49 protein-coding genes, 1 tRNA gene and 5 pseudogenes (1 of these 55 running past the window's edge) are annotated in these 57,671 nt (G+C 33.0%); 44 read left to right on the top strand and 11 right to left on the bottom strand.

What is annotated here, in order from left to right; genetic code table 11:
* The 10 genes and pseudogenes from pdhA to auxB form a co-directional block, all read left to right on the top strand.
* Nucleotides 1–779, top strand: partial view of a pyruvate dehydrogenase (acetyl-transferring) E1 component subunit alpha gene (pdhA, locus tag IEU88_RS12455; RefSeq protein WP_103372892.1) — the 3' portion only. 334 nt of this gene lie to the left of the window's left edge; 779 of the gene's 1,113 nt are visible here — the last part of the coding sequence; its start codon lies off the left edge, out of view; its stop codon occupies nucleotides 777–779.
* A gap of 3 nt (nucleotides 780–782) precedes the next feature.
* Entirely contained in the window at nucleotides 783–1,760 is a 978-nt protein-coding gene (locus IEU88_RS12450) for an alpha-ketoacid dehydrogenase subunit beta (RefSeq protein WP_096810399.1), read from the top strand.
* Between the two features lie 150 nt (nucleotides 1,761–1,910).
* The gene (locus tag IEU88_RS12445; RefSeq protein ID WP_103372891.1) at nucleotides 1,911–3,206 is read left to right on the top strand and encodes a dihydrolipoamide acetyltransferase family protein; all 1,296 of its coding nucleotides are present in this window, start codon (nucleotides 1,911–1,913) and stop codon (nucleotides 3,204–3,206) included.
* 3 nt (nucleotides 3,207–3,209) lie between these two features.
* On the top strand, nucleotides 3,210–4,616 hold the full coding sequence (lpdA, locus tag IEU88_RS12440; RefSeq protein WP_096810397.1) for a dihydrolipoyl dehydrogenase: 1,407 nt from the start codon (nucleotides 3,210–3,212) through the stop codon (nucleotides 4,614–4,616).
* Nucleotides 4,617–4,867: 251 nt separating this feature from the next.
* Entirely contained in the window at nucleotides 4,868–5,146 is a 279-nt protein-coding gene (locus IEU88_RS12435; RefSeq protein ID WP_096810396.1) for a UPF0223 family protein, read from the top strand.
* Nucleotides 5,147–5,850: 704 nt separating this feature from the next.
* Nucleotides 5,851–6,950 (top strand): annotated as a pseudogene (locus IEU88_RS12430) (ABC transporter ATP-binding protein).
* Nucleotides 6,937–7,740 (top strand): ABC transporter permease, encoded by an 804-nt coding sequence (locus IEU88_RS12425; protein WP_103372890.1) that lies wholly within the window; start codon nucleotides 6,937–6,939, stop codon nucleotides 7,738–7,740. Before IEU88_RS12430 ends, IEU88_RS12425 begins: the two are co-directional and overlap by 14 nt.
* 5 nt (nucleotides 7,741–7,745) lie before the next feature.
* Nucleotides 7,746–8,496 (top strand): annotated as a pseudogene (locus tag IEU88_RS12420) (ABC transporter permease).
* A 56-nt stretch (nucleotides 8,497–8,552) separates the two neighbouring features.
* A pseudogene (locus IEU88_RS12415) lies at nucleotides 8,553–9,619 on the top strand (ABC transporter substrate-binding protein).
* Between the two features lie 74 nt (nucleotides 9,620–9,693).
* Nucleotides 9,694–10,905, top strand: coding sequence for a lipoteichoic acid stability factor AuxB (gene auxB / locus IEU88_RS12410; RefSeq protein WP_103372889.1), 1,212 nt, complete (start codon nucleotides 9,694–9,696; stop codon nucleotides 10,903–10,905).
* Between the two features lie 43 nt (nucleotides 10,906–10,948).
* Here the strand turns inward: auxB and IEU88_RS12405 are convergent, their stop codons facing one another.
* Nucleotides 10,949–12,292, bottom strand: coding sequence for an Nramp family divalent metal transporter (locus IEU88_RS12405; RefSeq protein ID WP_096810393.1), 1,344 nt, complete (start codon nucleotides 12,290–12,292; stop codon nucleotides 10,949–10,951).
* Nucleotides 12,293–12,510: 218 nt separating this feature from the next.
* Between IEU88_RS12405 and IEU88_RS12400 the strand changes: the two genes are divergently transcribed.
* Nucleotides 12,511–13,023 (top strand): DUF4064 domain-containing protein, encoded by a 513-nt coding sequence (locus IEU88_RS12400; protein WP_103372888.1) that lies wholly within the window; start codon nucleotides 12,511–12,513, stop codon nucleotides 13,021–13,023.
* 100 nt (nucleotides 13,024–13,123) lie between these two features.
* Here IEU88_RS12400 and IEU88_RS12395 read toward each other — a convergent pair whose 3' ends face one another.
* Entirely contained in the window at nucleotides 13,124–13,735 is a 612-nt protein-coding gene (locus IEU88_RS12395; protein ID WP_103372887.1) for a YktB family protein, read from the bottom strand.
* A 251-nt stretch (nucleotides 13,736–13,986) separates the two neighbouring features.
* Here IEU88_RS12395 and IEU88_RS12390 point away from each other — a divergent pair, with 251 nt between their 5' ends.
* A complete protein-coding gene (locus IEU88_RS12390) occupies nucleotides 13,987–14,808 on the top strand; it encodes an inositol monophosphatase family protein (protein ID WP_103372886.1) in 822 nt (273 codons plus the stop codon).
* Between the two features lie 201 nt (nucleotides 14,809–15,009).
* On the opposite strand, the gene IEU88_RS12385 is transcribed toward IEU88_RS12390, so the two are convergent.
* Nucleotides 15,010–15,201: a DUF5325 family protein gene (locus IEU88_RS12385; protein ID WP_096810389.1), complete on the bottom strand. Its 192-nt coding sequence runs from the start codon at nucleotides 15,199–15,201 to the stop codon at nucleotides 15,010–15,012.
* A 100-nt stretch (nucleotides 15,202–15,301) separates the two neighbouring features.
* Between IEU88_RS12385 and typA the strand changes: the two genes are divergently transcribed.
* Nucleotides 15,302–17,149 (top strand): translational GTPase TypA, encoded by a 1,848-nt coding sequence (gene typA / locus IEU88_RS12380; protein ID WP_096810388.1) that lies wholly within the window; start codon nucleotides 15,302–15,304, stop codon nucleotides 17,147–17,149.
* Nucleotides 17,150–18,016: 867 nt separating this feature from the next.
* Here the strand turns inward: typA and IEU88_RS12375 are convergent.
* Both IEU88_RS12375 and IEU88_RS12370 read right to left on the bottom strand, forming a co-directional pair.
* On the bottom strand, nucleotides 18,017–18,190 hold the full coding sequence (locus IEU88_RS12375; RefSeq protein ID WP_096810387.1) for a DUF2197 domain-containing protein: 174 nt from the start codon (nucleotides 18,188–18,190) through the stop codon (nucleotides 18,017–18,019).
* 1 nt (nucleotide 18,191) lies between these two features.
* Entirely contained in the window at nucleotides 18,192–18,674 is a 483-nt protein-coding gene (locus IEU88_RS12370) for a hypothetical protein (RefSeq protein ID WP_103372885.1), read from the bottom strand.
* 343 nt (nucleotides 18,675–19,017) lie between these two features.
* On the opposite strand from IEU88_RS12370, the gene IEU88_RS12365 reads away from it, so the two are divergent.
* The 4 genes and pseudogenes from IEU88_RS12365 to IEU88_RS13895 form a co-directional block, all read left to right on the top strand.
* Nucleotides 19,018–19,293, top strand: a complete 276-nt coding sequence (locus IEU88_RS12365) for an Fpa/YlaN family protein (RefSeq protein WP_096810385.1) — start codon at nucleotides 19,018–19,020, stop codon at nucleotides 19,291–19,293.
* A gap of 348 nt (nucleotides 19,294–19,641) precedes the next feature.
* Complete coding sequence (gene ftsW, locus IEU88_RS12360) at nucleotides 19,642–20,877, top strand: cell division peptidoglycan polymerase FtsW (protein ID WP_103373728.1); 1,236 nt, start codon at nucleotides 19,642–19,644, stop codon at nucleotides 20,875–20,877.
* A gap of 367 nt (nucleotides 20,878–21,244) precedes the next feature.
* Complete coding sequence (locus IEU88_RS12355) at nucleotides 21,245–24,700, top strand: pyruvate carboxylase (protein ID WP_103373053.1); 3,456 nt, start codon at nucleotides 21,245–21,247, stop codon at nucleotides 24,698–24,700.
* Nucleotides 24,701–25,257: 557 nt separating this feature from the next.
* A pseudogene (locus IEU88_RS13895) lies at nucleotides 25,258–25,469 on the top strand (IS5/IS1182 family transposase); the annotation flags it as partial.
* Between the two features lie 252 nt (nucleotides 25,470–25,721).
* On the opposite strand, the gene IEU88_RS12350 reads toward IEU88_RS13895, so the two are convergent.
* A complete protein-coding gene (locus IEU88_RS12350; protein ID WP_096810382.1) occupies nucleotides 25,722–26,630 on the bottom strand; it encodes a COX15/CtaA family protein in 909 nt (302 codons plus the stop codon).
* Nucleotides 26,631–26,916: 286 nt separating this feature from the next.
* Between IEU88_RS12350 and cyoE the strand changes: the two genes are divergently transcribed.
* The 4 genes from cyoE to IEU88_RS12330 all read left to right on the top strand — a co-directional run bounded on the left by cyoE (nucleotide 26,917) and on the right by IEU88_RS12330 (nucleotide 30,735).
* Nucleotides 26,917–27,828 (top strand): heme o synthase, encoded by a 912-nt coding sequence (gene cyoE, locus IEU88_RS12345; RefSeq protein WP_096810381.1) that lies wholly within the window; start codon nucleotides 26,917–26,919, stop codon nucleotides 27,826–27,828.
* A gap of 24 nt (nucleotides 27,829–27,852) precedes the next feature.
* The gene (locus IEU88_RS12340; RefSeq protein WP_096810380.1) at nucleotides 27,853–28,314 is read left to right on the top strand and encodes a DUF420 domain-containing protein; all 462 of its coding nucleotides are present in this window, start codon (nucleotides 27,853–27,855) and stop codon (nucleotides 28,312–28,314) included.
* 925 nt (nucleotides 28,315–29,239) lie between these two features.
* The gene (locus IEU88_RS12335) at nucleotides 29,240–30,289 is read left to right on the top strand and encodes a CAP-associated domain-containing protein (RefSeq protein WP_096810379.1); all 1,050 of its coding nucleotides are present in this window, start codon (nucleotides 29,240–29,242) and stop codon (nucleotides 30,287–30,289) included.
* 11 nt (nucleotides 30,290–30,300) lie between these two features.
* The gene (locus tag IEU88_RS12330; RefSeq protein WP_096810378.1) at nucleotides 30,301–30,735 is read left to right on the top strand and encodes a YlbF/YmcA family competence regulator; all 435 of its coding nucleotides are present in this window, start codon (nucleotides 30,301–30,303) and stop codon (nucleotides 30,733–30,735) included.
* A 79-nt stretch (nucleotides 30,736–30,814) separates the two neighbouring features.
* Here IEU88_RS12330 and IEU88_RS12325 read toward each other — a convergent pair whose 3' ends face one another.
* Nucleotides 30,815–31,732: a lysophosphatidylglycerol phospholipase D gene (locus tag IEU88_RS12325; protein ID WP_096810377.1), complete on the bottom strand. Its 918-nt coding sequence runs from the start codon at nucleotides 31,730–31,732 to the stop codon at nucleotides 30,815–30,817.
* 128 nt (nucleotides 31,733–31,860) lie between these two features.
* On the opposite strand from IEU88_RS12325, the gene IEU88_RS12320 reads away from it, so the two are divergent.
* Nucleotides 31,861–32,112, top strand: coding sequence for a YlbG family protein (locus IEU88_RS12320; protein ID WP_096810376.1), 252 nt, complete (start codon nucleotides 31,861–31,863; stop codon nucleotides 32,110–32,112).
* 93 nt (nucleotides 32,113–32,205) lie between these two features.
* Here IEU88_RS12320 and IEU88_RS12315 read toward each other — a convergent pair whose 3' ends face one another.
* Nucleotides 32,206–32,595 carry a DUF7147 family protein gene (locus tag IEU88_RS12315; RefSeq protein ID WP_103373004.1) on the bottom strand — a complete coding sequence of 130 codons (390 nt, stop codon included), beginning with the start codon at nucleotides 32,593–32,595 and terminating at the stop codon, nucleotides 32,206–32,208.
* Between the two features lie 67 nt (nucleotides 32,596–32,662).
* Between IEU88_RS12315 and rsmD the strand changes: the two genes are divergently transcribed.
* The 3 genes from rsmD (at nucleotide 32,663) to IEU88_RS12300 (ending at nucleotide 34,435) form a co-directional block, all read left to right on the top strand.
* Nucleotides 32,663–33,205: a 16S rRNA (guanine(966)-N(2))-methyltransferase RsmD gene (gene rsmD / locus IEU88_RS12310; RefSeq protein WP_096810374.1), complete on the top strand. Its 543-nt coding sequence runs from the start codon at nucleotides 32,663–32,665 to the stop codon at nucleotides 33,203–33,205.
* Nucleotide 33,206: 1 nt separating this feature from the next.
* Nucleotides 33,207–33,692, top strand: coding sequence for a pantetheine-phosphate adenylyltransferase (coaD, locus tag IEU88_RS12305; RefSeq protein ID WP_096810373.1), 486 nt, complete (start codon nucleotides 33,207–33,209; stop codon nucleotides 33,690–33,692).
* 182 nt (nucleotides 33,693–33,874) lie between these two features.
* Nucleotides 33,875–34,435 (top strand): MepB family protein, encoded by a 561-nt coding sequence (locus IEU88_RS12300; RefSeq protein ID WP_318270891.1) that lies wholly within the window; start codon nucleotides 33,875–33,877, stop codon nucleotides 34,433–34,435.
* A 256-nt stretch (nucleotides 34,436–34,691) separates the two neighbouring features.
* On the opposite strand, the gene IEU88_RS12295 is transcribed toward IEU88_RS12300, so the two are convergent.
* Nucleotides 34,692–35,825 carry a nucleotidyltransferase gene (locus IEU88_RS12295; RefSeq protein WP_096810371.1) on the bottom strand — a complete coding sequence of 378 codons (1,134 nt, stop codon included), beginning with the start codon at nucleotides 35,823–35,825 and terminating at the stop codon, nucleotides 34,692–34,694.
* A gap of 126 nt (nucleotides 35,826–35,951) precedes the next feature.
* Between IEU88_RS12295 and IEU88_RS12290 the strand changes: the two genes are divergently transcribed.
* The 6 genes from IEU88_RS12290 (at nucleotide 35,952) to pheT (ending at nucleotide 42,362) form a co-directional block, all read left to right on the top strand.
* Nucleotides 35,952–36,488 (top strand): YceD family protein, encoded by a 537-nt coding sequence (locus tag IEU88_RS12290; protein WP_103373002.1) that lies wholly within the window; start codon nucleotides 35,952–35,954, stop codon nucleotides 36,486–36,488.
* Nucleotides 36,489–36,568: 80 nt separating this feature from the next.
* Nucleotides 36,569–36,742: a 50S ribosomal protein L32 gene (gene rpmF, locus IEU88_RS12285; RefSeq protein WP_096810369.1), complete on the top strand. Its 174-nt coding sequence runs from the start codon at nucleotides 36,569–36,571 to the stop codon at nucleotides 36,740–36,742.
* A 126-nt stretch (nucleotides 36,743–36,868) separates the two neighbouring features.
* Nucleotides 36,869–37,810 carry a M23 family metallopeptidase gene (locus IEU88_RS12280; protein WP_103373001.1) on the top strand — a complete coding sequence of 314 codons (942 nt, stop codon included), beginning with the start codon at nucleotides 36,869–36,871 and terminating at the stop codon, nucleotides 37,808–37,810.
* 17 nt (nucleotides 37,811–37,827) lie between these two features.
* On the top strand, nucleotides 37,828–38,568 hold the full coding sequence (locus tag IEU88_RS12275) for a TrmH family RNA methyltransferase (protein WP_103373000.1): 741 nt from the start codon (nucleotides 37,828–37,830) through the stop codon (nucleotides 38,566–38,568).
* A 333-nt stretch (nucleotides 38,569–38,901) separates the two neighbouring features.
* Entirely contained in the window at nucleotides 38,902–39,960 is a 1,059-nt protein-coding gene (pheS, locus tag IEU88_RS12270) for a phenylalanine--tRNA ligase subunit alpha (protein WP_096810366.1), read from the top strand.
* Nucleotides 39,960–42,362 (top strand): phenylalanine--tRNA ligase subunit beta, encoded by a 2,403-nt coding sequence (pheT, locus tag IEU88_RS12265; RefSeq protein ID WP_103372999.1) that lies wholly within the window; start codon nucleotides 39,960–39,962, stop codon nucleotides 42,360–42,362. The genes pheS and pheT overlap by 1 nt, the downstream gene beginning before the upstream one ends.
* 87 nt (nucleotides 42,363–42,449) lie before the next feature.
* On the opposite strand, the gene rnhC is transcribed toward pheT, so the two are convergent.
* Nucleotides 42,450–43,388: a ribonuclease HIII gene (gene rnhC, locus IEU88_RS12260; protein ID WP_103372998.1), complete on the bottom strand. Its 939-nt coding sequence runs from the start codon at nucleotides 43,386–43,388 to the stop codon at nucleotides 42,450–42,452.
* A 305-nt stretch (nucleotides 43,389–43,693) separates the two neighbouring features.
* Here rnhC and zapA point away from each other — a divergent pair, with 305 nt between their 5' ends.
* The 13 genes from zapA (at nucleotide 43,694) to IEU88_RS12195 (ending at nucleotide 57,120) form a co-directional block, all read left to right on the top strand.
* Nucleotides 43,694–43,960, top strand: a complete 267-nt coding sequence (gene zapA, locus IEU88_RS12255; protein ID WP_096810363.1) for a cell division protein ZapA — start codon at nucleotides 43,694–43,696, stop codon at nucleotides 43,958–43,960.
* Nucleotides 43,960–44,481, top strand: coding sequence for a CvpA family protein (locus tag IEU88_RS12250; RefSeq protein ID WP_103373526.1), 522 nt, complete (start codon nucleotides 43,960–43,962; stop codon nucleotides 44,479–44,481). Before zapA ends, IEU88_RS12250 begins: the two co-directional genes overlap by 1 nt.
* Before the next feature lie 112 nt (nucleotides 44,482–44,593).
* Complete coding sequence (gene polX, locus IEU88_RS12245) at nucleotides 44,594–46,306, top strand: DNA polymerase/3'-5' exonuclease PolX (protein WP_096810361.1); 1,713 nt, start codon at nucleotides 44,594–44,596, stop codon at nucleotides 46,304–46,306.
* Nucleotides 46,307–46,315: 9 nt separating this feature from the next.
* Nucleotides 46,316–48,664 carry an endonuclease MutS2 gene (locus IEU88_RS12240; RefSeq protein ID WP_103373527.1) on the top strand — a complete coding sequence of 783 codons (2,349 nt, stop codon included), beginning with the start codon at nucleotides 46,316–46,318 and terminating at the stop codon, nucleotides 48,662–48,664.
* Between the two features lie 82 nt (nucleotides 48,665–48,746).
* On the top strand, nucleotides 48,747–49,061 hold the full coding sequence (trxA, locus tag IEU88_RS12235) for a thioredoxin (protein ID WP_019469293.1): 315 nt from the start codon (nucleotides 48,747–48,749) through the stop codon (nucleotides 49,059–49,061).
* A gap of 229 nt (nucleotides 49,062–49,290) precedes the next feature.
* The gene (gene uvrC / locus IEU88_RS12230) at nucleotides 49,291–51,075 is read left to right on the top strand and encodes an excinuclease ABC subunit UvrC (protein ID WP_096810359.1); all 1,785 of its coding nucleotides are present in this window, start codon (nucleotides 49,291–49,293) and stop codon (nucleotides 51,073–51,075) included.
* Nucleotides 51,076–51,412: 337 nt separating this feature from the next.
* A complete protein-coding gene (locus IEU88_RS12225; RefSeq protein WP_096810358.1) occupies nucleotides 51,413–52,024 on the top strand; it encodes a succinate dehydrogenase cytochrome b558 subunit in 612 nt (203 codons plus the stop codon).
* A gap of 40 nt (nucleotides 52,025–52,064) precedes the next feature.
* The gene (gene sdhA / locus IEU88_RS12220) at nucleotides 52,065–53,828 is read left to right on the top strand and encodes a succinate dehydrogenase flavoprotein subunit (RefSeq protein ID WP_096810357.1); all 1,764 of its coding nucleotides are present in this window, start codon (nucleotides 52,065–52,067) and stop codon (nucleotides 53,826–53,828) included.
* Between the two features lie 2 nt (nucleotides 53,829–53,830).
* Nucleotides 53,831–54,643, top strand: a complete 813-nt coding sequence (sdhB, locus tag IEU88_RS12215) for a succinate dehydrogenase iron-sulfur subunit (RefSeq protein WP_096810356.1) — start codon at nucleotides 53,831–53,833, stop codon at nucleotides 54,641–54,643.
* 261 nt (nucleotides 54,644–54,904) lie between these two features.
* Nucleotides 54,905–55,699 carry a glutamate racemase gene (racE, locus tag IEU88_RS12210; protein ID WP_096810355.1) on the top strand — a complete coding sequence of 265 codons (795 nt, stop codon included), beginning with the start codon at nucleotides 54,905–54,907 and terminating at the stop codon, nucleotides 55,697–55,699.
* A gap of 17 nt (nucleotides 55,700–55,716) precedes the next feature.
* Nucleotides 55,717–56,298, top strand: a complete 582-nt coding sequence (locus IEU88_RS12205; RefSeq protein WP_096810354.1) for an XTP/dITP diphosphatase — start codon at nucleotides 55,717–55,719, stop codon at nucleotides 56,296–56,298.
* Nucleotides 56,298–56,807 carry a metallophosphoesterase family protein gene (locus tag IEU88_RS12200; protein WP_103373528.1) on the top strand — a complete coding sequence of 170 codons (510 nt, stop codon included), beginning with the start codon at nucleotides 56,298–56,300 and terminating at the stop codon, nucleotides 56,805–56,807. The genes IEU88_RS12205 and IEU88_RS12200 overlap by 1 nt, the downstream gene beginning before the upstream one ends.
* A gap of 239 nt (nucleotides 56,808–57,046) precedes the next feature.
* Nucleotides 57,047–57,120: transfer RNA gene (locus tag IEU88_RS12195), tRNA-Arg, on the top strand.
* Nucleotides 57,121–57,348: 228 nt separating this feature from the next.
* On the opposite strand, the pseudogene IEU88_RS13735 reads toward IEU88_RS12195, so the two are convergent.
* Nucleotides 57,349–57,516, bottom strand: a pseudogene (locus IEU88_RS13735) (transposase); the annotation flags it as partial.
* Between the last annotated feature and the right edge of the window lie 155 nt (nucleotides 57,517–57,671).

Here is a 57,671-nt window from a genome sequence, read left to right as displayed (position 1 = left end):
GGCAAGGTTTACCATTAACTGAAGCGTTCCTATTCTCTAGAGGTCACTTTAAAGGGAATAGAATGCCTGAAGGAGTTAATGCATTAAGCCCACAAATTATTATCGGTGCTCAATATGTACAAACGGCTGGTGTTGCACTAGGACTTAAAAAACGCGGCAAGCAAGCTGTAGCAATCACATACACTGGTGATGGTGGTTCGTCACAAGGTGATTTCTATGAAGGTATCAACTTTGCTTCTGCTTACAAAGCGCCTGCAATCTTTGTAATCCAAAACAATAACTATGCGATTTCTACACCACGTAGTAAACAAACAGCTGCTGAAACTTTAGCACAAAAAGCGATTTCAGTTGGTATTCCAGGACTCCAAGTGGACGGTATGGATGCATTAGCAGTGTATCAAGCAACTAAAGAAGCGCGTGACCGTGCTGTGAACGGTGAGGGACCAACGCTAATTGAAACAATCACTTATCGTTATGGCCCGCATACAATGGCTGGTGACGACCCAACGAAATATAGAACTTCAGATGAAGATTCTGAATGGGAGAAAAAAGATCCATTAGTTCGTTTCAGAAAATATCTTGAAGGTAAAGGTCTATGGACTGAAGAGAAAGAAAACGGAGTAATCGATCGTGCGAAAGCTGAAATTAAAACTGCTATTAAAGAAGCGGACAATACAGAAAAACAAAAAGTAACAGACTTGATGGAAAATATGTATGAAGCAATGCCTCAACATTTAGCAGAACAATATGAAATCTATAAAGAGAAGGAGTCGAAGTAACCGATGGCACAAATGACAATGGTTCAAGCGATTAATAACGCGCTTAAAACCGAATTACAAAATGATGAAAATGTCTTACTTTTCGGTGAAGACGTCGGCGTTAACGGTGGTGTATTCCGTGTAACTGAAGGATTACAAAAAGAATTCGGTGAAGACCGTGTGTTTGATACACCGTTAGCAGAATCTGGAATCGGTGGTTTAGCTTTAGGTTTAACTACACAAGGCTATCGTCCAGTTATGGAAATCCAATTCTTAGGATTCGTATTTGAAGCATTTGACTCTGTTGCAGGTCAAATCGCACGTACACGTTTCCGTTCTGGTAACTCAAAACAAGCACCAGTAACAATTCGTGCGCCATTTGGTGGCGGCGTGCATACACCAGAATTACACGCAGATAATTTAGAAGGTATTTTAGCTCAATCACCAGGTTTAAATGTAGTTATTCCATCTAACCCTTATGACGCTAAAGGTTTATTAATTTCTGCAATTAGAAGTAACGATCCAGTTGTATATTTAGAACATATGAAATTATATCGTTCATTCCGTGAAGAAGTCCCAGAGGAAGAATATACAGTTGAAATCGGCAAAGCTAACGTTAAACAAGAAGGTAATGATCTTACTTTAATCGCTTATGGTGCAATGGTACAAGAATCATTAAAAGCTGCAGAAGAATTAGAAAAAGAAGGCTATTCAGTAGAAGTTATCGATTTACGTACGGTGCAACCTATTGATATAGAAACGCTTGTTGCTTCAGTTGAGAAAACTGGTCGCGCAGTTGTTGTTCAAGAAGCGCAACGTCAAGCTGGTGTTGGTGCAACAGTTGCTTCAGAATTAGCTGAACGTGCTATTCTTTCATTAGAGGCACCAATTGCGCGTGTAGCAGCTGCTGATACGGTTTATCCGTTTACTCAAGCTGAAAACGTTTGGTTACCAAACAAAAATGATATCATTGAAAAAGCAAAAGCAACATTAGAATTCTAATTTATAAATAAAAAAGTTTGGGATATCTGTCACAATGTTATCCCAACTTCATTTGTTTTTATTAAAAGAAAGCATGAGATAGTGAATAATAAATTCAACTCTCATTTTATCATTTGTGACTAAATATGAACTTTTTAGGAGGATAATAACGTGGCATTTGAATTTAAACTACCCGATATTGGTGAAGGTATCCACGAAGGTGAAATTGTAAAATGGTTTGTTAAAGCTGGAGATAACATCGAAGAAGATGATGTTTTAGCTGAAGTACAAAATGACAAATCAGTAGTAGAAATCCCATCACCTGTTTCAGGAACAATTGAAGAAGTACTAGTAGATGAAGGTACTGTAGCAGTTGTGGGTGACACAATCGTTAAAATCGACGCGCCTGATGCAGAAGATATGGAATTTAAAGGTAGCGACAGTGATGAATCTGCAAGCGAAGCAGAATCAGAATCTGAAAAAGAAGAAAAAACTGAAGCACCTGCTCAATCATCAAATGATGAAGATGTAGATGAAAATAAACGCGTTAAAGCAATGCCTTCAGTACGTAAATATGCACGTGAAAATGGTATTAATATTAAAGCAGTTGTAGCTTCTGGTAAAAATGGTCGCACAACTAAAGAAGACATTGATGCGTACTTAAATGGAGAGACAAGTACAGCTTCAGCTGAAAGTACATCAGAAGCTACTGAAGAAACTACAGCTAGTTCTGCACAATCAGCACCAGTTGCTACTGAAGGAGAATTCCCAGAAACAACTGAAAAAATTCCTGCAATGCGTAAAGCAATTGCTAAAGCAATGGTTAATTCTAAACACACTGCGCCTCACGTGACTTTAATGGATGAAATCGATGTTCAAGAATTATGGGATCACCGTAAAAAATTCAAAGAAGTTGCGGCTGAGCAAGGTACTAAATTAACTTTCTTACCATATGTAGTGAAAGCACTTGTTTCTGCACTTAAAAAATACCCAGCACTTAACACAGAATTCAATGAAGAAGCTGGCGAAATTGTACAAAAACATTATTGGAATATCGGTATTGCAGCTGATACTGACAGAGGCTTATTAGTACCTGTTGTTAAACATGCTGACCGTAAATCTATGTTCCAAATTTCAGATGAAATTAATGAATTAGCTGTGAAAGCACGTGATGGTAAATTGACTTCAGATGAAATGAAAGATGCGACTTGTACAATTAGTAATATTGGTTCAGCTGGTGGTCAATGGTTCACTCCTGTTATAAATCACCCAGAAGTTGCTATCTTAGGTATTGGTCGTATTGCCCAAAAACCTATTGTTAAAGACGGAGAAATTATAGCTGCTCCAGTATTATCATTATCATTAAGCTTTGACCATAGACAAATTGATGGTGCGACTGGACAAAATGCTATGAACCATATCAAACGTTTATTAAATAATCCAGAATTATTATTAATGGAGGGGTAAAACATGGTAGTTGGAGATTTCCCAATTGAAACAGATACTATTGTAATCGGAGCCGGACCTGGAGGATATGTTGCAGCAATTCGCGCAGCTCAATTAGGTCAAAAAGTAACAATCGTTGAAAAAGGCGAATTAGGTGGCGTATGTCTTAACGTTGGTTGTATCCCATCAAAAGCATTATTACATGCATCTCACCGTTATAATGAAACTCAAAACTCTGAAGATTTAGGTGTTATTGCTGAAAGTGTTTCACTTAAATTTGATAAAGTTCAAGAATTCAAGCAATCAGTTGTTAAAAAATTAACTGGTGGTGTTGAAGGACTATTAAAAGGTAATAAAGTAGAAATCGTTAAAGGTGAAGCTTATTTTGTAGATAATAACAGCTTACGCGTTATGGACGAAAAAAGTGCTCAAACTTATAACTTTAAAAACGCGATTATTGCAACTGGTTCTAGACCAATTGAAATCCCTAACTTCAAATTCGGTAACCGCGTAATCGATTCAACTGGCGCTTTAAATTTACAAGAAGTTCCTGGTAAATTAGTTGTCGTTGGTGGCGGTTATATTGGTTCTGAATTAGGTACTGCTTTTGCTAACTTTGGTTCAGAAGTTACGATTTTAGAAGGTGCAAAAGACATACTAGGTGGCTTTGAAAAACAAATGACGCAACCTGTTAAAAAAGGTATGAAAGAAAAAGGCGTTGAAATTGTAACTGAAGCGATGGCAAAATCTGCTGAAGAAACTGACGATGGCGTTAAAGTAACATATGAAGTTAAAGGCGAAGAACAAACAATCGATGCAGACTATGTACTGGTAACTGTTGGTCGTCGCCCAAACACTGATGAGTTAGGTTTAGAAGAAATTGGTCTTAAATTTGCTGATCGTGGATTATTAGAAGTAGATAAACAAAGCCGTACTTCTGCTGAAAATATCTTTGCAATTGGTGATATCGTTCCTGGATTACCATTAGCACATAAAGCTAGTTATGAAGCGAAAGTAGCTGCTGAAGTTATTTCCGGTGAAGCATCTGAAGTTGATTACATCGGTATGCCAGCTGTATGTTTCACTGAACCAGAACTTGCACAAGTAGGTTATACTGAAGCACAAGCTAAAGAAGAAGGATTAGAAGTTACTGCTTCTAAATTCCCTTATGCAGCTAACGGCCGTGCATTATCATTAGATGACACAACCGGTTTTGTTAAATTAATAACACTTAAAGAAGATAATACATTAGTAGGTGCTCAAGTAGTTGGTACTGGCGCTTCTGATATTATCTCTGAGTTAGGTTTAGCAATTGAAGCTGGTATGAACGCAGAAGACTTAGCATTAACTGTACATGCGCACCCAACATTAGGTGAAATGTCTATGGAAGCTGCTGAGAAAGCTTTAGGATTACCAGTTCATACTATGTAATTAAAGCAATTTTTATATAAAAGACAAAGTGCTAGTGATTAATTGTTTCCATTTCAACTTATTTAGAAATCGGCATATCATAGTAGATGATTTATTTTAAATAATTTAATGTGCACTTTTAAGCAATATAGCATCTTTGTAGGGGCGGGCATATGAAATCAATTTCTTAAATTTGGTTTCTGTTCCGTCCTTTTTTAAATTAAATCTTAAAAATTCGGCATATAATAGGTAACATAAAGGTGGGTTAGTATATGGAGTATTCATACCCCTTAGACCTTGATTGGTCTAATGAAGAAATGTTGCAGGTGGTGGCTTTTTTTAATGCAATAGAGAAGTATTACGAATCGCAAGTTGAAGGCGAAGACCTTTTAAATCGTTATCAGCAATTTAAAAATATTGTCCCAAGCAAGGCTGAAGAAAAACAAATTTTTAAAACATTTGAAAAACAAAGTGGTTATAATAGTTATCAAGCAGTAAAGTCCGTTCAAACATCGCCTAACCAAAAATATTTCAGTTCAAAAGAAAAATAAGTGTTGTCATACAGGCTATACTTTGATATTTTTATTAAGCGCTAAAAAACGTTTAATAAAAGTAAATAAAGTATAGCCTTTTTTGAAGTAATTGAAAGTGTGTGTGTCAAAATAGATTGTAAACGATAATAAATATGAATAAATTAATTGATTTGTCATTAAGAATATAAGGGAAAACTCAAAAGTCTAAGAAGGGTAAAACAGTGCGTTCAAGAAAAAATCGTAGAAAATTTAATTTATCAAACGTTTTTCAGTATTGAAAGTGAATGTGCACTACCAATATGGAAAAATTTTTTAATATATTATAAGTTTTAGTACAATACATACTAAAATTTTAAAAACCTAGTGTTTAAAAAGTGAGACATAAAAGAGGTATAAAATTCATTATGAAAAACTTGAGAAGAGATGATCAATTAAATTGAAGCCGCACAACCAAATGGTTTTAAACAGAGGCGCTATTAGTTACTTTGAAACCTAATACTTTATATAAAATTTTGGTACCTCTGATTCTGATACATTGAATTTTTGTCTCTAAGGCAAAGCGTTATTTTTATTGGATAGGCGTGATAATCGATATGCTGAAGAAAGAGACTTATTATAATTTAAATCAAGTCAAACTAAATACATAAATTAAAAAATATGGTGTCAAGGTACGTAAAAATGATAGCTATTACAACAGTATTATATTTATAGGAGGATAAAGTATGACCCCCTTATTAACATTCCAATCCGTTAGTAAATCCTATGGAGAATCCCAAGTTTTAAATGATATAGATTTGAATATCGACTCTAGTCATTTTTACACATTATTAGGGCCTTCTGGTTACGGGAAAACTACAATACTTAAACTTATCGTAGGCTTTGAACAAGTTGATAGTGGTGAAATCATATACAAAGGTAAAACGATTAATCACATTCCTGCTAACAAGAGAAAAGTAAATACTGTTTTTCAAGATTACGCGTTATTCTCACACTTAAATGTTTTTGATAATATCGCATTTGGTTTAAAAATTAAAAAGCTAAGCAAACAAGTAATTAAGGCTAAAGTGCAAGAAGCTTTAAAATTAGTGAAATTAACTGGGTTTGAAAATAGAATGGTTGACGGCATGAGTGGTGGACAAAACAACGTATTGCAATCGCCCGGGCTATAGTGAATGAGCCTGAGATTTTACTTCTAGATGAATCGTTGTCTGCATTAGATTTAAAGTTAAGAACTGAGATGCAATATGAATTAAGGGATATACAATCAAGGTTAGGTATTACTTTTATATTTGTCACACATGATCAAGAAGAAGCATTAGCATTGAGTGATTATATTTTTGTAATGAAAGATGGAAAAATACAACAATTTGGATCGCCTATAGATATTTACGATGAACCAGTGAATCGATTTGTTGCTGACTTTATTGGAGAATCTAATATCGTAAAAGGAACAATGGTTGAAGATTTTGTGGTAGATATTTACGGACAAGTATTCAATTGTATTGATAAAGGCATCCCTACACAACAACAAGTCGATGTCATCATTCGTCCAGAAGACATATCTTTGGAACCGCCTAATCATGGGTTATTTGAAGTCACTGTCGATTCTATGTTATTTAGGGGCGTCCACTATGAGATGAATTGTGTTGATAAAAAAGGCTATGAATGGCTGATTCATTCTACTAAAAAAGCTGAGGTTGGCAGTAAAGTAAGTTTATACTTCGAACCTGAAGCCATTCATATCATGGTACCTGGTGAGACTGAAGAAGCATTTGATAAACGAATTGAAAGTTATGAGGATGGTAACAATGCGCAAAATTAATGGTTATTTATTTATACCATATATATTGTGGATGCTTCTTTTTGTTGTTATTCCTGTGATTCTGCTTATCTACTTTTCAATGATTGATATTCATGGTCATTTCAATTTAGATAATTATAAACAAATCATGACCACAAAATATTTTAGAATGATTTGGGATTCTATCATGTATGCTACGGCGATCACAATAATGACTTTATGCATTAGTTATCCAGCAGCTTATTTCATTCGAATATCTAAATATCAAAGTCTTTGGTTGCTTATCCTAATTATACCTACTTGGATTAATTTACTACTGAAGACCTATGCATTTATTGGTTTGTTCAGTCATGATGGTATTATCAACCGAATATTATATGGTTTGCACTTGCCTAAATTGGAACTATTATTTACTGTGCCTGCTTTTTTAATCGTTGCCAGTTATATTTACATTCCATTTATGATTCTACCTATCTTTAATAGTATGAAAGACATTCCTAACAACTTGTTACAAGCTTCAAGTGATCTCGGTGCTAGTCGGTTAATAATATTTAGAAAAGTGATTGCTCCTTTGACGAAACGAGGTGTATTAACGGGTGTCCAAGTTACTTTTATCCCTGCGCTTTCACTATTTATGATTACAAGATTAATTGCAGGTAATAAAGTGATTAATATGGGTACAGCTATTGAGGAACAATTCTTAGTTATTCAAAATTATGGCATGGGGTCAACGATAGCATTGTTTCTGATTCTCTTTATGGCATTTGTCTTAATTATAACTAATACAAAAAATACAATTGTAAAAGGATGAATCATATGAAATGGTATGGCAAATTATATATCGGTATGTTAATCACAGTGTTGTATATTCCAATATTATTTTAATGATTTATTCATTTAATTCAGCAGGCGATATGATCCATTTTGATCAATTTACATTAGCGCATTACCAGTCTCTATTTAAAAATGAAAGACTCATGGCAGTTATATTTAATACGGTAGCAGTTGCATTATTAGCAGCTTCAGTTGCCACTATGATTGGAACAATGGGTGCTATTGCGTTGTACCATTTACGTAACAAAAAATTAAAAATATCATTGTTAACTTTAAATAATGTATTAATGGTATCTTCAGATGTTGTTATTGGCGCTTCTTTTTTAATTATGTTTACAGCAATAGGTCATTTTACAGGGTTGGGGCTAGGCTTTATAACGGTGTTAGTATCTCATATTGCTTTTTGTATTCCTATTGTGGTTATTATTGTATTACCTAAATTACATGAAATGAATGTTTATATATTAGATGCAGCACGAGATCTTGGAGCAAGTGATTTCCAAGTTTTAAATAAAGTGATGTTACCATATTTATTTCCTTCAATAATTGGCGGTTTTTTCATGGCATTAACTTATTCAATAGATGATTTTACAGTAATTTTTTTGTTACAGGAAATGGATTTAGCGTATTGTCAGTAGACGTTTATGCTATGGCTCGGAAAGGTATAAGTATGGAAATCAATGCGATATCCACGATGCTCTTTATAACAATTATATCAGGTATATTAGGCTAATTTATAATGAGAAAATTATTTAAACGCAATAAGCAATTGAAACAGGTGATGTAGCAATGAAACGGTTTTTACAATTAATCATATTATCCGTTGCTATTGGATTATTGTGTCTTTTTTTAAGCCAAAAATTTACTGCCAAAAACCAATCGGGTACAGGTAAAAAAATTTATGTATATAACTGGGGAGAGTACATTGATCCTAAATTAATTAAAAATTTTCAAAAAGAAACAGGGATAAAAGTGGTATATGAGACTTTTGATTCTAATGAAGCGATGGAAGCAAAAATTCGTAATGGTGGTACCCACTATGATGTTGCTTTTCCCAGCGAATATACAGTACAAAAAATGAAAATTTGTTATTACCGTTAAATCATGAGAAAATACCCAATATAAAAAATTTAGATAAAGATTATATGAATATGCCATTTGACAAAGGTAATCGTTATTCAATTCCATACTTTTTTGGAACGGTCGGCATTTTGTATAATAAAGATGTTTACCCCGATGACGATTTTAGTTCATGGAAAAGTTTGTATCATACAAAATATAAAAATGACATATTGTTAATTGATGGTGCTAGAGAAATTATTGGTTTAAGTTTAAATAAATTAGGTTACAGTTTAAATGATACACAAACCCAACATTTAAAAAAGGCAGAGAATGACTTGAAGGTTTTAAGCCCTAATGTGAGAGGTGTTGTAGGCGATGAAATTTCGATGATGCTTGAACAGCACGAGGCAAATATAGCAGTGGTATGGAGCGGTGTAGCAGCATCTATCATACAAAATAATAGTGATTTTGACTATATTGTTCCAAAAGAAGGGCCCAATTTATGGTTTGATAACATGGTTATCCCTAAAACTGCACAAAACAAAGCAGGCGCACATCAATTCATTAATTTTATACTTAATACACAAAATAGTAAACAAAATACAGAATGGGTAGCCTACGCCACGCCAAATAAATCATCAAGAGATCAATTGCCAAACTATATAAAAAATGATGAACGATTTTATCCCTCAAAATCTGTACAAAGCCATTTAGAAATTTATAAAAATTTGGGTAAAGATACATTAAGTGAGTATAATGAGCGGTTTTTAAATTTTAAAATGTCGTTAAATTAAAACGTAGTATAGTAGTTATTTTATCGTTTATTCGATATAATAGTTTGATAAGTAGTATAAGGAGTTGTATAGAAATGTCAGGAGAACAATATACTCAAGTTAGGCGTCCAGTGAGTCGACTAGCAGAAAAAGTATTGGGTTGGTTGAGCTGGATATTCCTACTTTTATTAACTATAGTAACAATGTTTATTGCATTAGTCTCTTTTAGTAGTGAAAGCTCTATTCAAAATTTAGAAACATCATTAAATGGTAATGATTTTATTCAACAAATATTAACGAATAATGGATTAAATACAATTCAATTTGTCATTTGGTTACAAAATGGGATATGGGCTGTTATTGTATACTTTATTGTTTGCTTATTAATATCATTTTTAGCGTTAATTTCAATGAATATCAGAATTTTATCTGGTTTCTTATTTTTAATAGCTATGATTGTAACATTGCCTTTAGTACTATTGTTCGTGCCATTAATTATACCAATTCTCTTTTTAATAGTAGCAATCATGATGTTTGCACGTAAAGAGAAAGTAGAAACCATACCAACGTATTATACTGGTGGTTTCCAAGGCGGTTATAATGACCAAAGATATGAGCAAGAACCACAACCAGATCCAGAACCACAACCAGATCCAGAACCACAACCAGATCCAGAACCACAACCAAAATCTCAACCAAATCCACAATACAATGTACAACAAGAAACTTCTGACGTAGAACGACCATCAGATGATGAACATCAATTAAGAAGAGGTGGGTACAGTTCTGAAGTTGCAGATAAAGTAAATGCGGATGTAAATGCAACAGATGAAGAACCTCAAGTATTATCAAGACAAGCGAAATATAATTATAAATCTAAAAAACAACCAAATAATATAGAAGAAAATGCTCAAGACGATAATGAGGCGCAAGATTTTGCTAACCAACAATCTGAAGAAGAAGCTAGATATAGACAAGAAGCATTCGAAAAAGAACAACAGCGCAAACAAGAAGCATATGAAGAACAACAACGTCTTAAACAAGAACAAGCAGAAGAAGCTGCTAGATTGAAACAAGAGAAGGCAGAGGAAAAAGCTAGAATCAAACAAGAAAAGAAAGAACGTAAACAGCGTGAAAAGGAAAGACGTAAGCAACAACCGAGTGCAGTGAATCAACGAAGAATGAATTTTGAAGAGCGAAAAAAAATCACAACTCAACAATCTGAAGAAAAAGATATAAATGATCAAAATAAGTCGTCAGATAAAAATGAGCAATCTGAAGAAACAAATTCAGAAAATGAAAAGTAACAAAAACGACCGAGTGCAAATTATATTGTGCACTCGGCCTTTTTTATCCTAATTCTTGGAAAGTTTCAATTATTAAATAAATATTTAAAATACTTAAAATAATAATTAATAACCAAGAAATTGTGTTAATCCACATTTTATTTTTAAACTGTCCCATTAGATAGCGATTATTTGTAGCTAACTGTAATGGTATTAAAGAGAAGGGCAAAGCTAAACTTAAAAATACTTGTGAGAATATAAGCAATTGCTCTATTTTACCTTCGTCACTCTTGAAAATAACGATACAGAATATGATTGGTAAAATTGCAATTAGACGTGTTACAAGTCGACGCAACCAGTTTGGAATTTTTAAGTGTAAAAACCCTTCCATTACAATTTGTCCTGCCATTGTTCCAGTAATTGTAGAATTTTGACCAGAAGCAAGTAATGCAACTGCAAATAACGTGCTCATAATTGCGCCCATAGAAGCCCCTAATATAGGTTGATTTTGCAAGGCTTGATACAAATCATAAAAACCACCTAATTGATCACTGTTAACACCATAAAATAAAGCTGCGCCTAAAACTAATAATAAACAATTAATAACAAATGCTATTGAAAGTTGAATGTTTGAATCCATTGTAGCGTATTTAATTGCATGAGCCTTAGATTTCAAATTATTTCTATCATACATTCTTGACTGCACAATTGAAGAATGTAGATATAAATTATGTGGCATGATTGTAGCTCCAATAATACCAAGCGCAATAAATAAAGCGCCGTTATCAGTAATGATTGTTTTACTTGGTAAAAAACCGTTTAAAGCTTCACTTACATGAGGAGAAGCAATAAATACTTCAAATATAAATATAACTAATACAGTGAAAATTAAAGTACCGACAATAGCTTCAATTTTTCTGAAACCAAAACGCATAATAAAGAGTAATAAAAATACATCTAGTACAGTGATGAGTGCACCAACGAGTAAAGGGATTCCAAATAATAAATCTAACGCTATCGCACTACCAATAACTTCAGCAATATCGGTTGCAATAATTGCTAGCTCAGCAATAATCCAAAATACAAAAGATAGTGGTTTATTCAAGTAGTATTTTGTTGCTTGTGCTAAGTCCATACCTGTTGCTATTCCTAATCTTACTGTCATACTTTGAAGTAACATGGCTGATAGGCTAGAGAGTAAAATTACGAATAGCAAAATGTATCCAAATTGAGCACCGCCTTGCATTGAAGTGATCCAATTTCCTGGATCCATATACCCAACAGCCACTAATAGACCTGGCCCTAAATAAGATAATAATTTTTGGCTAAATTTGCCATTAGTATTGATAGAAACCGTATTGTTGATTTCTTCTAAACTTTTATTGTGCATTTTAATATTTTTAGACATTAAAAGACACCTCCTATATTCACAATTAATATTTTATAGGTTACTCCGAATTTTTTATTAGGTCAACCTAAAATAAAAGGTTTTTTGTCCCAAATTTTACTGTTTTTAACTTTATATTCAAAAATTAATATTTTGGTAATTAAGGGATGATACTTTGTGATTTTTAAATTTTAAAAAATTTGCTATGATGGTATTAATGAAATATTAGGAGGAAAAGTATGAATCGGAAAGCTGAAAAAATCCTTGCTTGGATTGCAAATGGTCTTAGTTTATTATTTTTAGTAATTATGATTTTAGGGCTAATTTTATTAAATTTCCCAGAATCTAAAGAAGCTTTAAATCAAATATATCAACAACAAGGCATGTCAGTATCTGCAGATGCGCTTAAAGCTTCAATAATAATGCAAGGTGGATTTTTATTATTTGCAACGATTCTAGGATTCTTAGGTGTCTTCACAATTAAAGGCAATAGGATTTTAGCAGGATGTCTTTTAGTTGCTGCTGCTTTAGTTAGTATTTTTACAGGTAATTTTATTGCACTTATACTTTGGATGATTGCGGGTATTATGTTATTAGTCAAAAAAGATAAAAAGAAACAACAATATAACCATGCAAGTTATCAAGAGCAACAGAGAAATAATGATAAAGATATTCAACAGCGTCAGAACAGTGACATGAACCCGGAAGATGAATTAAAAAAGAAAAAAGAGGATGATCCATATATATACTAAAATACCCTTTGGTAACAAAAGGATATACGTTTAAATGACTCCAGTATAAAACCAGGTTGAGATAGAAATAAAGGTCTCAACCTGGTTTTATATTATAGTTTTATTGATAGAATTTTAATAATTGTTCAAAAGTTTCTTCAAGAAAGTTTAAAAAGGCTTTATCGCTTTTTAATTCTCTTGCATCAGGTGTAAGTGTGCGTGCAACAAACAATTCACCCTTTTTAACTTTTTTGACACGATTAATGGCGCTTTGTATAGCCTCATCTGACATATCTTTTATGTATGTTTTTTCTTGAGACATATGGTCTAAACTCAAACTATAATCAGTAGGCAAATTTTTAAGTGTATCGAATTGTTCTTCAAATACTTTTACACGCTGTGCTTTATCTTTTGCTTCATGCATCACACCATACATAACAAAAAGTTGATTTTCAAAAAGACCGATTTGAAAATGGGGGATCATTTTATAACCACGATTATTTGTAGCAAAAGCAACCCAAGTATCTTTTGGCGGGTTAACGCTTCTTCTCGCATGTTTTGCAACGTGTGGATAGAATATTTCACCTGTTGCTGTCTCTAAATATTGGGAAAAATATTCACCAAGTTTGTTCAACTGTGGTCGAATATGTTCATTTAATGCTTCCATTCTTGCATTTAAGCCGTCAACTGCAAATGCTTTAAAATCTTGTGTTGTAAATGTATATTTAGTCATATTTAGCCTCCTGTTATTTATTTATTCGATTGTATTGTAGCATAACGTAGCACGTTAAACATTGCGTTTGGCTTGGATTGTAATATTTATATAAAATGCGTATCACGTGTACAAACCTATGAATTAGGGTAAAAAAATAGTATTATGAACTAGCATAAGATTACATATAATTATTTATTTTAATATATACTTCTATATCTTTTTAACCACATATTAAGGTATAATGATTCGCTAAAAAGGAGATGGAAACAATGACTGTTTATGAGTTTGCAAAAGGCCTTATATTAGAAGCAGGCATCAATGTAAAAAAAATCATGAAACAAGATATAGAAATTGAAACTAAGTCTAATCCTAATGATCTCGTAACAAATGTTGATAAAGCTACAGAAAAATATATTTTTGACAATGTTATGCAAACCTATCCAGAGCATCTAGTAATTGGTGAAGAAGGGCATGGCCATAATCTTAAAGATGAATCAGGCGTTGTATGGGTCATTGATCCGATTGATGGGACGTTGAATTTTGTGCATCAAAAGGAAAATTTTGCGATTTCTATCGGTGTATTTAATGACGGGAAGCCATATGCAGGTTTTGTGTTTGACGTGATGAATGATGTGCTATATCACGCGAAAGTAGGCGAAGGCGCTTATGAAAATGGTAATTTATTACCGTGTATTGAATCCAGTCCTTTAAACACTAGTGTAATAGGACTTAACCCAAATTGGCTTACAAAACCAAGATTAGAAGAAGTGTTCAAACCAATTGTAGAGGAGTCAAGAAGTGTGAGAGCATATGGTTCTGCAGCTTTAGAAATTATTTGTGTCGCTACAGGCAAGTTAGGTGGTTATATTACCCCCAGGTTACAACCTTGGGATTTCGCTGGAGGGTTAATTATATTGCAAGAGGTTGGTGGTATAGGAACTGATTTAATGGGGAACGCACTGTCTATTTATGAACCGAGCTCAATAGTAATGGCAAATCCACAATTACATGCAGAACTGTTAGAATTTCATTTTCAAAAAAATAATGGAATAATAGAGGCCTTGCAACAACGCTTAAAAAATAACAAATGAAAATAAAAAAGGCTGATAACATCATTGATGTTTCAGCCTCGAATATCATATGAACAACAATAGCTAGTAGTGCTGATACAAGAACTTTAGCGCTTGCACACTTTTTTCTAGTCATGCTTGCCGGGATAGGGCCACGAAATCATTCCGTAAAAGTATAATTTCTATCCCACTCCCTATAAAACACGTTATTTGTTTGGGCAACTATAGCCAATTATTTTCACGATATTTCTTTTTTAATGTGAAACCGCAACCAAATGTTGCAATGAACAGTATAAATGTTAAAATCATCATTGGAACATTTGTAGCAGCGATACTAAAGCTAAATAATAGTAAAAATACGATAGCAATTATAGCGAGTACCCAAAATATTGATTTAGATTTTTTTTGTTGCATCCCGACCACACCTTTATAGTTTTCTTTAATCAATTATATGATATAATAAAAAAGTTGCAAAGAAAAGTGGGAATTTACTCGAGAAAGGAAATAGTATAAAATGACTAATTTAAGAGAAGATGTTCGCAATATAGCCATCATCGCTCACGTTGACCATGGTAAAACAACATTAGTAGATGAATTATTAAAACAATCAGGAATTTTCCGTGAGAACGAGCATGTTGATGAAAGAGCAATGGATTCTAACGACATAGAAAGAGAACGAGGCATCACAATTCTTGCTAAAAATACAGCAATTAATTATAAAGATAACAGAATCAACATTTTAGATACACCAGGACACGCTGACTTCGGTGGAGAAGTGGAACGTATCATGAAAATGGTTGACGGCGTAATCTTAGTAGTAGATGCTTATGAAGGTACAATGCCACAAACACGTTTCGTATTGAAGAAAGCACTTGAACAAAATTTAAAACCTGTAGTTGTGGTAAATAAAATTGATAAACCAGAAGCTAGACCAGAAGGTGTAGTAGATGAAGTATTAGATTTATTTATCGAATTAGAAGCTAATGATGAACAATTAGATTTCCCCGTTGTTTATGCGTCAGCTGTTAACGGTACAGCAAGTTTAGATTCTGAAAAACAAGATGAGAATATGCAATCACTTTATGAAACAATTATTGACTATGTACCTGCACCTATTGATAACAGAGATGAACCATTACAATTCCAAATTGCATTGTTGGATTATAATGATTATGTTGGACGTATCGGTGTAGGACGTGTGTTCAGAGGAACGATGCGTGTTGGTGATAGTGTATCTTTATTAAAATTAGACGGCTCTGTGAAGAATTTCAGAGTATCTAAAATCTTTGGTTATTTCGGATTGAAACGCGAAGAAATTGAAGAAGCACATGCTGGAGATTTAATAGCTGTTTCAGGCATGGAAGATATTAACGTAGGCGAAACAGTGACGCCTTCTGATCATCAAGAAGCATTACCAGTACTTAGAATTGATGAGCCAACATTAGAAATGACATTTAAAGTTAATAATTCACCATTTGCTGGGCGTGAAGGTGATTTTGTAACATCTCGTCAAATCCAAGAACGTTTAGATGAACAATTAGAAACAGACGTGTCATTAAAAGTAACACAAACTGAATCACCAGATAGATGGATTGTCGCAGGACGTGGTGAATTACACTTATCAATTTTAATTGAAAATATGAGACGTGAAGGTTATGAATTACAAGTTTCTAAACCTCAAGTTATCTTGAGAGAGATTGATGGCGTCCAATGTGAACCATTTGAGCGTGTACAATGCGAAGTACCACAAGAATACACTGGTGCAGTTATCGAATCATTAGGTCAACGTAAAGGTGAAATGCTAGATATGGTTACGACTGACAATGGTTTAACGCGTATTATTTTCATGGTTCCAGCTCGTGGCTTAATTGGTTATACAACTGAATTTATGTCACAAACACATGGCTATGGTATTATTAACCATACATTTGAAGAGTTCAAACCTCGTGTTAAAGGACGTATTGGCGGCAGAAGAAATGGTGCGCTTGTTTCTATGGATAAAGGTCAAGCTAGTGCATACGCAATTATGGGCTTAGAAGATCGCGGTACAAACTTTATGGAACCAGGAACTGAAGTATACGAAGGTATGATTGTTGGTGAGCATAACCGTGAGAATGATTTAACAGTTAATATCACAAAAGAAAAACATCAAACTAACGTACGTTCAGCTACAAAAGACCAAACAGTAACAATGAAACGACCAAGAAAATTAACTTTAGAAGAAGCGTTACAATTTATTAATGATGATGAATTAGTAGAGGTTACTCCTCAAACGATCCGTATTAGAAAAACAATATTAGAAAAATCAGCTCGTGAGAAAGAAGCTAAACGCATCAAACAATTAATGCAAGAAGAAGACTAATAATTATATTGAAGACAGAAGCGGAACAGAAACCTATAATTCTTAAAAGATTTTAGTGTTTTGTTCTAATCCTGTTTTTATATTTGAGACAGTTCGACTCAAAAGTTTCTTATAATATAGAATTAATTAGAGTTTGTGATATAGTATATGTGTACAAAAAATGTCCCTTCATTTTAAAATGAAGGGACATTTTTTGTATTTAAATCGTGCTGATTTTGAGTATTACAATTCTGGAGCATAAACATCTCGGATAAAGCGTAAAACGCCAGTTTCTACTGAAATTATATAGAAATTGACGTTTTCTTTGTTGTTGTGAATTTTTGTAGCTCGTTGGACTACTATGTTTTTATTTAGCACTATTAAGATAAAATGGTATTCTCATTGGACCTTATTTATTTCTCGAACTGGTATTCGAGTGAAACGCCAAATAGCACTACTAACTCTAAAAGCTGGTTCTATATCCTTAGTTCGTTGACTGAAGCATTTTTAACTTCTAATTCTGAAAGATTTTGATTGATTTGAGAATTGAAATATTTTAAATTATAATTTTCCGATTGTATATCTATTAACGTTAGCTACTACTTTAATACCATCAATAAAAAATCTATGACAATTATATATAATTTGAATCATAGTATTGGTAACAACACGCCGATAGGGATAGCATGTGTGTTGAGATTATAGATCTAGGACATCTCTGAGACAAGCGAGCAAAACGATACGAAATAAAAATATAAAATGAGCCCCAAAAAGATCCCTAAGTCAAGCATTTTTTGGGGCTGCATTGTGGGATTTATATCCCAGCTTCATTAATCTACTTTTAAAAAGGCAATAATAAAATTAAGCAACACATAGCGTCGGTATAGTTTAACGATGATCGAAAGTCGTTTCTTGATTTCTTTGTTTCGGTGTATCTAGTCGACTTTTACATTCATCGCACATAAATGTATGCATTGGATCATTTCTTAACCTTTTAGCTTCTAATGTATTTCGATCAATAAATACCTCGGTATCACAAATAATACATTGAACTTTAATCAACTTAAATCACCTCAATATGAGTAACATACTTAAACTCATATGAATAACCTTGTTCTGGAATATAAACAAAACTATCTACAAAGTTATCGTCGTAAAGTCTTTTGCCATCACGCGCAAATTGGAAAAAAAGATACGGTAATAATTCCATCGGTACTTCAATTGAATCTTTATCATTAAATAAACGAATTGCTGTTGCGTTATCATACGGTTCCGCGTTTTTAAAAAATGGTGTCATATTAATTACAAATGAATTTTCTAAAACAGCTCTTTTTCTGTATTTTATTTCTGAATTTAGCGTTGGTGGATTTGTTTGTCCTTCGAGAATAGCGCGGTTCCATTCACGATTATCATTGAAATTGATTGGTTTTGTGCCATCAAATACGCCGCTTTCTAAATCTTCTAATTGAACTTTTCTATCGTCAAAAATCCAAGTCGTACTATCTAAAGTGATTGGAAATTTAACTTCACCCTTAATTTGAATCATAATCCCACTCCTAATGCATTTTAAATATTTTTAAATAAACGATACTACAAAAAGTATGTACATGCCTAAAAATGACATTTTTGTGAATTTAAAATCAATGAACAGCTAAGTTTAATTTTTACAAATCAAAAATTAAAAGTTGAAAAATTGTATTAAAGGCTTATGTCACAATGTTTTATGTACTTCGTTTTTAAATTAAATATATAACTGGTTTAAATATATCGCTGGTTATAATTTTATCACAAATAACTATGATTAGTATATTACTGAATTCTCTTGCTTTTTATTTATCAGTAAGATAAACTTTTACATATAAAGTTACTATTGATAGGGGGAATATGTCATGGTAAAGAGTCAAAAATTAAATAGTGCGGCATATGACCAATTAAATAAAGATGCGGATAGGATTCTTCAATTGATTAAAGTTCAAATGGATAATCTAACATTACCTCAGTGCCCATTATATGAAGAAGTTCTGGATACTCAAATGTTTGGTTTGCAAAAAGAAGTAGATTTTGCTGTAGAACTTGGGTTAGTTGACAGAGAAGCGGGCAAAGATTTAATGCTTCGTTTAGAGAAAGAATTATCTAAATTGCATGAAGCATTCACTAACGTTTAATTGGAATAAATATATTTAGTAAAGACTTAATTTATTTTTAGTAAATAGAACCTTATAAAAAATAAAGTAGTGAAATAAAACTACATAAATGATTTGGAGTGGCTAAGATATCAATATTTTATTGATTGTATCGTAGCCGCTTTTTTGTTTGATATTAAATGAGCTAAAATGATGATTTCAAAATATGAAATATTGCGTTACATTTGTTCGAAATATGCTTGTGTTATTTGATATAATGTTCAAGTACAATTAAATTTATAAATAACACCCATTTGTAATAGTTGAAGTATTGAAAGAAATTTTTATTAGCTTGTAAAGAATAAAAAATAGAATTGGATGATATGTCAAATGAATAACATAAAAAAATTTTTTCGATATATTGGTAAAAATGCTAAATATATTGATTATCCATTAGTAATTACATATTTATTGTTATGTCTCATTGGCTTAGTCATGGTATATAGTGCAAGTATGGTGGCAGCTACAAAAGGATCTTTAACTGGTGGCGTTTCAGTAGCAGGGACTTATTTTTATACTAGGCAGTTGATGTACGTAATCATGAGTATCATTCTCGTGTTTTTTATGGCCTTCGTGATGAATGTTAAATTGTTAGAAACAATTAGGTTTCAGAAATGGATGATGCTAGGCATTATTTTATTACTACTAGCCACGTTATTAGTAGGAAGTAATATTAATGGTTCAAAAAGTTGGCTTAATTTAGGCTTTATGAACTTACAGGCTTCAGAATTATTAAAAATCGCAATAATTATATATATACCGTATATGATAGAAAAGAAAAGACCAAGGGTATTTAAAGAGCCAAAAGTGATGCTGTCTCCGATTGTTTTAGCTGCTATTTGTATTGCACTTGTATTTTTACAACGCGACGTTGGTCAGACACTTTTAATACTAATTATTTTCTTTTCAATTTTATTTTACGCGGGTATTGGGGTTCATAAATCATTAAAATACGGATTAATCATAGCGACAGGTGTGGTCTTAATTGGTGGTTTATTTTTACTCATTGGCCTCGTCCCAGATTATTTAACAGCTCGGTTTAGTACACTGACAGACCCATTTAGCAATGAATCAGGCACAGGGTATCACATTTCTAATTCATTAATAGCAATTGGTAATGGAGGCTTGTTAGGTCGTGGTTTAGGTAATAGTATTATGAAATTAGGTTACCTACCTGAACCACACACAGATTTTATATTTTCAATAATTTGTGAAGAACTGGGACTTGTTGGCGGGCTTATCGTAATCTGCTTGTTATTCTTTATTGTTTATAGAGCGTTTGAACTCGCAAGTAAAACAAGTTCATATTTTTATAAACTTGTTTGTGTAGGGGTCGCAAGTTATATAGGAAGTCAAACTTTTGTTAATTTAGGTGGTATTTCAGGTACAATCCCGTTAACAGGGGTCCCATTACCTTTTATTAGTTTTGGTGGATCTTCCATGATAAGTTTGAGTATCGCGATGGGATTATTATTAATCACTGCTAAACAAATTAAAGTGGACGCGTATAAAAGAAAACAACAACGCAAACAGACTAAAAAATTTGATATCTCAAGTAGATATTAAAGATGGCTATAAAGGCAAACATTTCAACCTTAAATGGTTGAAAACGTTTGCTTTTTTTCAATTTGCTCATTTTAATTTTGAAAAACTTAGCGAATATAGTATGAATGATAATGTTTAGTTATTGTCAGTGATAACTTTATGTTATGTAATTGGTATGATATAATGTGTTTTAAATCCGATAGCTACTATGCTTTTGGTGAATAATTATATTAAAACTAATGGTATATTAATGAAAATCACATTATTAATTTTATTACTAAACAAAAAAGTGTTAAAAATGTTTTACTGTATACATAGTTCGTATTTTGCTATAATAAAATCTATATTAAACTTTTTAGAAAATTCAAAATTTAAGGGGGACCATGATTTGAAACAAATAAACAAACTACTAGTAGCCAATCGTGGGGAAATTGCAATAAGGATTTTTAGAGCAGCAACTGAGTTAAATATTAAAACGGTAGCAATTTATTCCAACGAAGACAAAGGCTCTTTACATAGATATAAAGCAGATGAATCTTACTTGGTAGGAAATGACTTAGGACCAGCAGAATCATACTTAGATATTGAACGTATTTTAGATGTTGCTAAACGCGCAGGTGTGGACGCGATCCATCCTGGTTATGGGTTCTTAAGTGAAAATGAAACATTTGCTAAACGGTGTCAGGAAGAAGGCATTAAATTTATTGGTCCACATGTAGAACATTTAGATATGTTTGGAGATAAAGTTAAAGCGAGAACAACGGCAATTAATGCTAATTTAAGTGTTATCCCAGGGACAGATGGACCGATTGACAACCAAGAGGATGCAGTCGCTTTTGCCAATGAAGCTGGTTACCCGTTGATGATCAAAGCAACGAGTGGTGGTGGCGGTAAAGGCATGCGTATTGTCCGTTCGGAAGATGAATTAGAAGATGCATTTCACCGTGCAAAATCCGAAGCAGAGAAATCATTTGGTAATAGCGAAGTTTATATTGAAAAATATATAGATAATCCAAAACACATTGAAGTACAAGTGATTGGTGATGAGCACGGAAATATAGTCCATTTATACGAGCGTGATTGTTCTGTACAAAGACGTCATCAAAAGGTCGTTGAAGTTGCACCTTCTGTCGCTTTACCTGATGATTTAAGAGAGCGTATTTGTGATGCTGCGATTCAATTAATGGAAAACATCAACTATGTTAACGCTGGTACTGTTGAATTTCTAGTTTCTGGAGAAGATTTCTATTTCATTGAAGTAAACCCACGTGTTCAAGTTGAGCATACGATTACTGAAATGGTAACAGGCGTAGATGTAGTTAAAACTCAAATTCTTGTAGCTGACGGTGAAAAGTTATTTGATGCAGAAATTGGTATGCCCCAACAAAAAGATATTAAAACACTAGGCTATGCTATCCAATGTCGTATCACCACGGAAGATCCAACTAACGATTTCATGCCAGACACAGGTAGAATTATTGCGTATCGTTCAAGTGGTGGTTTTGGTGTGAGGCTGGATGCTGGTGATGGATTCCAAGGTGCCGAAATCACGCCATATTATGATTCTTTACTAGTAAAATTATCTACACACGGTATGACATTTAAACAAGCAAACGAAAAAATGGATCGTTCATTGCAAGAAATGAGAATTCGTGGTGTAAAAACCAATGTCCCATTTTTAATTAACGTTATGCGAAATGCACAGTTTAAAACTGGCGATTATACAACCAAATTTATTGAAAGTACACCAGAATTATTTGATATTGAACCGACTTTAGATAGAGGGACAAAGACATTAGAATATATCGGTAATGTATCGATTAATGGATTTCCAAACGTTGAAAAACGACCGAAACCGGTATATGAAACATCACCTATTCCACAAGTGCCTAAAAAAGTAGTGGATAAGTTTGAAGGTACAAAACAATTATTGGATAGTAAGGGGCCTACAGCAGTTGCTCAATGGTTGAAAGAACAAGAAGACGTATTGATTACAGATACGACATTTAGAGATGCACATCAATCCTTACTGGCAACACGTGTTAGAACAAAAGATATGATGAATATTGCTTCTAAAACATCGGAAGTAATGAAAGATAGTTTTTCATTAGAAATGTGGGGCGGCGCCACGTTTGATGTCGCTTATAATTTCTTGAAAGAAAACCCATGGGAAAGATTAGAAAGATTAAGAAAGTCTATTCCAAATGTTTTATTCCAAATGTTGTTACGGGCTTCTAATGCAGTAGGGTATAAAAACTATCCAGATAACGTAATTAAAAAGTTCGTGAAAGAAAGTGCTGAAGCAGGTATAGATGTATTCCGAATTTTTGATTCATTAAACTGGGTAGACCAGATGAAAGTTGCTAACGAAGCAGTCCAAGAAGCAGGAAAAATTTCAGAGGGAACGATTTGTTATACGGGTGATTTCTTGGATCCAAATCGTTCTAATATATATACATTAGACTACTACGTTAATATGGCGAAAACGCTAGAATCTGAAGGTTTCCACATACTTGCTATTAAAGATATGGCTGGTTTATTAAAACCTAAAGCAGCATACGAATTAATCGGTGAATTAAAAGCAGCAGTTAATTTACCAATTCACTTACACACACATGATACAAGTGGTAACGGCCTTTTAACTTATAAAGAAGCTATAGATGCCGGTGTAGATGTTATAGATACAGCAATTGCATCAATGAGCGGTCTAACAAGTCAACCAAGTGGCAACTCGTTATATTATGCACTAAATGGATTTGGAAGAAGTATGCGTGCAGATATTGATGGCATGGAAGAGTTATCTCATTATTGGAGTACAGTACGTCAATATTATAGTGATTTTGAAAGTGATATTAAGTCACCAAATACAGAGATTTATCAACATGAAATGCCGGGCGGACAATATTCTAATTTACGTCAACAAGCCAAAAGTTTAGGGTTAGGTAATCGATTTAATGAAGTTAAAGACATGTATAAACGTGTCAATTTCTTATTTGGGGATATCGTTAAGGTTACACCATCATCAAAAGTAGTTGGAGATATGGCGTTGTATATGGTCCAAAACGATTTAGATGAACAAACTGTAATAAAAGATGGTTATAAATTAGATTTTCCTGAGTCGGTTGTTTCGTTCTTTAAAGGTGAAATTGGTCAGCCAGTAAACGGATTTAATAAAGAACTACAAAAAGTGATTTTGAAAGGACAGCAGCCATTAACTGACAGACCAGGTGAGTATTTAGAACCAGTCGACTTTGAAGCAATAAGGAAAGAATTAGAAGAAAAACAACAAAAAGAAGTCACTGAACAAGACATTATTAGTTATGTATTATATCCAAAAGTTTATGAACAATTTATTACGACACAAGAACAATATGGTAATGTGTCACTTTTAGATACACCAACATTCTTCTTCGGTATGAGAGCAAATGAAACCGTAGAAATTGAGATAGACACTGGTAAACGATTGATTATTACGCTTAAAACAATTACTGAACCTGATGAAAAAGGGGTTCGTACAATATTTTACGATATGAATGGTCAAGCGAGACGTATTTTCATACAGGATGAAAATGTAAAAGCAAACGCAAGTGTTAAACCTAAAGCTGACAAATTAAATCCAAATCATATTGGCGCACAAATGCCTGGGTCAGTAACAGAAGTTAAAATTTCAGAAGGGGAGTCTGTAACAAGTGGACAAGCCTTATTAATCACAGAAGCAATGAAAATGGAAACAACGATACAAGCGCCATTTGATGGTGTGGTTAAGAAAGTAACCGTTCAAAATGGAGAAGCGATCGAAACTGGAGATTTATTAATAGAAATTGAAAAAGAACCAGTAGATTAAATAAGAATTAATCAAATAAAAAATGTGAGTATGACTAAAATCAAACATATACTCGTTGCATTCCTTGCATAGACATCATTTATTTTTATAATTAGAAAATACTGATTTATAGTTAATGAGTGACTTAATTGGAACGCTTCATACTGTCAACAAAGCCTTTGACTTTGTTGACAGTTTTTTATGCGCACTTTTTCGCGGGTAATGTATTATCTTATAGTCTTTGCTTAGTACTTTCTCACAAAAATCAGGCGAAACTACTGTTATTTTTAAAAAATAGCATATTATATAGATTATACAGTAGTGGCGTTTGTATGTTGAATAAATCAATGAATATTGAGACTAAATGCTCAATACGCATGCTATTCCTACAACGTGTCACAATCAATACTATGTTTTAGACTAATATCATTATCATAAGTTTTTACTAAAAATAAGACACTTTCATATAATTCAATAAACTTCACTAAACTAAATTAACGGGGCGTATTATATCTGAGGTGAGAACATGACTCAACTTTCGCTACTAATTGAACTCAAGTATCAATCACTAATCATGATATATGGCGTCAATCATAGATCATTTTAATAGCATGTCTTTCATTACATATTATTTTTGTTTCTTAAAGGTAAGGTTAAAAAATATAAAAGTAATCTTTTCAATACACAGAATTTGAAATACGATAAATTTATTTATCTAAAACACAAAAGAGTCGACTTTAAAAGTTATGTAAATCGAGAAGATAAATATGAATTTAAGAGAAATTTTAAATGATATGCATATGGCAATTGTTCATGGAAAATTTAATTTATGAAAACTGGATTAAAAACGAATAAGGTTAAACGAAAATTTAGTTTTATCTTAGTAGCGCTGGATATGAGAAAAATAAGAGCTCAACGAGATGCAAAATTACACAAAAACAAAGAAAACGTCAATTTCTATATGATTTCAATAGAAATTGACGTTTGTTTCTAGTTGGAGCTACCTATGTCTTCAACACTTATTTAAGGTTATTCATTTCATTTATTTAGCACTTCGAATTGTTCGTAACATCAATACAATAAAGTATGCAATCAAGCCAAACAACAGTGTGATAAATAAAGCATGTAGTAAAGCAACCAATAAATTGACTTCAGTAATAATAGATAAAGCTCCTGTAATTACTTGTAAAATAATTAAAATAAAGGCAGCAGTATAACCGAATCGAATGGTACGATTCTCTTTATAATTATTAATTGCATGAATAAATGTAATTAATATCCATATAAACGCAATTAAAGCCATGCCTCGGTGCGTAAAGTTTACCCAATCTTGCACATTATGAGGTATTAAATCATTAAACGGTAGAGGCCATTGTCCATAAGCTAAACTTGCTTCTTTATGTCTAACTAAGGCACCAGTATAAATTGTTAGATAAACAATGACAGCCATTATCCATGTATAAATTCTTAGAGGCTTACGAATAAATAATTCATCAGCTTCATATTTATGGTCTACTTCAAAGATGATTAAAGTTAAGACAAATACTGAAGAGAACGAAATTAATGAAATACCAAAATGTAATGCAAGAACATAAGCATTTTGTTGCCACATTACCGCAGCTGCACCAACAAGTGCTTGTATGAGTAAGAAACCAACACTGATGATACATAAAGGTTTAACTTCCTTGATGTAACCGAGGTGTTTCCAAGCTACGATTACTAGCCATAAAACAATAATTAAAGATAATCCAGATACAGCGCGATGGCTTAGTTCAATTATCGTTTGTATAGGTAAATTTTGTGGTAAGAAAGCGCCATGACATAATGGCCAGTCTGAACCACAACCATCTGCTGAACCAGTTTTGGTTACTAAAGCTCCTCCGAGTTGTACAAATGCCATAATTATGGCTGCTAACACAGATAACCATTTAAGGTTTTTTTTGTTAAACAAGAATTAACCCCCCACATATAAATAAAACTCAAATAAGAGATGGAATAGAGTTGAAGTGAAAGTTAAGCACAATATTTCACTATTATTCATAATCTCTTGAAATTGATTTCTTTCTTTTTAAATAAAACTTAATTATCATTATAACAAGAAATGCACTTCTAATTGTGTCACAAAAATGACTATTTGTGAATGTCGATAAAGTGTCACAAATAACTTTATATAAATGTAGTCAATGACCATAAATTGATATATCATTGTATTATATGGAAAAATTAGGAGGGAAATTATGAACAAAGAACAAACTTTGTCGCATAATTCTAGCCGTGTAACTTTTAAAGAGTTACAACAAATTATTAAAATGGGGCTAGTTCAAGGTAATTTAATACCAGCTTTTGCTGGTTCATGGCTTGCAATTGTGTTGGCAAATCATTCCTTCCTCTCGTCAATACCACAGATTTTAATGATGTTGGTAGGCTCGACGTTAATTATGGGGGGCGCTTGCGCTTTAAATAATTACTATGATCAAGATATTGACAGTATCATGCCAAGCAAACAACAAAGACCAACGGTGAACGAAAGAATTTCAAATAGAAATTTATTATTACTTAGTTTTGGAATGATGCTCGTAGGGGAAGCATTTTTATTTGCTTTAAATGTGCCATCAGGCGTAATTGGATTACTAGGTATTGTTGGATATGTATCATTTTATTCCATTTGGTCTAAGCGCCATACGGTTTGGAACACAGTAATCGGGAGTTTCCCTGGTGCCGTTCCGCCATTAATTGGTTGGACAGCAATAGAAGGTAATATTAGCATGGTCGCAGTTGCATTATTTTTAGTTATTTTCTGTTGGCAACCGATACATTTCTATGCTTTAGCGATTAAGCGTAAAGATGAATATAGCATGGCTCATATTCCAATGCTTCCTTCTGTTAAAGGGTTTAAACGGACAAGAGTCAGTATGTTTATTTGGCTCGTATTTTTATTGCCATTACCATTATTATTAAGTAATCTTGGTACAACATTTATTATATTGGCCTCACTATTGAATCTTGGTTGGCTATATTTAGGTTTAACAAGCTTTAAAAAAGATTCAGACCAAACAAAATGGGCTACAAAAATGTTTATCTACTCTTTAAATTATTTAGTAGTATTTTTTGTACTCGTTGTTGTTGTCTCGTTAATAAAAATGTTCTAATAAATAAAAATAAGGATGGAATGTATGAATTTACCAATCTTACCTACAATCAGCACAAGTTTTATAGTTATTAGTGCGATCCTTGTTGCAATAGGATGGCGTAAAATTTGGAAGAGAAAAATCGAAAGCCATAAAAAAGTGATGTTAACGGCAGCTTTTTTTGCACTTGCGTTCTTTATTATCTATGCTTCAAGAACAATATTTATTGGGAATACTGCTTTTGGTGGTCCAGATTCTATTAAGATTTATTATACAATCTTTTTAATCTTCCATATTAATTTGGCCACAATTGGTGGTATCTTGGGTCTTGTACAAATTATAACTGCTTTCAAAGAGAAATTTAAAATTCATAGATTTGTAGGACCAATTGCATCAATTATTTGGTTTTTCACCGCAATCACTGGTGTAGCGGTATATATGCTACTTTACGTTTTATATCCAGGCGGAGAAACAACGTCGTTACTTAAAGCAACTTTTGGGTTATAAAGCATACTATATTAAGCGTTAGTTATTCGGGAATAAAAGAGTTTGGACTTAGTCATCCATACTCATAATAAGAGGGGACAGGATAGAAATCATACTTTTCTAGAATAATTTTGTTATCCTACTCTGATAAATACAAGTATGGTTAAAAGTGCAGAGCTTAGGCTAAAAGGTTATCTGGCACGAGATTATATATAAGTCTCATTAGCATTAAAATTATTACACGAGTTAAATACTTGGATAAGTATTACTAGTTCTTTATTGTATATACCATATTTGTGGCCGAGACATCATTGATGTCTCGGCTTTTTTTAGGTTATGAGATTTTATTTGAACATTAACTTAAGGCGTCAGTTTCAATTTAGTTAATATTTTATTCTCATAAAAGGTGTTGGTAAGACGGGTTAAAGGATAGTAATCCTTCATACAAAACAGAAATAATGAGTGTCAATAACCCCTTAAGATAAATACCGTTTTAAACGCTTAGCAGTTAAAGAGTCATCGATACTTAATAAACCATAAGGAATTACCTTGATATAGTAATTCACCGCCCTTATGGCCTGAATATAGCCCAATAACAATAATCCAATCTGGTTTAGTCATCATTATTAAATTATGTTCAGTAATAACTACAGTATTATTTTACCCAATTAAATGATCAAAGCAAGCTAAAATAATAGGAACACCTACTGAAATGTTTTTTAAGTTATTTTTTGCCCCATATATACGAGTCATTGATATATGCATCGCTCCTTAGTGAGCACTACACCTAAGGTTTGGTTGTGTATCATTTAATACCTAAATATTGAAAGTTGGTTCAATTCATTGTAAAGAGATTATTACAAAAGGAGAAATTTATGGAGATGCCTTGCTTGAATCAATCATAAACATGTACAATGAACCAAAGAATACTATAGGTGGATGAGCGATGAAAAAACTAATAATTAAAGTTATTGGTGTATTGTTATTAATTTGTTTTATAATTTATTTATTTTACTCACCGCGTTTAAAATTTGATGTTTTGGAAAATCCGAATAAGGACACGCCAAAAACAACTCAAAATAAAGATTTTCAAAAGCAAAAAACGACAAGTGAAAATCCAAAACTTGAAAAAGGTGTAGGTACATGGGTGGGACAAGATTTACATAGTTTAACTGACAAATATGGACAAGCAGATAGGGTTTATTCATATAAAAAAGGTTTTAAAAACTACGTATTTAAACAAAAAGATCAATATTATCTGGTGACGACTAGAAAAAACAAAATAAAATCTGTTTATGCAACTGGTAAAAACGCTAGCGTTAATCCAGTGGAAATTGGAGACAAAGCTTCTAATGTATTTGAAAAATTCAGTATAAATCCAGAACCAACAATCAAAGTAGATGGCAAAGCATATGAATTAGAGCTTTCTGATGCAGATATGAAAACACAGACGCTTATCAAATTTAATGACGTTTATGCTCAAATCTATATTGACCAACAAGACAATGAAATTGTCGGTGTACGCTATTTAGATAGTGAGGCATTAATGGCGTTTAAACCATACCAAATGATCACTGCAAAAGAAGATAAAAAAGTGAAAAATAATTATAAAGAAATACCTTATGAACAAAATGCTAATCAATTGATGACATTATATGAAATAACAAATGAAATGAGAGCATTAAAAGATGCAAAAACTTTAAAAGTTAATAATGATTTAGCACATATTGCTTCATATAACTTGTACGAAGCAATCGACACTGATAGTGTAGAATTTACAGAAGAAGCATTAAAACAGAAACTTGATGAACAAAATATATCTTTCGTTTCGACAAGTCAAAATGTTGGTTATGATTTCAATGAAGTGCCAACATTAATTCACAGTTGGTTAAATTCAGATATTCATAGATCGAGAATGTTAAATTCCAAATACAATGAAATGGGCGGCGAAGTATCTAATGGTTACTATACGATTATTTTCATTGAAGATAAGTAAGGAGTGTCACTATGATAACAGAAGAAACATTGACTGTACTTGATGATATCGAGAGTTTAAGTGATAAAATACTTGACTCACGTTTATATCAAGCATTCAAATTAGCTGAGAAGTATTTAATGGAAAATGATGAGGCTCATTTACTATACCAAGCTTTTTTAAAATCAAAAGAAGCATACGATGAAATTATGAGGTTTGGGAAATATCATCCGGACTATCAAAAAGTTATGTTAGAAACACGTAAACGTAAACGTGCTTATGAAATGTTGCCAGTCGTTATGGACTATAAACAAAAAGAAGTAGCGTTACAAGATTTAATTGATGAAGTCATCGTTAAAATTGCGTATGCAGTATCTGAAAATGTAAAAATTGAAACAGGAAATCCGTTTTTCCAAAAAGATGCGAGTGGTTGTGCTACAGGTGGTTCTTGTAGCTGTTCTTTGTAAACGTAAGACATTGTGTATCTATTAATGACGATAAAAGCTGGGAAACCAAACAGGTAACCCAGCTTTTATATAATTTATTTTAGTATGTGTTTTTAAAACGTTCTGCTAAATCCGGTCTGTCAGTGACTAAAGTGTGAGCGCCGTTTACGATTAAATCATTCATTAAATCTAAATTGTTAATGCCATAATATCCAGGTACAATATTTCGTTCATTTAACCAGCTAATAAATTTAGGAGAAGTCAATTTGATACCTTTGAATGTGACTGGCATTTGGAAGGTATGGGCTTGTGGTTGGAACATATTACCAAGACCTAAACTGAATTTTAAGAAACCTTCAGCAACTTCATTTTGGCTTGCACCTATAGCAATTGTGTCGTTACTTCCTTTTTTAAAACGTTTCACTTGTTCACTATGAAAACTAGTAACTAAAACACGATTTTGCGCATTATTTCTAACAATTATGTCATAAATGATGTGAGGTACAAGCTTGCCTTCGCTACTTTGTGGCATATCTTTAAGGTCTACATTGACGAGTGAGTTTGGATATGATTTTAGCAACTCATCAAATGTTAAGACCTTGGCACTTAAATGATTACGATAGGGCTTTAAACCATTCACATCTGTAAAATGGTAACCAGCATCCAATTGTTTTAACTCATCTAAAGTATGTTCTGCTACTTTTCCTGAACCATTTGTAGTACGATCAATTTCTGCATCATGAAAAACGATCAGTTGTTGATCTTTGGTTAATCTAACATCAATTTCAAATCCATCAATTTTATGGTTAATCGCGTTATCAAATGCAAGTTTGGTATGTTCTGGCATAACTGCCATGCCACCACGATGCGCAAATATATAAGGCGCCGGTTTAGAGAAGAAGGAAGGGACTGCCTGATTATTTGGCATACCTTTATATTTAGAAACGAAAATAGCACTGCCGACTAAACCAACTGTAGCTAAAAACGCACCTTTAATTAATTTATTAAATGTTGTCATGCGCAAATCCTCCTTGGTTTAAGTATATTAAGTAATATAGCAAATGTTAGCTTTACTTCAAAATAATTGTTATTTATTAATTGAATTAGTCGTGATATTATAAAGTGGCTAATAGATGGAGTGATAATATGGATATTGTATCTAGAACAAGTTTAATCATATATTTAAAACATATGAAACATGAACGCCAAATTAGAAAATTTGGCCATATTGTAAGTACAAATAAACAACAACGTTATGTTATTATGTATATAAATGAAGAAGAAGCTGATAGTATTGTAGACAAACTAATGAAATTAAAATATGTTAAAAATATTGTTGGCTCTCCTTATAAGTATTTAAAAAAAGAATACCCAAAAGAACAACATGAATTTACATAAGAATAAGTTATTAAATTAATTGAATTATTTTATAAACAAAACAAAGTCACAATAGGTTTAAGAACCAGTAAGGTGACTTTGTTTTGTTTACTATTATTCTAGTGGAGGAATCCATCTTTCTATTCTTAATACACTGATTAAATAATTGAAATAAATACTATGAGAGTGAAATCTTTCAGGTGGTTGTACATCAATTTCTTTTATCTCAAGATTAAATTGTGCTGCTTGTTTGTTAATCATATCGAACTTTTTGTTAGGCTCAGGATATGGATATTTTAATGCATTTACCATAATATACATAGCTTGAAAATGTTTGTCGCTCGTTGGTTTCATAATAATAGCGACTGAAGATAATTTTTTATCAAAAGTAGGGGTATGAAAATAGACAATATAATCTATCCGTGTATGGTTATATTCAATAAGTGTTATAAATTCAAATAAATCTGTAAGACCTTCACCTAATTTTATAAATGATTGTTTCATCTTGCTCCTCCTTATCATGCAATATGTATTATATAAAAATAAAATCTAGAATGGAAGTGTTTGTAAAATGAGAGTGATTTCTGGAATTCATAAAAGTAAACCCTTAGAAAGTTTAGAAGGACGTAATACAAGGCCTACTATGGATAAAGTTAAAGAAGGCATTTTTAATAGTTTGCACGAGGTCTCTGGCGTCGGTTTAGATTTATATGCTGGAAGCGGTGCTTTGGGTATTGAAGCATTGTCTCGCGGTATGGAAAAAATGATTTTCGTAGACCAAAATTTCAAGGCTATAAAAATTATAAAATCTAATCTTCAAAATTTAAAAATTTCCAATCAAGCAGAAGTATATAAAAATAATGCTGATCGGGCTCTTAAAGCACTTTCAAAAAGAGAAATCCAATTTGATGTTATTTTTTTAGATCCCCCTTATGAAAAAGGTTTGATTGATGAAGCATTAGATGGAATTGCAAAGTTTAACTTATTGAAAGAAAATGGTATTATCGTTTGTGAGTTCAATCATAAAGAAAAGATTGATACAAAATCATTTCATATGATAAAAAGATATCATTATGGATTAACAGACACTTTGTTATTAGAAAAAGGAGATTAAAATGTCTACAACTAAAGCAGTCATTCCAGGAAGTTTTGATCCAATTACATATGGTCATATTGATATTATTGATAGAAGCGCGGATCGTTTTGATGAGTTGCACATTTGCGTTTTGAAAAACAGTAATAAATCAGGAACTTTTTCAATTGATGAACGTATCGAATTGATTGAAGAATCAGTGAAGCATTTAAATAATGTTACTGTACATCATTTTAACGGTTTGCTGGTTGATTTTTGTGATGAAATCGGTGCTCAAACTATTATCAGAGGGTTGCGAGCTGTAAGTGACTTTGAGTATGAATTAAGACTTACTTCGATGAATAAAAAACTAAACAGTAACGTAGAAACAATGTATATGATGACAAGTACAAACTATTCCTTTATTAGTTCTAGTGTGGTAAAAGAAGTGGCTGCATATAAAGCTAATGTTTCAGACTTTGTACCAGAACATGTCGAAAAAGCATTAAATAAAAAATTCAAAAAATAATGAAAAGCTGGGGCGTAAAAGTATGTCTCAGCTTTAAATATAGTCTGTCTAATAATCATTTTATAGAAAGCATTTGTAAATTAGCTTTTGAAACAAAATGTTAATGTCTGGAGTATAATGAAATGTGACGCGTAACATGGTAATTTGGCTTTGTTCCTTATACTTTGATATAGAAACACGCAATTTGGCGTAACCGTAAAACAAGGGGGAGACGAACTATTACGAACAATATCATTTCGAATTATAATTCGTATTTCACATTTAAAAAGATAAGTGAAATTCTACCTCGACTTTCTCTAGATGAGGTAGAATTAGAAGAATGGAATCAAAGCTATGAAAGCTTTAACTTTATATTTAACCGCGTTTCATTTAAAAGTAGAATGGCTAAAAAAACACCAAAAAAAAGCGGTTATTTTGTGGCAGTCTGGCATAAAAATAGCGAATATGAAAACGAACCTTTCGATTTTTATGAAATGAAAGATAAATTAATCGTTAATATATTAGATGGAAATCAAAAAGGACAATTTATTTTTTCGAAAGAGATCCTTGCGAAAAAAAGTATTATTCGTACTGATTATTCTATAGGTAAAATGGCCTTTCGTGTATATCCAGATTGGGAAACTAATTTAAATAAGGCTGCAACGTTAACCCAAAAATGGCAAAGTCAATATTTTATTGACTTATCTGATGGATTAAGTGAACAAGAAATAAAGGCACAAAACGTAAATAAATATTTAGAATAATTGTTGACATTAGCAATATCTTCGATTAAACCAAAACGTGTATTTATATCAATTTCTATAAAGACGACATTTAATGTAAGCGCTTGATATATTGTGTTTTTAAGTTATTAGTATTTCGGAGATATGGAATTGTTTCCGAAAATGTGACATCTCTCTTGTTCTGGTTTTTATATAAAATCTCCCTTTTTTTATAATATATTAAAAAAACGACGAACGTATGAACACTTAATCGTTTCATAGTGTTGTTAGCTTAATTTTAAATACGTATCACTGGGGTGTTGAAATCTGTTTCTGGTCGATGAGAAAGCAAATTATAAATTTCAGTAGTATGTATTTCTTGTTCAAATAAACGCGCATTTTGTTGGTTTATTTGCGTTATATAATTACGATTTGGAAATTTTTGTTTTAAGTATTTTAAATAGTGTTGTCCTTTTTGAGACATGCCTAAAACGCGGACAGCAGAAATGGTATCGAATTGATGTTGTTTTTGAAAATTGAGTAAGATATTCATTAATAAGCGCTGGATATGCGTATATGTATAACGTTTTGTTTTTATTAATGACATCAAATGTTCAAATGATGTGGCATGTTTAATTTTTTCTAATATTCGATTTTCTAGGCCCTCGCTCATGGTATAGATGTTTTTTAAGGAGCCTGCGGTATGACTTAAAATCGCATATTTAATATATGGAAATGTATCGTCAACAGATGTGTGTGGTTCTTGATAAAGATGGTGTATTGAATGAGGGACGACATGTTTCCATTGTTCGTCATATGCTTGTATTGCATTACGAATTGACGTACCACTAGCAAAATTTAAATTTGAGATATCTTGATCATGATGATGGCTGTTTTCTCTTGAAATTGTCCAAGCTTTAATATGAGGTGCAATCTTTTGAATTGCGCGCATGTAAGAAATGCCTAAAGTATTATTTGGGGAAGATAACAGCGTATTATCATTTACAAGTTCACTTAATATCCTAGGATAACTCTTACCTTCTTTTATCTTTTTAAGAAACAGGGAAGATTGTTCAACTTGATTGATATCTCGTAAAAACGCATTAAATGAATCTATGTCTCCTGATTCGCTTCCAAAAGATAGGTGATCTGCATCAACATAATCTGCAATTTGAACAGCTGACGTTGCAAAATATTGGCCAGCTGATAGTGCAGCAAGGGCAGGTAATTCAATTACTAAATCTACAACGTTTAACGCCATCTGTGTGCGAATAAATTTATTATATATAGCTGGTTGTCCCCTCATTACAAAGTTACCACTCATAATCGCAATAGAGACTTCAGAGTCGGTTATTGACTTTGATGTCTGGGCATGGTATAAGTGACCATTGTGGAAAGGATTATATTCAGTGATTAGTGCAACGCTTTTCATTTGCAATTCTCCCTTTCAGAACTCATTATAGATATTGTATCAGATTAAACCGTGTTAAGAAAAAATCTTGACAACTTTTGTCTATAAAGTTAAAATAAATTTTGTGCTTGTTAGAGGTGAAGCCATATGAAATGGTCAATAACACAATTAAGAAAATTCCAAGATAAACCATTTGAGTTCAATCAAACGGTGAATTTTGATCATTTAGTAAAATCATTAGATTTAATAGATCTATCTGATATTGATGTTGAAGGTGAGCTAACTGTCAAATCAAATGAAGTCATTGCAGACATGCATATTACTGGAACGTATACGATGGCGTGCGCACGTACATTAGTGCCAGTTGAAGTGCCTATCGATATTAAATCACAAGAAATTTTTGATTTAGAAGGTTATGAGTATTTAAGTGATGACGAAGAAGATGATGAGCATTATCATGATGCTTCAGACGGCATGATTAATCTAAAAGATATTGCTGAAGAACTTGTTATTGTAGAAAAGCCAATGCGTGCTTTTGCTAATAATAGCGATCAGATGTTACGTGAAGGTAATGGTTGGGAAGTTATTGACGAAGAAGAAGCGGTTGAGCTTGCTGAAGAAGAAACTAAGCAAATCGATCCTAGGCTTCAAAAACTACAACAATTATATGACGAAGAGCAATAGCGGATTTAAATAATTTATAGTATAATAGGTTATTGAGTCTGAAAACAATTATTAGTGTATGTATATAAGGAGGATATATCATGGCAGTACCAAAAAGAAGAACGTCAAAAACTAGAAAAAATAAACGTCGTACGCATTTCAAAATGTCAGTACCTGGTATGACAGAATGCCCAAATTGTGGTGAGTACAAATTAAACCACCGCGTTTGTAAGAACTGTGGTTCATACAAAGGTGAAGAAGTAGTATCTAAATAATTTCATTTATTTATGGGCTTATTGATAGCCGAAAATTAATCGTTCATTAATTATTCACTTGATAATTTTTGAGCGTTTTTTTTAATACTTATAGACACTATATTCAATTGATAGGTTGTGTGACTGTTGACGCAAATAAATGCTCAAATGATTCTGGCAAAAATTGAAAACAATGAAATTGATTGGTTATATGAGCATTTTAGTGATTATTTTCAAGAAGTTTCTTCTTATGATGAGTTAAAAAAATTGTTGAAATCGTATAACGCAATTAGATATAAAAATAAATTATTTAAACATATTCAACTCAATTATAGAGAGGAATACATATGGTTTGACGAAAAGATGGCCACCGGAATTAGCGTAACGCTAAATAAATATAATGAAATAATTGGTTTTGTTCTTACCCCAATTAAAAATATAAAAGGAATTAAAAAATCAAAATGTTATTATACGATTCCTGTTCAAAATGCTTGGTTTGTATACGCTGGTGGTGAAAATGAATTGCTCAATCATCATTATCCATACAAAAATCAACGCTATGCACTTGATTTGGTTTTAACAAAGGCAAATCGTAGCTACCACGGTAATCCTAATTTATGTGAAAGTTACTATAGTTACAACCAAATTATTGTTGCTCCTGCTGACGGCATTGTCGTCAAAATCATAGATGGTATACCAGATGCAACGCCAGGAGAAAATAACATGAAACATCCCGAAGGTAACTACATTATTATGAAACATGCAAATAATGAATATAGTATGATTGCGCATATTAAACCACATTCATTTAAAGTTAACGTTGGTGATTGTGTTACGAGAGGGCAATTTATTGCTAGAATTGGTAATTCGGGTAACGCAATGGAACCACATGTACATTTTCAGATTATGAACCAATGTAATACTCAATTCGCTAAAACTTACAAAATTAAGTTAATCAATGGTACTTCGCCTGAAAAAGGTGATATAGTAAGTTATACTGATGATAATATGATATTAAAAAATAAGTTCAATTTTGCTACTAAATTTAAGAAATTAAGTTCAAATATGATTCATATCTTTAAAAATTAAAATGAAGAGGCTATAGTATGGAAATGATAACTTCTGCACAAAACAATAAAATTAAAAGTGCAAATAAATTAAAAAAGAAACGTGAAAGAGATAAAACAGGTCAGGTGTTAATTGAAGGTGCACACCTCATTGAAGAAGCGTATAAAAGTTATTTAAAAATATTACAATTATTTGCTGTTGATATTGAAAGATTAGATGATAATTTGGTGAATTATGTTGAAGAAGTATATGAAATAAATATAAAAGTAGCGGAAGCACTTTCCGGTACAGTCACACCACAAGGATTTTTCGCAATTATAGAAAAAGCACATATTGATGTTGCAGGAGCACAACAAGTGTTATTAATAGATCGTATTCAAGATCCAGGAAATATGGGGACTTTGATACGTACTGCAGACGCTGCAGGTATCGATTTAATCGTTTTAGAAAAAGGGACAGCAGACCCGTATCAAGATAAAGTATTACGGGCGAGTCAAGGCAGTGTATTCCATCTCCCAATTGTCACTGAGGATTTAAGCACATTTATCCGTAAATTTAATGGGAATGTATATGGTACTGCACTTGAAAATGCAGTTGCTTTTAATCAAATTACAAGTCAAGAAAAGTTTGCGTTACTGTTAGGAAATGAAGGAGAAGGGGTCAACCCTGAGTTATTAGATCAAACAACACAAAATTTAAACATTCCTATTTATGGCAAAGCGGAAAGCTTAAATGTCGCTATAGCCGGCAGTATATTGTTGTACCATTTGAAAGGTTGACCCCTTAGTTAGGTTTCGTATATAATAGATTTAATACTGATTAAAAATATTAACCAATAAAAAGACGTAAACTAATTTAACCCAGTTGTCTAAGGGAGATTATCCAAAGACTGAAAGATAATCCGCTGCTATTAGTTTTTTTCACCTTTTTGGTTACTTAAAGAAATTTAAGTCGGAAATCATTTCCGTTATCAATGACAACAAGTGTATGCGTATGCATAAATTTGGGTGGTACCACGGAAAGCTTTCGTCCCAGTTTCAGGGGATGAAAGCTTTTTTTATATGCGATTATCTATTGTTTTACAGTATACATTTTAAATAGGAGGCAAAATTATGACTCAAACAGAAGCAATGTCTGAGATTAAACAACAAGCATTAGTAGACATAAATGAAGCTCAAAATGAAAAAGAGTTACAAGATGTTAAAGTTAAATATTTAGGAAAAAAAGGTTCTGTCACTGGTTTGATGAAACACATGAAAGAATTGTCTAATGAAGAAAAACCAGCGTATGGTCAAAAAGTAAACGAAGTGAGACAAGCAATCGAAGGAGAAATTGAATCACGACGTGAAATTTTAGCCAACGAAAAACTAGAACAACAATTAAAAAATGAAAAAATTGATGTTACGTTACCTAGTAGAAAAATTTCAATAGGCGCTAAGCATCCTTTAACTAGAACAATTGAAGAAATTGAAGATTTATTCTTAGGTTTAGGTTATGAAATTGTAGACGGATTTGAAGTTGAAAAAGACTATTATAACTTTGAGGCGTTAAACCTACCTAAATCACATCCAGCTAGAGACATGCAAGATAGTTTTTATATTACAGAGGATATTTTAATGAGAACGCATACGTCACCCGTACAAGCGAGAACAATGGAACAACGAAATGGACAAGGACCAGTTAAAATATTATGCCCTGGTAAAGTTTATCGACGAGATTCTGACGACGCAACACACAGTCATCAATTTACTCAAATTGAAGGTCTTGTGGTAGATGAAAATATTCAAATGAGCGATTTAAAAGGGACTTTAGAATTGTTGGCTAAACAATTATTTGGCGAAGACAGAGAAATTAGACTCCGTCCAAGTTATTTCCCTTTTACAGAACCTTCAGTCGAAGTCGACGTATCTTGCTTTAAGTGTAAAGGTGAAGGTTGTAATGTGTGCAAACATACAGGTTGGATTGAAATTCTAGGTGCTGGAATGGTGCATCCTAACGTGCTTGAAATGGCTGGATTCGATGCCTCTAAATATACAGGGTTTGCTTTTGGTATGGGGCCAGATAGAATCGCAATGTTAAAATATGGCATTGAAGATATCCGCCATTTCTATACGAATGATGTCCGTTTCTTAAATCAATTTAAAGCAGTAGAAGATAGAGGTGAAGCATAATGTTTATTTCAAAAGAATGGTTAGAGACATTTGTAGAAATTAATCAACCTGTCAATGTGCTTGCAGAAAGAATTACGCGCACAGGTATCGAAGTTGATGATATTATTGATTATACAAAAGATATTAAAAATTTAGTGGTAGGGCATATCCAAACGAAAGCACCTCATCCAGATGCTGATAAACTCAGTTTATGTCAAGTTGATATTGGTGAAGCAGAACCAGTACAAATTGTTTGTGGTGCACCTAATGTTGATGCTGGACAAACAGTCATTGTAGCTACTGTAGGTGGACGTTTACCTGGCGGTGTAAAAATAAAGAGAGCGAAACTACGTGGTGAACGTTCTGAAGGTATGATTTGTTCATTACAAGAAATTGGTATTTCAAGTAACCTTGTGCCTAAACAATTTGAAGAAGGTATCTATAATTTTACATCAGATATCAAACCAGGTACAAATGCATTGAAAGCTTTATACTTAGATGATCAGGTCATGGAGTTTGATTTAACGCCAAATAGAGCAGATGCTTTAAGTATGGTGGGTACGGCTTATGAAACAGCAGCGCTTTATAATGTACCAATGATTAGACCAGAGACACAAAGTCAAGAATCTACAAAACAAGCTACTGATGAAATGCGTATTAGTGTTCAAAATAAAGATAAAGTACCATATTATAGTGCTAGAATAGTGAACGATGTGAAAATACAACCCTCACCTGAATGGATACAAATGAGATTGATTAAAGCAGGTATTCGCCCGATTAATAATGTTGTAGATATTTCAAACTATGTGTTATTAGAATATGGTCAACCACTTCATATGTTTGACCAAGACCAAATCAGATCTAAACATATCGAAGTTCGTCAAGCGACAACAGGCGAAAAAATGACTACATTAGACAATCAAGAAAGAGCCTTAAAAGATAGCGATATTGTCATTACTAACGGGGATACACCAATTGCTATTGGCGGCGTTATGGGTGGAGACTTCTCAGAAGTAACCGAAAGTACAACAAATGTTGTTATAGAGGGTGCCATTTTTGATTCAGTTTCAATCAGACATACATCAAGACGCTTGAATTTAAGGAGCGAAGCTTCAAGTCGTTTTGAAAAAGGTATTGCAACTGAATTTGTAGACGAAGCTGTCGATAGAGCTTGTTATTTATTACAGCAATACGCAGAGGGAACAGTGCTTCAAGGCCGCATTGCTGAAGGCCAACTAGGCCAATTTGTTACACCAGTGAATATTACTGTGGAAAATGTTAACGAAACAATTGGTTTTAACTTATCACCAGAAGAGATTGAAGCTGTCTTTGTTCGATTAGGCTTCGAGACGACTAGGGAAGGTAATTCACTTACTGTTATGGTGCCGTCGCGCCGTAAAGATATTACCATTAAAGAAGACCTTATAGAAGAAATTGCACGTATTTATGGTTACGACGAAATACCATCAACATTGCCTGTATTTAAACAAGTCACACCGGGCACATTAACGGATAGACAAGCAAAAACACGTGTTGTTAAAGCGACGCTAGAAGGCGCTGGATTAAACCAAGCGATTAATTATTCCCTTGTCGATAAAACACGCGCAACTGATTTTGCTTTGCAAGACCGTTCAACGATATCATTGTTGATGCCTATGAGCGAAGCACACTCTACTTTAAGACAAAGTTTAATCCCGCATCTAATTGATGATGTATCTTACAATGTTGCACGTAGTAATCATCATGTAGCATTGTACGAGTTAGGGCGTGTATTCTTTGGCAATGAAGAGAATCAATTACCAGATGAGGTTGAATATTTGAGTGGTATTTTAACAGGGGACTATACTGTAAATACATGGCAAAATAAAAAAGAAGAAATAGATTTCTTTGTAACCAAAGGTATTGTCGATCGTATTGCAGAAATATTAGATATTCAATTTGAATATGAAGCCGGCGAAATAGATGGTTTACATCCAGGCAGAACGGCATGGGTTAAATTAAATGAGGAAATAGTTGGTTTTGTTGGAGAATTACATCCACAAACTGAAAATAACTATGATTTAAAACGTACTTACGTTTTTGAGTTGAATTATGATAAATTAATGTCAGTATCTGTAGGTTATATTAATTATGAACCAATTCCAAGATTCCCAGGCGTATCAAGAGATATTGCACTGGTAATTAATCGAGCAACGCCATCCGCTGAAATTGTAAAAATCATTCAAAATTATGGCGGAGATATTTTACAACATGCTGAAGTATTTGATGTATACGAAGGTGAACATGTTGCAGAAGATGAAAAATCAATTGCTATTCGTCTAGCATATTTAGATATGCACCAAACGCTTACGGATGATAAAGTGAACGGAGTGCATAACCGTATTTTAGAAGCTTTACAAGCAAAAGGCGCGACAATTAGATAATAAAAATAAACCTTGAATTGTAGCTTTATTAGCCTACAGTTCAAGGTTTTAATTTATGTATTAAGCATAACTGTTTTAAGTGCAAATTCAGCGATGTTTTTGGTTTACTAAATTGATAGCTTTATTTCTATTAGCAAAATGTTTTTTCGTGATTGTATCTAAATAGTCAATGCCATTTTTTTCAATGATTTTTGCTGCTGCTAAATCTACTTTATTACTAGCTCCTTTAGGTAAATCAGTTTTTGCATTTTTTGATAAATGGTCCATATTTTTTACAAATGCATAACGAGAAATAATACTGGCTGCTGCAATTGCAATTGATTTTGATTCACCCTTAGTTTCAAATTTCGTCTTATTTTCGAAAGGTATTTGACTAAGTGCATACCTTTTATAAACACCGGGCTCTGCAAACTGATCGATAACGATGTAGTCAAATTCTTCTTGATCGATTTTATCAACGACATTCTTAATCGCTTCATTATGTAAAACAGCTTTCATTTTAACCTGAGACCAACCAGACTTTTGCTTTTCATTGTATTTTTCATTATACATTGTTAGTAAAGAGTGCGGAATAAACGTTATAATCTGTTCAGCAAGCTCAACAATTTTTGAATCAGTAAGCCGTTTGGAATCATCTACGCCAAGCGTTTTTAAGATTTGCGCATGCTTATTAGATACATAGGCGGCGCATACCGTAAGGGGACCAAAATAATCACCACTACCTGCTTCATCGCTCCCTATACATTGAAATTGGTTATAATATATGTGTTGCTTAGCTTGTTTGATTTTGGAGGTTTTTGTATTATTTTGAGTAGCCGTAGATTGAGATGGTAGTAAAGTATTGGCTACAGCTTCTGCGTTTTTCCCTTGAAACATTATCTTATTTGAATTATAGATCGTGATGGAAGTATTTTGATATTTTGTACGTGCTTTCATACCTTGTGAAAGATTAGATGTATCAAAACGTATTTTAGTCATTAATTCTTGGATTTCTTGATTTGTTAATTTATGTACTACATTCGTCATTGAGTGACCTCGCTTTGTTCATATTACTTATTTTAAAATGAGACAATGCATATCATATCATAATTTTTAATATTTGAATGTTTTATGTTATAAGTAGCAATATAGCTTGAATTAAAAGGTGTTAAAGTTAAATATATGTAATTATTAAATAATTCAAATATAACAAATCACACCTCTTACAAAAAAATATTTTGTCGTGTATAATAGTTCGTGATAAATATTATAAATTACGAACATATAAATATAAATAAAGGTATATAACAGCAAGATTGGAAATATATATTTTTAAAGTCAGGAGTTATTATATGGGTGAGTTTAAAAACCGGATTAACGTAACTATCAATGATCAACATTATACAATCGTAGGAGAGGATAATCCAGAGCATATCCGTTATGTAGCACACTTAGTAGATGAAAGACTCAAAGAACTTGCGAGTAAGAGTGCTGGACTAGATACTACAAGAAAAGCAATCCTTACCGCTGTTAATATTATGCATGAAAAAGTGCAAGTAGAAGAGGAAAATGAACGTTTGCGACAAGAAATAAACCAGTTAAAAAATAGTGAAGACTAATGATAATTGATATACTAGTTGTTCTTCTCTTCATATATATTGGTATGATTGGATTTAGAAGAGGGCTTTGGTTAACAACTTTACATTTAGGCACTACAATGTTTGCTTTATGGTTAGCTCAACGTTATTATAGGCATGTTGCACAACGCTTAGAACTATTTGTACCTTATCCTAAAACGCGCGCTTATGATTTGGATTTTGCATTTCAATTCGCTCATCTGCAGCAACGATTTGAGCACGTGGTTGCTTTTGTAATTATTGCAACCCTTACGAAAGCTATATGTTATGGTGTTGTTGTACTATTTGATAACATTGTTCAACAAAGCTGGCCGAATATGATAAGCAGGGTATCTGGAATGGTATTGAGTTTGATTTCATCGTCAATTATTAGTGCTATTTTGTTATATGGTATAGCCATATATCCTAATGGCTTAATCCAACAACAACTATCTCATTCAATCATAACAGAATACATATTATTACATATTCCGTTTATCTCAACTTTTATCACACAACTTTAAATATATTCGTGTGGAATACAGTGATTTTAAAAACTAGGAGGTCAAGACATAATTGATATACCGAAATAACTAGGGTATGTTGTCTTGGTCTTTTTTTATGGAGTGAAACTTAATGACAAAAAAAGAAATTGTTCAATTATTAGAAAAAATAGCTGTATATATGGAAATCAAAGGTGAAAATACTTTTAAAGTTTCAGCTTATAGAAAAGCAGCTCAGAGTTTAGAAATCGACGAACGCCCTTTGGATCAAATTGAAGATGTCACTGAATTAAAAGGAATTGGTAAAGGTGTTGGTGAAGTGATCAATGAATACCTTGTAAACGGTCATTCGACAACATTAGCAGCTTTACAAGAAGAAGTGCCAGAAGGACTTATACCTTTATTAAAAATTCAAGGACTTGGTAGTAAGAAAATAGCTAAACTATATAAAGAACTTAATATAGATGGAAAAGAAGCTTTGCAACAAGCATGCGAAGAAGGAAAAGTAAGTGAACTAAATGGTTTCGCTAAGAAAACGGAACAGAATATACTTGAAGCAGTGAAAGCATTGGGCGCGAAAAAAGAACATTATCCTATTGATCAAATGAGAGGTTTAAATATAGACATTGACGACTATTTAGCGACAGTTGAAGCCATAGAAAAATACGAAGTTGCAGGCAGCTTTCGTCGCTTTAAAGAAGTGAGTAAAGATTTAGATTATATTATAAGTACAAAACAACCAACGGAAGTACAGCAAGCATTATTGAACATTCCAAACAAGGTGAAAGAAATTGCAGTTGGTTCGACAAAAGTTTCATTAGAATTAGCCTATGATGATGAAACGATAGGTGTAGATTTCCGATTGATTGAACCTTCAGCGTTTTATCATACGCTACAGCATTTCACTGGTTCGAAAGATCATAATATTCGCATCCGCCAATTAGCAAAAGAACAAGATGAAAAAGTAAGTGAATATGGTATAGAAAAAGCCGATGGTTCATTACTCCAATACCATAGTGAAAAAGAAATCTATGAACACTTTGGTGTGAATTGGATCGAACCAGCGATACGTGAAGATGGAAGCGAGTTTGATAAAGATTTATCTAACATTGTCACTTTAAATGATATCAACGGTGATATTCATATGCATACAACATACAGTGATGGTGCTTTTAGCATTGAAGATATGATTGAAGCAAATATTGCTAAAGGTTATCAATTTATGGTTATTACTGATCACTCTCAAAGTTTAAAAGTGGCAAACGGTCTCTCTGTAGAACGTTTATTACGCCAGAATGAAGCGATTAAAGCTTTAAATAAAAAATACGATGAAATTGATATATATTCAGGCATTGAAATGGACATATTACCTAATGGTCAATTAGACTATAGTGATGAAATCTTAGCACAATTAGATTACGTTATTGCAGCAATACATCAAAGTTTTAATCAATCGCAAGATGAAATTATGTATAGATTGGAACAAGCATGTCGGAATCCCTATATAAGACATATTGCGCACCCTACAGGACGTATTATAGGTAAACGACCAGGATATGAACCAGATATTGATAAATTATGTAAAATTGCTGAAGAAACAAATACGATTTTAGAAATCAATGCAAATCCAAAACGCTTAGATTTAAACGCGGAAATAGTTAAAAAGCATCCAAACGTTAAATTGACGATTAACACAGATGCGCATCATGTCGATCATTTAGAATTTATGAAATATGGTGTGGCTACTGCACAAAAAGGATTTGTTAAAAAAGATAGCGTAATTAATACGATGGATCGAGAGGCTTTTAAAGCGTTTATCGAAAACAATATTAAATTGAAGAAATAGAGGGATTATATGAGACAGAAATCATTAAATGTCTTAGAATTCGATAAAATTAAAGCACTCGTTGAAAAAGAAACAATGAGTGATTTAGGTAAAGAAAAAGTAGTTGGAATGGTGCCAGCAACTGATATAGAAACTGTAGAATTTCAAATTAATGAAACAGATGAAATTGCTCAAATTTATAATAAATATAGATTGCCGAGTTTGAGTGGTCTATCAGCGGTATCTGCACTCATCCATAGAGCAACAATTGGTGGCGTATTAAGTGTTAAAGAGCTCAATGCAATTAAACGCTTAATACAAATTCAAAACCAATATAAAACATTTTATAATAACTTGTTGGAAGAAGAAGAGGAAGTGAATTATACTATCCTCCACGATAGAATGGAACAATTACCTGTACTTTCAGGTTTATATCAAAATATTCACCAAAAATGTGATGCAAATGATCTATTTGACAATGCAAGTTATGAATTACAAGGTATTCGCAGTAAAATATCTGGAACAACGCAACGTATAAAACAAAATTTAGATAAAATTGTTAAGAGCCAAGCGAATCAGAAAAAATTGTCTGATGCTATTATCACAGTTCGTAATGAACGTAACGTTATTCCAGTCAAAGCTGAATACCGTCAAGATTTTAACGGCATTGTGCATGACCAATCCGCATCCGGTCAAACACTTTATATTGAACCATCTTCTATTGTTGAAATGAATAACCAAATTAGCCGACTACGCAATGATGAAGCAGTAGAAAGTGAACGTATTTTAACTGAACTAACCGGCTATGTGGCTGCAGAAGCAGATGCATGCTTAATTTCAGAATCTATAATGGGCCAGATAGATTTTTTAACTGCTAAAGCACGTTATGCACGTTCGTTCAAAGGCACAAAGCCTGAATTTACAAGTGAACGCACAGTTTATCTACCAAAAGCATTCCATCCTTTATTAGATCAAGATACAGTTGTAGCGAATACGATAGAATTCGCAGAAGATATTGAAACGGTGATTATTACTGGGCCGAATACAGGTGGTAAAACCGTAACACTTAAAACACTAGGACTCATTATTCTTATGGCACAATCCGGTATGCTGATTCCTACATTAGATGGCAGTAAACTGAGCATCTTCGAGAATGTTTATTGTGATATCGGGGATGAACAATCTATTGAACAATCACTATCAACATTTTCTTCTCATATGAAAAATATTGTTGAAATATTACAAAATACAACTAAGCACAGTTTGATTTTATTTGATGAACTTGGCGCTGGCACAGATCCTAGTGAAGGTGCTGCATTAGCAATGAGTATTTTAGATTATGTACATGACATTGGTTCTCTCGTCATGGCAACTACACACTATCCTGAACTTAAAGCTTACAGTTATAACAGAACTGGTGTGATGAATGCGAGTGTTGAATTTGACATTAATACATTGAGCCCGACGTATAAATTGTTAATGGGCGTGCCAGGGCGTTCAAATGCTTTTGACATTTCTAAAAAATTAGGCTTAAATATGAAAGTAATTCAAAAAGCGAAATCAATGATTGGTCAAGACGAACAAGAAATAAATGAAATGATCGCGTCATTAGAAAAAAATTCTAAACGTGTAGATGAACAACGTATTGAATTAGATAGATTGCTACGTGAAGCACAAGAGACACATGATAATCTTGAGAAACAATACGAACAGTATCAAAATCATGAGAAACAATTAATGAGCGAAGCTAAAGAAAAAGCAAATCAACGGGTGAAAGCTGCAACTAAAGAAGCTGAGGATATTATTAAAGAATTACGTGAACTTAGAGACAAAAAAGGTGCAGATGTAAAAGAGCATGAACTCATTAATAAAAAGAAACAGCTTGACGATCAGTATGAAGCGAAATCATTAAAACAAAATATACAAAAGAAAAAATGGGATGAAATTAAAGTCGGCGATGAAGTGAAAGTGCTAACTTATGGGCAAAAAGGCGAGATTTTAGAATTATTGGACGAAAATGAAGCAGTCGTCCAAATGGGTATTATTAAAATGAAGCTGCCAATCAGTGACTTAGAAAAAACGAAAAAAACGAAAGAAACGCCTACTAAAATGGTTAAGCGTGAAAATCGCCAAAGCATAAAGATGGAACTGGATTTACGCGGTTATCGTTATGATGAAGCGATGGTCGCAGTTGATCAATATTTAGACCAAGCTGTGTTGAGTAACTATGAGCAAGTTTACATTATTCACGGTAAAGGAACAGGCGCATTGCAAAAAGGTGTGCAAAAACATTTAAAACGACATAAAAATGTGTCATCATATAGGAACGGTATGCCAAGTGAAGGCGGATTTGGCGTGACCGTTGTAGAATTAAAATAAATGTGAGCAAGAGATATGCAGAATTATAAAAACTCTGTTATAATTTCTTCATCATTTGATAATTTAAGGAGGATTGGCAGTTATGGCAATCGTAAAAGTAACAGATTCAAACTTTGATGAAAATATTCAATCAGGTGTCAATTTAGTAGATTTTTGGGCAACTTGGTGTGGACCATGTAAGATGATTGCTCCAGTATTAGAAGAATTAGCTGGTGATTATGATGGAAAAGCTAATATTTTAAAACTTGATGTAGATGAAAATCCATCAACAGCTGCTAAATTTGAAGTAATGAGTATCCCAACTTTAATCTTATTTAAAGATGGAGAACCTGTTGATAAAGTTGTAGGTTTCCAACCTAAAGAAAACTTAGCAGAAGTAATCGAAAAACACTTATAGAAACAACCAAGCTGGGACATTAATTAATTTAATGTCTCAGCTTTTAAATTTGTAAATAAAACGAATACTTTGGTTTAATTATAAATAATGTTTTATAATAACAATTAGCATTTTAATCTTACAAAGAAGGATAAAAATGAAGTACAACTTATTTTCAGTGTAAGTTTATATATATACATTTACTTTTCAATAAAGAATATAGAAATTTGATAGAAAGGAGGAAAATGAAATGGAAGCATACCAAGAAGATATTAAGCAAAAATTGACTGTAGTACCTACTGAACCAGGCTGTTATTTAATGAAAGATCGCAATGATCAAATTATATATGTAGGTAAGGCAAAAAAGTTAAGAAACAGATTAAGGTCTTATTTTACTGGTGCACATGATGCTAAAACAACAAGGCTCGTTTCAGAAATTAGAAATTTTGAATTTATTGTAACATCAAGTGAGACTGAATCTTTATTGTTAGAACTTAACTTGATTAAACAATATCAACCTAGGTATAACATTTTATTAAAAGACGATAAAAGTTATCCCTTTATCAAAATTACAAAAGAAAAATATCCTCGGCTTCTTGTGACACGCACGGTAAAAAAGGGGACTGGAAAATATTTTGGACCGTACCCTAATGCGTATTCGGCTCAAGAAACGAAAAAACTACTCGATAGAATTTATCCATTTAGGAAATGTGATAAAATGCCAGATAAATTGTGCTTATATTACCATATTGGGCAGTGCTTAGGGCCGTGTGTCTATCCAGTAGATTTAAATAAATACGCTGAAATGACAAAAGAAATTTCTGATTTTTTAAATGGAGAAGATAAGACTATACTGAATAATTTAGAACAAAAAATGGGCGAAGCAAGTGAAGCACTAGATTTTGAAAGAGCGAAAGAATATAGAGATTTGATTCAACACATTCATAATTTAACTAAAAAACAAAAAATTACAACTTCTGATAATACTATTAGAGATGTTTTTGGTTACACTGTTTCAAAAGGCTGGATGTGTGTTCAAGTGTTCTTCATTAGGCAAGGAAACATGATTAAACGAGACGCTACAATGATTCCTTTGCAACAAACAGAAGAAGAAGAATTTTATACCTTTATAGGTCAATTTTATGACTTGAACCAACATATATTACCTAAAGAAGTGCATATCCCTAAAAATTTAAATAAAGAAATTATTCAATCAGTGGTCGACACTAAAATTGTGCAGCCAATTAAAGGTAAGAAAAAAGAATTGATAGACTTAGCCAATCATAATGCAGAAGTGACATTAGATAATAAATTCGAATTAATTGCTAAAGATGAGTCACGTACAGTTAAAGCGATTGAAGAGTTGGGAGATTGCATGGGTATACAGACGCCCATACGAATTGAAGCTTTTGATAATTCAAATATTCAAGGCGTGCACCCTGTTTCAGCCATGGTTTCATTTATTGATGGCAAACCTAATAAAAAAGGCTACCGCAAATATAAGATTAAAACAGTAGATGGTCCAGATGATTATAAATCTATGAGAGAAGTTGTGAGAAGACGTTATACGCGGGTGCTGAATGAAGGCTCACCTTTACCTGATTTAATTATTGTAGATGGTGGTAAAGGTCACATGACCGGCGTCATTGATGTACTTGAAAATGAATTAGGACTAGACATTCCAGTAGCTGGCTTACGTAAAAATGATAAGCATCAAACATCAGAAATTTTATACGGGGAAAGTGCGGAAGTGGTTCCTCTGAAAAAGAATAGCCAAGCTTTTTACTTATTACAAAGAATTCAAGATGAAGTTCATAGATTCGCAATTACATTTCACAGACAAACACGTCAGAAGACAGGTTTACAATCAGTATTGGATACTGTAGACGGTATCGGTTCTAAAAGAAAAACAAAATTATTGCGTACTTTCGGTTCAATCAAGAAAATGAAAGAAGCAAGCGTTGAAGAATTAAAATCAGCGGGGTTACCTCAAAATGTTGCTGAGAATCTTCATCAGGCGTTATACAACAAGTAAGAAAAAAAGATTAGGGGATGAGAATCATTCTCATGCCCAAAATCTTACTAATTAGTGTTACAATAGCAAATAACAGGGATTCTTTTTTTAAAAGTATATGGAAGCGTTTTCTAATTGAGAAAAATTATCACTTAAATCTAAGTTGTTAAACAACTGTCAAAACCAACTAGGGGTAATACTTCAATGTTTAACAAAAGTATGTTGCACTTTACATTGCTATAAATATAAAGCGATATTATAAAATGTTGTAGCTTAGTTTTAGTTGATAAGTGTCATCGCTTCTTTACTTTAATGAAAGATACCAAAAAATTAATTGTTTCACAGGGGGGACTTCCTTTTGGCATACTCGAAAAATCAATTCTATTTAAGACGCTTACATTCTTTACTAGGCGTGATACCGATAGGCGGATTCTTATTAATCCATTTGCTCGTTAACCACCAAGCAACGAAAGGTGTTGAGGCGTTTAACAAAGCAGCTGGATTTATGGAATCACTGCCATTTTTGATTGCATTGGAGTTTATCTTTATTTATATTCCAATTTTTTATCATGCGGTATATGGTGTACATATTGCCTTTACGGCAAAGGAAAACGTAGGACATTATTCCCAATTTAGAAATTGGATGTTCTTATTACAGCGTGTCACAGGTGTTATTACGTTTGTTTTTGTTGCGATTCATTTGTGGCAAACACGTATTCAACGTGCATTAGGTGATGAAGTGAATTTTGATATGGTACATGACATTGTATCAAATACAGGTTGGTTAATTTTCTATATCATCTGTTTACTAGCTGTAACATTCCACTTTGCTAATGGCTTATGGTCGTTCTTAGTAACTTGGGGCGTTTTACAATCAAAAAGATCACAACAAATTTTTACATGGGTATCACTTATTGTATTTATCGTAGTTTCATATATTGGATTAAGTGCTATTCTTGCGTTCGTATAATTTAAAAATGTTTCAGATATATTTAGGGGAGTGACTATTTATGGCAGAGAAAAAAATTATTGTTGTCGGTGGAGGACTTGCCGGTCTGATGGCAACAATTAAAGCAGCGGAACAAGGCGCTCATGTAGACTTGTTCTCATTAGTTCCTGTTAAACGTTCACACTCTGTATGTGCCCAAGGCGGTATAAACGGAGCGGTAAATACGAAAGGTGAAGGTGACTCACCTGCGGTCCACTTTGATGACACAGTTTATGGTGGCGATTTCTTAGCTAACCAGCCACCCGTAAAAGCAATGGCAGAAGAAGCGCCTAAAATTATTCATTTACTGGACCGTATGGGCGTAATGTTTAATAGAACAAGTGAAGGACTTTTAGATTTCCGACGTTTTGGTGGTACGATGTATCATAGAACAGCTTATGCTGGAGCGACAACTGGACAACAATTAATGTATGCCCTAGATGAACAAGTTCGTAGTTTCGAAGTAGATGGTTTAGTAACAAAATATGAAGGTTGGGAATTCTTAGGCATTGTCAAAGATGATGACAACATGGCTAGAGGGATTGTAGCACAAGATATGACTAGCGCAGAAATTCAATCTTTTGGATCAGATGCGGTTATCATGGCAACTGGTGGCCCTGGCATTATTTTTGGTAAAACAACGAATTCAATGATTAATACAGGCTCTGCAGCTTCAATCGTATACCAACAAGGAGCGATGTATGCGAATGGAGAATTCATTCAAATTCATCCAACAGCTATCCCTGGAGACGATAAATTACGATTAATGAGTGAATCTGCCCGTGGTGAAGGTGGTCGAATTTGGACATATAAGGATGGTAAACCATGGTATTTCTTAGAAGAAAAATACCCGGATTACGGTAACTTAGTACCGCGTGATATTGCAACGCGTGAAATCTTTGATGTATGTGTAAACCAAAAACTAGGTATTAACGGTGAAAACATGGTATATCTAGACCTTTCACATAAAGACCCACATGAATTAGATGTAAAATTAGGTGGTATCATTGAAATTTATGAAAAATTCACTGGTGATGATCCACGTAAAGTACCAATGAAAATCTTCCCAGCGGTACACTATTCAATGGGTGGCCTATACGTAGACTATGACCAAATGACGAATATTAAAGGCTTATTTGCAGCTGGTGAATGTGATTTTTCACAACACGGCGGTAATCGTTTAGGTGCTAACTCATTGTTATCGGCAATCTATGGCGGTACAGTTGCAGGACCGAACGCGATCAAATATATCTCAAATATTGAAAATTCTTATACAGATTTAGATGATAGCATTTATGAAAAACGTGTCAAAGAAGAGCAAGAAAAATTCGATAATCTATTAAAAATGAACGGTACAGAAAACGCGTATAAACTTCATAGAGAACTTGGTGAAGTAATGACAGCAAATGTAACGGTTGTACGAGAAAATAAATCACTATTAGAAACAGACAAGAAAATCGTAGAATTGATGGAGCGCTATCAAAATATTGACATTGAAGATACGCAAACATGGAGTAACCAAGCAGTATTCTTCACACGTCAATTATGGAATATGTTAGTTCTAGCACGTGTTATCACAATCGGTGCTTATAACCGAAATGAGTCTCGTGGGGCACATTACAAACCAGAATTCCCTGAGAGAAACGACGAAGAATGGTTGAAAACAACTTTAGCATCATATCAAGGAAAAACAGAAGCGCCTAAATTTACATACGAACCAGTCGATGTAAGTTTAATCCCACCTCGTAAACGTGACTATACAAGTAGTGCTAAAGGAGGTAAATAATTATGGCAGATACTAAAGAAGTAAATGAAGCGCAAGCACAAGACGAACAACAAAGCCAAAAAACGATTAAATTAATTATTAAACGTCAAGATGACGCAGAATCAAATCCTTATGAGGAAGAATTTGAAATACCTTATAAAGAGAATTTAAATGTCATCGCTTGTTTAATGGAAATTAGACGTAACCCAATTAATAGCAAGGGTGAAAAAACAACACCTGTCATTTGGGATATGAACTGTTTAGAAGAAGTCTGTGGCGCTTGTTCGATGGTTATCAATGGTAAATCAAGACAATCTTGTACGGCAATCATTGACCAATTAGAACAACCAATTAAATTAGAGCCAATGAGCACCTTCCCAGTTATCCGTGACTTGCAAGTTGATCGTAGTAGAATGTTTGATAACTTGAAACGTATGAAAGCATGGGTGCCGATTGACGGTACGTATGATCTTGGTCCTGGACCACGTATGCCTGAGAAAAAACGACAAACTGCATATGAGTTATCAAAATGTATGACGTGTGGTGTGTGTTTAGAAGTTTGTCCAAACGTTACAAGAGATAATGATTTTATAGGCGCACAAGCCATTTCACAAGTTAGATTATTTAACTTACACCCAACAGGCTCAATGACTAAGGACGAGCGTTTAAATGCGTTGATGGGCGTAGGTGGCTTACAAGAATGTGGTAACTCTCAAAACTGTGTTAATGCATGTCCAAAAGGTATTCCACTAACGACATCTATAGCAGCATTAAACAGAGAAACTTCTTTCCACATGTTTAAATCATTCTTTGGTTCAGATCATCAAGTAAATTAATTAAATATTATAAATTAACAAAGAGTCTGGGATATAAATATCTCAGGCTTTTCTATATTGTGGTAGTGGGTGTCTGTGTGAAAAAGCGGTTATTCAAGTGTTTAAAAACTGCTTTATCTAATGGCTCATTTATTCTGAAACATAGCTATTTATTATGTTTTTAAGCGATATATTTATTATATTTTAGGTCTTGTAAAATGATTTTGAAAACGTGGCTGTGCTACAATAAAAGACAAGTAAACATGTAAGGATGAACAAAATATGGAGAAACCAATTGGAGTCATTGACTCTGGCGTTGGTGGCTTAACAGTAGCAAAAGAAATTATGCGCCAATTGCCAAATGAAACAATCTACTATTTAGGAGATATTAAACGATGTCCCTATGGACCTAGAGAAGGTTCAGAAGTTAGACAATTCACAACTGAATTAGCTGAAAAACTAATGGCTTTTGATATTAAAATGTTAGTTATTGCGTGTAATACCGCAACAGCAGTAGCTTTGAAACATCTGCAGAGCTTATTTGCTATACCTGTTATTGGCGTCATTGAGCCAGGCGCTAGAACAGCAATTATGACTACTAAAAATCAAAATGTTTTAATTTTAGGAACAGAAGGTACTATTAAATCGGAGGCTTATAGACACCATATTAAGAAGATAAATCCGAATGTAGAAGTGTCAGGCGTAGCTTGTCCAGGTTTTGTGCCTCTTGTTGAACAAATGAGGTATAAAGATCCGACAATTACTAGCATAGTGATTCATCAAACATTAAAACAATGGAGAAATAGTAAAGCAGATACTGTTATTTTAGGCTGCACACATTACCCATTGTTGTATCAACCAATAAACGATTATTTTGGGGGAGAAAAAATTGTTATTTCTTCAGGTTTAGAAACTGCTAGAGAAGTAAGCGCATTATTAACCTTTAGCAATGAACATGCTGGCTATAAAAGCCAACCTAAACATAGATTTTTTGCTACCGGAGAAACTGAACATATCGAACGTATTATTGAAGAATGGTTAAATATGAAAACAACAGTTGAAAAAATCGAAGTTTAAAGTGAGGAGAAAACAAAATGGAAGATATTGTTATTGCATCAAATAATAAAGGGAAAATAAATGATTTTAGAGTTATTTTTCCTGAATATAACGTCATAGGCATTTCAGAAATTATTGAAGGTTTTGATGTTGAAGAAACAGGCGATACCTTTGAAGCAAATGCAAAATTAAAATCTGAAGCTGCTGCTAAAGCGTTGAATAAACGTGTGATCGCTGATGACAGTGGTTTACAAGTTTTTGCTTTAAATGGCGAACCTGGCATTTATTCAGCACGATATGCAGGTGAAGCCAAAGATGATAATGCCAATATTGAAAAATTATTAACTAAATTAGGCGATGAAACTGATCGCAGCGCACAGTTTGTTTGTGTCATTAGTATGAGTGCGCCTGGCGAAGAAACGGTTCAATTTAAAGGGACAGTACAAGGTGAAATTACTTTAGACAAAATTGGTGAATATGGTTTTGGTTATGATCCAGTCTTTTATGTTGAAGATAAAAATAAAACGATGGCACAATTAACAGCTGAAGAAAAAGGTGCAATTAGTCATAGAGGGAGAGCTATAGAACAACTACAACAATATCTAGAAGGTGATCAATAATGACGAAATGGGTAATTGTTAGTGATAATCATACAGAACAAGGTATTTTATTCAATGTCATTAATCAGCATGATGATATAGATGTTGCAATACATTTAGGAGATTCTGAACTTGCATATGACGATAGTGAATTGAGTCATTTCTATAAAGTAAAAGGAAACACTGATTTTTATCCAGAATTTCCAAATGAACAGATTATTGATATACGTGGAATAAAAGCATTTTTAACGCACGGCCATTTATACAGTGTTAATCGCACAAGAATGAATATAGCCCAACAAGCAAAAGCTTCAGATTGCCAATTTGCATTTTATGGCCATACACATGTAGCTAAACATGAAGTCATTAGCGGCGTGCATGTTATAAATCCTGGGAGCATTTCACAATCTCGAAGCGATATAGAAGAAACTTATGCAGAATTGTTAATTGATGAAACAAATCAATCTGCAACGTTAAATTTCCGCAATCGAGACCATAAAATTATTAATAGCGAAAATTTTACAATTTAATTAGATAAGAGGGAGTGTGCTTATAAAATGGTGACATCTTTCATTTTAGTAACGCTTCCTTGTTTCTGTATTTGAAAGTTTAATGACGCGTTTTCGAAAAATAATTTGATAAAAAATAAAATGGCAATAATATGATAAAAAGTTTACAATAGTGAAAAATCATATTTATTTTTAATGGCCAGAGTATTGCTTTATTGGCATAAGTTAGATATAATAATTCTTGTGTTCAAAAGAATGATGTCCTGGTAGCTCAGTTGGATAGAGCAATGGCCTTCTAAGCCATCGGTCGGGGGTTCGAATCCCTCCCAGGACACTAATGCATAGAATTACACCAAATTCTATAACATATACTTAACCAAGAACGTTGATATGTCAGCGTTCTTTTTATTTTGTCTAAAATTATATTTTTATATGTTTTATAATTTTTGGTCACATGGTGGTTACAAAATTTGTATGCGTGGCCACAAATATGGTTACGACATATTTGCATTTCTTAATTTTTTAGACTCTTTGTCAAAGAGGACTGATACCATTTTTGAGATTAGGCAATATTAGGTTGCTTAATCTCTTTTTTGATTGAAGAAGTATAAAGCCGTGAAGTTAGTAAGATACGATTACGCAAATTATCATGATTTTTATATCCAAACGATATTCATTTAATAAGTTTAACTTTATTATTGATACCTTCTATTGGAGCATTGTTCATATTAGGGTATTTTAATGATAATTGATAATTTTAATGGGCTCTATACTAAACAGGACTGATATAAAAATCAGTCCTGTTTTTTGGTACAAAAAAAGCGCAAAAATCTCTATAATTTAAATATCTGACCAAATAAATTAAGGAGAGATTATGCGCCTATG

It is taken from the genome of Staphylococcus nepalensis, assembly GCF_014635045.1.
Classification (GTDB): domain Bacteria; phylum Bacillota; class Bacilli; order Staphylococcales; family Staphylococcaceae; genus Staphylococcus; species Staphylococcus nepalensis.
This window is presented reverse-complemented; position numbering and strand designations above follow the sequence as displayed.

Excerpts from the sequence above, each read along its gene's own strand:
- IEU88_RS12320 (WP_096810376.1), top strand. The coding sequence starts at position 31,861 with ATGGATATTGTATCTAGAACAAGTTTAATCATATATTTAAAACATATG.
- trxA (WP_019469293.1), top strand. The coding sequence starts at position 48,747 with ATGGCAATCGTAAAAGTAACAGATTCAAACTTTGATGAAAATATTCAA.
- racE (WP_096810355.1), top strand. The coding sequence starts at position 54,905 with ATGGAGAAACCAATTGGAGTCATTGACTCTGGCGTTGGTGGCTTAACA.
- IEU88_RS12290 (WP_103373002.1), top strand. The coding sequence starts at position 35,952 with ATGAAATGGTCAATAACACAATTAAGAAAATTCCAAGATAAACCATTT.
- pheT (WP_103372999.1), top strand. The coding sequence starts at position 39,960 with ATGTTTATTTCAAAAGAATGGTTAGAGACATTTGTAGAAATTAATCAA.
- IEU88_RS12295 (WP_096810371.1), bottom strand. The coding sequence starts at position 35,825 with ATGAAAAGCGTTGCACTAATCACTGAATATAATCCTTTCCACAATGGT.
- IEU88_RS12330 (WP_096810378.1), top strand. The coding sequence starts at position 30,301 with ATGATAACAGAAGAAACATTGACTGTACTTGATGATATCGAGAGTTTA.
- uvrC (WP_096810359.1), top strand. The coding sequence starts at position 49,291 with ATGGAAGCATACCAAGAAGATATTAAGCAAAAATTGACTGTAGTACCT.
- rnhC (WP_103372998.1), bottom strand. The coding sequence starts at position 43,388 with ATGACGAATGTAGTACATAAATTAACAAATCAAGAAATCCAAGAATTA.
- coaD (WP_096810373.1), top strand. The coding sequence starts at position 33,207 with ATGTCTACAACTAAAGCAGTCATTCCAGGAAGTTTTGATCCAATTACA.
- IEU88_RS12390 (WP_103372886.1), top strand. The coding sequence starts at position 13,987 with ATGACTGTTTATGAGTTTGCAAAAGGCCTTATATTAGAAGCAGGCATC.
- sdhB (WP_096810356.1), top strand. The coding sequence starts at position 53,831 with ATGGCAGATACTAAAGAAGTAAATGAAGCGCAAGCACAAGACGAACAA.
- auxB (WP_103372889.1), top strand. The coding sequence starts at position 9,694 with ATGTCAGGAGAACAATATACTCAAGTTAGGCGTCCAGTGAGTCGACTA.
- IEU88_RS12435 (WP_096810396.1), top strand. The coding sequence starts at position 4,868 with ATGGAGTATTCATACCCCTTAGACCTTGATTGGTCTAATGAAGAAATG.
- rsmD (WP_096810374.1), top strand. The coding sequence starts at position 32,663 with ATGAGAGTGATTTCTGGAATTCATAAAAGTAAACCCTTAGAAAGTTTA.
- lpdA (WP_096810397.1), top strand. The coding sequence starts at position 3,210 with ATGGTAGTTGGAGATTTCCCAATTGAAACAGATACTATTGTAATCGGA.
- polX (WP_096810361.1), top strand. The coding sequence starts at position 44,594 with ATGACAAAAAAAGAAATTGTTCAATTATTAGAAAAAATAGCTGTATAT.
- IEU88_RS12240 (WP_103373527.1), top strand. The coding sequence starts at position 46,316 with ATGAGACAGAAATCATTAAATGTCTTAGAATTCGATAAAATTAAAGCA.
- IEU88_RS12450 (WP_096810399.1), top strand. The coding sequence starts at position 783 with ATGGCACAAATGACAATGGTTCAAGCGATTAATAACGCGCTTAAAACC.
- zapA (WP_096810363.1), top strand. The coding sequence starts at position 43,694 with ATGGGTGAGTTTAAAAACCGGATTAACGTAACTATCAATGATCAACAT.
- IEU88_RS12335 (WP_096810379.1), top strand. The coding sequence starts at position 29,240 with ATGAAAAAACTAATAATTAAAGTTATTGGTGTATTGTTATTAATTTGT.
- sdhA (WP_096810357.1), top strand. The coding sequence starts at position 52,065 with ATGGCAGAGAAAAAAATTATTGTTGTCGGTGGAGGACTTGCCGGTCTG.
- IEU88_RS12365 (WP_096810385.1), top strand. The coding sequence starts at position 19,018 with ATGGTAAAGAGTCAAAAATTAAATAGTGCGGCATATGACCAATTAAAT.
- IEU88_RS12395 (WP_103372887.1), bottom strand. The coding sequence starts at position 13,735 with ATGACTAAATATACATTTACAACACAAGATTTTAAAGCATTTGCAGTT.
- ftsW (WP_103373728.1), top strand. The coding sequence starts at position 19,642 with ATGAATAACATAAAAAAATTTTTTCGATATATTGGTAAAAATGCTAAA.
- IEU88_RS12425 (WP_103372890.1), top strand. The coding sequence starts at position 6,937 with ATGCGCAAAATTAATGGTTATTTATTTATACCATATATATTGTGGATG.
- rpmF (WP_096810369.1), top strand. The coding sequence starts at position 36,569 with ATGGCAGTACCAAAAAGAAGAACGTCAAAAACTAGAAAAAATAAACGT.
- IEU88_RS12325 (WP_096810377.1), bottom strand. The coding sequence starts at position 31,732 with ATGACAACATTTAATAAATTAATTAAAGGTGCGTTTTTAGCTACAGTT.
- IEU88_RS12200 (WP_103373528.1), top strand. The coding sequence starts at position 56,298 with ATGACGAAATGGGTAATTGTTAGTGATAATCATACAGAACAAGGTATT.
- IEU88_RS12400 (WP_103372888.1), top strand. The coding sequence starts at position 12,511 with ATGAATCGGAAAGCTGAAAAAATCCTTGCTTGGATTGCAAATGGTCTT.
- IEU88_RS12205 (WP_096810354.1), top strand. The coding sequence starts at position 55,717 with ATGGAAGATATTGTTATTGCATCAAATAATAAAGGGAAAATAAATGAT.
- IEU88_RS12250 (WP_103373526.1), top strand. The coding sequence starts at position 43,960 with ATGATAATTGATATACTAGTTGTTCTTCTCTTCATATATATTGGTATG.
- IEU88_RS12315 (WP_103373004.1), bottom strand. The coding sequence starts at position 32,595 with ATGAAACAATCATTTATAAAATTAGGTGAAGGTCTTACAGATTTATTT.
- IEU88_RS12370 (WP_103372885.1), bottom strand. The coding sequence starts at position 18,674 with ATGATTCAAATTAAGGGTGAAGTTAAATTTCCAATCACTTTAGATAGT.
- cyoE (WP_096810381.1), top strand. The coding sequence starts at position 26,917 with ATGAACAAAGAACAAACTTTGTCGCATAATTCTAGCCGTGTAACTTTT.
- IEU88_RS12385 (WP_096810389.1), bottom strand. The coding sequence starts at position 15,201 with ATGCAACAAAAAAAATCTAAATCAATATTTTGGGTACTCGCTATAATT.
- typA (WP_096810388.1), top strand. The coding sequence starts at position 15,302 with ATGACTAATTTAAGAGAAGATGTTCGCAATATAGCCATCATCGCTCAC.
- IEU88_RS12275 (WP_103373000.1), top strand. The coding sequence starts at position 37,828 with ATGGAAATGATAACTTCTGCACAAAACAATAAAATTAAAAGTGCAAAT.
- IEU88_RS12340 (WP_096810380.1), top strand. The coding sequence starts at position 27,853 with ATGAATTTACCAATCTTACCTACAATCAGCACAAGTTTTATAGTTATT.
- pheS (WP_096810366.1), top strand. The coding sequence starts at position 38,902 with ATGACTCAAACAGAAGCAATGTCTGAGATTAAACAACAAGCATTAGTA.
- IEU88_RS12405 (WP_096810393.1), bottom strand. The coding sequence starts at position 12,292 with ATGTCTAAAAATATTAAAATGCACAATAAAAGTTTAGAAGAAATCAAC.